Genomic DNA, 54,318 nt, shown 5'->3' with positions numbered 1-54,318 from the left:
ATGCGGTCGAGGCCGGATCGCTCGCCAGCAATATGGCCCTGCCCCCGGCCCGCCGCAAGCACGCGGGGGTTCAGCCCATGCGGTCGCAGCAGTCCCGATTCCCGGTCGGGGCGATCCTGATCAGGTTAATCAATCCGGAGCGATTTGACAAAAATTTCCGCGCGGCAGGTTTAGAACGTGTTGACCAGGAACCCGGCCGTTAACCCGGCTGCGACGGTTTTCCGCAAAACGCTCCGTTTTTCTACGGTCCAATTTACCTGCCATTCAATGGCATGGCGCGAAATCGGGCAAAACACAGAATTCGGGGATCGTCATGTCTGGTCTGCCCCTCGTCAGCCGTCTTGGTCGACAACTCGCCCGTTTCGCAGCGGCCGAGCAAGGCAATATCGCAGTGATCTTCGCCATTGCGCTCGTTCCAGTGCTGAGCTTCGTCGGCGCGGCGATCGACTATAGCCGCGCGGCCCAAGCGCGCACCGCGATGCAGTCGGCCCTCGATTCCACCGCGCTGATGCTGTCACGGGACCTGTCCGCCGGCACCATCTCGACGTCTCAGATCTCCACCAAGGCCCAATCCTATTTCAACGCCCTGTTCACGGACACCAAGACCCTGCCCTCGGTCAGCGTCGGCGCCACCTACAACGCGAGCACCAGTATCGGCTCGACGATCCAGCTGACCGGAACCGGCACCTACACGACGAGCTTCATGAAGATCGCCGGCTTCCCGACCCTCGACGTCGGCACCTCATCCACCAGCGCCTGGGGCCTAACGCGCATGCGCGTGGCCTTGGTGCTCGACGTCACGGGATCGATGGCGTACGACGACAAGATGCCGGCGATGAAAACGGCCGCGAAGAACCTGGTCGACCAGCTCAGCGCGCTCGCGAAGACCAACGGCGACGTCTACATCTCGATCGTGCCGTTCGCCAAGGACGTCAACGTCGGCAGCAGCAACTACACGAAGAGCTGGATCGATTGGTCCGACTGGGAGGCCGTGAACGGGACCTGTAGCAACACTTCCTACACGAGACAGTGGACCTGCGTTAATAACGGCAAGACTTGGACACCGAGGAACCACAACACGTGGAACGGGTGCGTCACCGATCGTGACCAGGACTATGACACCAAGAACACGACTCCAGTGAGCAGCAATTCGGCTACGCTTTTCCCGGCCGAGCAATATTCCTACTGCAACTCCAGCAATTCGGCCTACATCCAGCCGGTCATGCCGCTCAGTTACGATTGGACCTCGCTCAAATCTCTGATCGACAAGCTGGTTCCGACCGGCAACACCAACCAGGGCATCGGCCTTGCCTGGGGCTGGATGACGCTGTCGATGGGCGACCCCATGAATGCCCCGGCCAAGGACACGAACTACACCTACAAGGATGCGATCGTCCTGCTCTCCGACGGTCTCAACACGCAAAACCGCTGGTACAGCGGTGCTTCGCAGATCGACGCTCGCCAGAAGGTCCTCTGCGACAACGCCAAGGCCCAGCCCAACAACATCACGATCTATACGGTGCAGGTGAACACCGGCGGCGATCCGACCTCGAGCGTGCTGCAATATTGCGCCAGCGGCAGCGACAAGTTCTATCTGGTCACTTCGGCGAGCCAGACGGTCTCGGTGTTCAAGGATATCGGCACTTCGCTGTCGAAGCTGCGCGTCGCACGCTGACGGTCGCATCGCTCCCCAACAAAAAGCCCGGCTGGTTCAGCCGGGCTTTTCGATTCCAGGATGTCTCGAGACGTTACTGAGCGGCCGGGGTGAACTTCGACACGATGGTCTCGACCGGCTTGAACGCCTGCTTGGCGAGGTCGCTGTAGAGGCCGGCGATCTTCTGCGATTCCGCGACAAAGGTTTCGTAGGCGGAACGGGCAAAATCGGTCTGCGCTTCCATCGCCTTGTCCAGCGACTTCACGCCGGAAAGCTTCTCGACGAAGGACTTGGTGTCTTCGAACGACTTCTTCGTGTAGTCGCCATAGGCGCTGGCGATCGCCTGGAGGCCGTGCTGCACCGAGGTCGCGGAGGCAACGCACTGCTCGAACTGCTCTTTCCCGTAGCTCTGGAAGTCTTCAACCTTGAACATTTCGGAATCCTTTTCCCTGGCTCGCGTCGGGAAGCCCCGGCTCCCTGACTCCGCCCAAAATTAGTGCAACGCACAACAAAGTCAAGAATCTTGTGCGACGCACAAATCCGGCGCAAATCGCAGAGATTCCCGGGGTTTCCCGCAAGGGTTCCTTAAGCTTTTGGAAACCGGGCCACCCTACCTTGATTCCCTGGACGTGGTCACTTCCGCGAGCGGCCAAAAGCCGTTTGAGAACATCACCTTAGCCAGAACAGCGGCTCGGGTCCAACGTCCCCCGCGGCCAACAACCAGCGGAGGGACAGCCTGAGCAGGTAATGATCCCGGGTCCGTCGGGCACAATTTCGCCTCACGAGCCGGTGATCAAGTCAGAAACGGGGACGGGGTTCCATGCTTCGTAAAAACTTGTCTGCCTCGCGCTGGGCGCGGGTTGGCGTTTTCGGGCTTCTTACGGTCACCACCGCAGTCATCTTCACCGTCGACGCAGCCGAGGCGCGGCGCCATCGTCGACATTACGCGCACCACCGGGTGCAGCACGACGTGTCCGAGAGCTCCAGCTCGAAATTCGCGTCCATCATCATCGACGGCAATTCCGGCGCAGTGCTCCAGGCGACGAGCCCTGACGCGATCCGCCACCCGGCCTCGCTGACCAAGATCATGACGCTCTATCTGCTGTTCGAGCGCCTCGAATCCGGCAAGATGAAGCTCGACACCGAGATGCCGGTGTCCAAGCACGCCGCCGACCAGGATCCGACCAAGCTGAATCTGCGTGCCGGTCAGACCATTCGCGTCGAGGACGCGATCAAGGGCCTCGTCACCCGTTCGGCCAACGACGCAGCCGTGGTGATCGCGGAAGCGATCGCCGGTGACGAGGACGACTTCGCCCGGATGATGACGCGCAAGGCGCGCTCGCTCGGCATGTCCAGGACGGTTTACCGCAATGCCAACGGCCTGCCCAACGACGAGCAGGTCACGACCGCGCGCGACCAGGCCACGCTGGGTCGCGCCATTCAGGAGCGCTTCCCCCGCTACTATCGCTATTTCGCGACCTCGACGTTCAATTGGCGCGGACAGTCGATCCGCAACCACAATCGCCTGCTCGGCAGTGTCGAAGGCGTGGACGGCATCAAGACGGGCTACACCCGCGCCTCCGGCTTCAACCTCGTCAGCTCGATCCGCCGCGGCAACCGCCACCTGATCGGCGTGGTGCTCGGCGGCCGCAGCGGTGGCTCGCGCGACGCCATCATGCGCAACCTGCTCGCGGAGAACCTCGACAAGGGTGCGACCGTCCGCACTGTCGCTGCGGTCACGGAGCGCAACGGCACTGAAGCCAACACCGATGTCGCCGATGCCTCGGATATGCCGGCACGGCCCGCCCTGCCGGTCCAGGCCGCGGCGGCCCCTGCTCCCGAAGCCGCCCCTTCGCGCCTCGCCGCGCGTCTGTCGACGCTGGCCGCAGCGACTGCGGCGATGCCGCCCGCTCACTCCAAACCCGAAGCTCGGCCGACGGAGTCCAAGGTGGAGCCGGCGCCGCTCACCAATGGCGTGATCTCGAGCCAGCCGCTCTCCATCATCCCCGGCTCGTCCGAGCCGATGAAGCCGGTTCGGGTCAAGACCGTTCAGGTCAAGGCCGGCGCCGTGAAGGTCGCCTCCGCGGCTCCGGCCCAAGGTGGTGTCCAGGTCGTTGCGCCGCCGGTCACCAGCACCGTCCCGCACCGCTCCGACGTCGCGGAAACCTCCGGTGCCGTCGTCGCCAGGGCAGATCTCATCAACAAGCCGGAGGCGGTGAGCCAGCCCGAAGCGCCGAAGGCCGAGATGGCCCGCACCGAACTGCCGCGGCAGCCGGCGGGCTTCGGTACCGGCAACGGCATCCTTGGCGTGCTGCCGGCCGCAACCGCCGCCGCACCGGCTCCCGCCGCACCCAAGCTCGCCTCGGCCGACCCGGCGCCGCAGCCGATCCAGATGAGCGCCACCACCAAGCCCGCCGTCATCCACAGCGGCTGGATCGTCCAGGTCGGTGCGCTCGAGAGCGAGAACGAAGCTCAGCAGCGCATCGACGCGGCCCGCAACTCGGCCCGCGGCCTGCTCAGCAAGGCGGACCCGTTCACCGAGCCGGTCGTCGCCAAGGACAATCGCAAGCTTTACCGCGCCCGCTTCGCCGGGCTCGAGCGCGATCAGGCCGAAGCCGTCTGCCGCACCTTGAAGCGTGCCGAGATCTCCTGCATCACCGTTCGCAACTGATTTTCTTCTCCGCTCCAGACCAAATGCCCGCGCCTTGCGCGGGCATTTTCGTTTTGGTGAGGCGGTGATGCCGCAGGCTCCGGACAAGGCTGTTCCACGACAACCTCTCGTCAAGGATTTACGGTTAAAACTTTGCTCAAGGGGATGGACCACGCCGACAAGGGCGGGCGACGGCAGACAGAGCAAACGGAGCTCACGCGGTACGGGCGTTTGTAGCGTTGGTGCCGGAGTTAGCCGTTATGCGTGCGAAGCAGAGTATCCTTGGCCTCGTTTACCCGGGCAGCGAGATACGTCGAGCCCCCCTGGTCGGGATGGAGTTTCTTCATCAGGGACTTGTGGGCCCGGCTGATGTCATCGCGCCCCGCTCCCGGCTGCAAGCCAAGGATCTGATAGGCTTCCTCCGCCGTCATTTTGCTGCTCGCCGCCGTGCGGCGCTGCCGCCCTGCCGTATCGCCCTGCGCGTTCTGACGCCAAGCGGGAAACCGGCGGTCCAGATAGCTTTCAAGTAAGGCCACGCTCTCGGCGTCGAACGTCGAGACCATCGCGAGCAAGCCGGCGAGATCGAATTCGTCGAGATTGCGCCCGGCATGAGGCCCCGCAACGATCTGGCCGGAAAGCTGGCCGGAATCGTGGTCGAGCCGCATGTCCAGGAATTGCGAGCGCACCCGCGAGGCCTGCCCGGACGGGCGCGTCGCACCACCGCCGAACAGCCCGCCGACATTGCCGAAGCCGGCATTCGCGAGTGGTGTCCAGCCGAGCAGGCCCGCGCCGAAAATTCCGAGCGGGATCGCAACCGCCAGCTCGCCGCGCAAGCCGGTGAAGGCCGCGACCACCAGCGCCAGCACGCCGCCGCCGAACTTGAGGGTGCGCGCCAGCACCGCTGGATTGGCGGAGCGGAACATCTGGAGCAGCAGGTACAGCGTGATAACGGCGACAGCGCCGGCGATCAGGGTCATGGCCGGAATATAGTCGTGCTGTTGTCAAAAAGCATGGCGCCCAGCGCCGCAAGCCGCACCGGCCGGGCCGCTATTTCATCTGGCTGATCAGCTTCGCCGCGCCACTCACGCTTCCAGCCAGCTTCAACAGCGCCTCACGTCCACCCGCGGCATAGGCCGCAGCTGCCCGCAACAGCTCGCGCAGCTGCGCTGCCGCACCGGGATCGAACCGGCACCAGGCACCGCCAGTCAGCCGCGCCATCTCGCGGAAGGCCTGTTCGGCGACCGCGTCATGGCCCTCCTGAAAGACGAATACGGGCACCTTGAGCATGCCGAGCTCGCCGGCCTTGGCGCAGAGCTCGTCGATGTCTTCCTCCATGGCATCGCCGACGAAGACCACGGCCCGCACGCCGGATGCGACTGCCTCGCGCCTGGCCTCGCTCAGGACCTTGCCGATCTGGGTATCGCCGCCGCGGCAATCGATCTTGCTCATCAGCGTCGCCAGCCTGGCGCTGTCGGAAATCCAAGCCGTGGCTCGGCACTCGTTGAGGCCGCGATAATAGACCAGCCGGATGTCGAGACTGCCGAGCGCTGCGGTCTCGCGAAACATGTCGGCCTGGAGCGCGCAGGCCATGTCCCAGGTCGGCTGCCGGCTCATGGTCGCATCCAGCGCGAAGATCAGCCGCCCCCTTGCGCCCGGGGCATGCGGCGAGAGGGTCCGCGCCTTGGCAACGAACGCGGCGATGTCTTCCGAGGTCGAGGTTTGCGCTTGCGGCAGCACGCCGTCTGCTCGCGCCGAGACGGTATCGCGGCCGCGCGGTTTGATGGGTTCGCCCGACATCGCAGCTACACCTTGCGTCAACAGCTAATGTGGTCAGCGCATGCGGCCCGGTCAATGCGCAAAGCCTCCGCGGGCGGGCGCCGGCGGAGGCTTTGCCAATTGGTGCAGCCTTGCGACGACGTCAGCTCGGTAAGCTCTTGGACGTCAGCTCTTGGCAGGAGCCATCAGGGCGACCGGGCCCGGCTCCAGGATCTTGGGCGGGGCGGACTGCGTGTCGACCGGTGCGATCTCGCTGTCGGTCGCGCTCAGGAACTTGTCGAGCATGCTCTGGATCGAGCTTTTCGCCACATCCGGACCGGTATCGCGCATGTCGTTGTGCTGGAACTCGGTCTTCACGACCTGAATGCCTGCCTGCTCGCATTCCTCGTCGGTTGGAATCACGCCGGCGTCGGCCTTGAACTGCGGATCCTGGGAGCGGAACGACAGGATCTTGAACTTGCCCGCGGTAACGAAGGGCACGCGCAGATTGTCGAGGGTGACGACCTTCTTGACCTCATCCGGATACTGCTTGGCGAAGTACATGGTGATGTCGCCGCCCATGGAATGGCCGACCATCGTAACCTTGTCGTAATCGGCGTTGGGCTGAACCTTCTTCATCTCGTGCACGGCGAGATGGATGTTGGCGACGCCGCGCAGGATCTGCGGCAGCCGGCCGACATAGAGCTCGCCGGGCTTGGTGACCATCGGAGGATCAGTCGGCAGATCGTGCTGCGGGCTCATGACCATGTAGCCGCGCGCAGCGAAGATGTTGGCGAGGAAGCCGTATTCGGTGTTCTTGACGGTGTTGCCGTGATTGATCACCGCGACGGGCAGCTTGATCATGCCGGCATTGGCCTGCATTTCCTTGTCGCGGCGCACCGCGATGGAAACAGGCACCGGACGGTTATCGCGCGAGGCATCGTAGAATGTGATGGTCTCGTGCTTGATCGCCCACTTGCTCGCCGTGAAATAGGCGATGCCGCAGAGGGCACTGACCGAAACCAGAACGGCAATTCCACGCTTCATTTTCGTCCTCAGCCTCAGGCCTAAGCGGCCTGAATCCCTGTTGAAAATCGTGTTCTCCGGGGCTCTTCGTCCCCTTGTCGCCTATTCCCTAATATATGTCACAGCAGCGTGACAGGAAGGCTAAATGTTGTGAATCGGCAGCCCTTTCATTGTGCGTTGCACTCTTTCGGTGAGCACCCCATTCTCATACCCTACGTGAGGGTGCAGGTCCCTATTCGACGCAACCGGTCTTGATCGGGTTCGACTCGCGGTAAATGCAGGGTGAAAACGCGCGCGGCGCAGTCCCGGTTCCCGCGCCAGCCGAAGGCCCGGATCGGCCGGGAGTAGCGCTATACCGCGAGGTCAGGCGCCGAGGATATCGTGGACCTCGAGCGGCTTGTCGACCTGGCTGAACCACTCGGCCCGGTTGGCCGCGCGGCGGCGGCCGCGCTCGTCGAGCGGGAGCTTGAGCTGGCGGAGCAGGCTCGTCACCTCCTCCCGCGCAGTGAGATGGCCGAGATTGGGCCGCATGCCGAGCGTGGCCTCGTCGATATCGTCCAGGGCGGTCAGGCCGCGTGGGAAGAATTCGCGGTACACGACGCGCTCGGCGAACCCGTCGACGTAGCGGAAGCCGAGCCGCAGCGACAGATCCTTCAGGCCCTCGGCGACGAGCTGCTTGTTGCGCGAGCCGAGCATGGAAAGGCGGTTGCGCACGACGATCCAGTCTGTGGTTGCGCCGTCGAGCTGGCGTCGCTTGCGCCTGACGTCACGCACCATCTCGGCGTAGTGGCTCTCGCCCGTCACTGCGTAAGTCGCGGGATCGACGGTGCCGAGCACGTCGAAATCGAGGAAGCTGTCGTTGATCGGCGTGACCAGGGTGTCGGCCATCGAATGCGCGAGCCGCATCAGATAGCTGTCGGTGCCGGGCGTATCGATGACGATGAAGTCGAAGCTGCTCTCGACCGCGGAGACGGCTTCCATGAACTGCTGGAACTCGGAATTCTCGTTCTCGGCAATCTGCATGGTCTCGCCGAGCTTGATGCAGCGATGCACCGGCAGCTCGAGGTCGAGCTTGGTACGTTGCGCCCAGGCGGACCGGTTGCCGATGTAGCGCGTGAAGCTCTGCTGGCGACAATCGAGGTCGATGGTGGCGACGCGCTGGCCGGCCTTCAGAAGTGCAACGGCGATGTGCAAGGCCGTGGTCGATTTGCCGGAGCCGCCCTTCTCGTTGCCGAGCACGACCACGTGCGCCGAGCCGGATTGGCCTTGGCTAGCCTGCACAAGCATGGCGATCCTCAACACCCCTTGCGAATATCTTCGAGTTGACCGCGTCAGCGGTCAAGTGAAATGCGTAACAGGAAATGCAAATTGCAACGCGCCGTTCTCACGATGTGTCGCGGCGCCGTCTTTCGTCTGTGATCCAGCCCACAATGTCGCGACGTTCTACGCCGCCTTGCGCGGGATGCTGTGCCGCATCCGGATGCATGGCGTCCACGATCTCCGCTTGTTAAGGTTAGCCGCCGGGCGCGACGCCCCGCACCTGCGCCGCTTCCCAATCGTCGAGTCCCAATGTCAGCAAGCCCATTGATCGCCCGCACGGTCCCCGCCCTGCGACGCGCCGTCGACAATCTCCGCAAGCGAAAGGCCACGATCGCACTGGTCCCGACCATGGGGGCACTCCATGACGGGCATGTGTCGCTGGTTCGCCTCGCCAAGCGGCGCGCCAGCCGCGTCGTGGTGTCGATCTTCGTCAACCCGACCCAGTTCGCTCCGACCGAGGATTTCGGCGCCTATCCGCGCACCTGGAAGGCCGACATCGCCAAGCTCGCGGCCGAGGACGTCGATATCGTCTGGCACCCGGGCGTCGCGGCCATGTATCCGGAGGGGTTTGCCACCCGCATCGCGCCGGAGGGGCCGGCGCTCGCCGGCCTCGAGGACCTCTTCCGCCCGCACTTCTTCGGCGGTGTCGCCACAGTCGTCGGCAAGCTGTTTACGCAAGTCCGGCCGGATGTCGCGATCTTCGGCGAAAAGGATTTCCAGCAATTGCGCGTGGTAACGCAGATGGCGCGCGACCTCGACCTCGGTGTCAAGGTGATCGGCTCCCGCACCGTGCGCGAGCGCGACGGACTCGCGATGTCCTCGCGCAACGTCTACCTCTCGCCCGAGGAGCGCCAGACCGCCATTGTCCTCTACCGCGCCATGAGAGAGAGCGCCGGGCGCATCCGTGCCGGCGATTCGATCGCACCGGCGATGGCCGGCGGTGCGGACATGGTCAAGGCGGCCGGCTTGGTGCTCGACTATTACGAGGTCCGCCATGCCGAGACGCTGGCACCGGTCACCTCGCGCAAGGACGGCCCCTTGCGGATCCTGGTCGCAGCCAAGCTCGGCACCACTCGGCTGATCGACAATATGGCTGTTTAGAGCAGTCCGAGGTCACGCAGCTCGCGCCGCATCGGCTCCGGCATCGCCGCAATCGAGCCGGCCGCTGACTTGCCGAGATCGGCCGGCACGGAATCGTCGGTCAGATAGCGCCAGCCCTGGAACGGGCGCATCGGCCGCGGCGAGACCGAGATCACTTTCGGCTGCATCACGATCCGGCAGCGCCCGATGCCGTCCTTGTCGCGGAACGGCTCGATGCCGATGATCTTTTCGCGCGCGGCGATCTCGCCCTTGATCACCCAGTAGAGCGAGCCGCCGGCGAGGATCTCGGCGTCGCGCTTGGGCACCATGCGGGTGATGTGGATGTGATGTTGCGGCAGACCCTTCTTCTTGGCGGTCTGCATCCGTTCGGCCACCCACTCCTTCAATTCCTTGACGGAGTCGCAGCCGACGGCGAGCTTGATCAGATGGAGTGGCATGCCCAAGCATTAGCCGGGCAACCCAGCATTTGGAATGCCGATCTACTCGTTATCCGCAGGCGCGGGCGCGGCGGTCGAGGCCGGCGGCGGCGCGAGCGGAACCGGCGCCGCAGGCGCACGCGCAGCCTTTTGGGGCGGCGGCTTCTTCGCAGCCGGCGGGCTCGATGCCGGAGGCGCTGCGGCCTGTGCGGAGGCCGCGGCCGGCGCACGCGGTGCTGCCGCCGCATTTGCGGCCGGCGCGGCCTGGCGCGTCGCCGCCGTGGGCTCCGGATTCATGATGCTCACCGGCGGCGTCGAGGACGCGCTCGGGAACTCGGCATTGGTCGGCCTGCCCGTCGGCATTGACGGCGGCAGCCCGGCGAGCGCGGCGTTGGCGGGCATCGCCGCTGCGGCTGCTGCGGGCGCGTTCCAGGTCGGCGCATAGCGCGCGACCAGGGTCTCGTAGAGATGGGAGTCCATGTTGGCGGCAACCTGCTGCTGGTCGGTCAGCGAGCGGAACGCGGCGCAATCGAACTGCGTGCAGCCGTCACGCGCCACCAGCACATGTGCAACGAGACCGTAACGATCTCGCTCGAGCGACTTGCGCAGCACCTTCATGTCGAGGGTCAGGCTCTTCTCCGCCGTGGCGACATCGCCGAGCGCGGTCAGGCGGTCGATCCTGGCGGCGGTGTAGGAGACCGCCGCGGCCGCAGCGTCAGGCGCGCCGAACAGCGCCTTCTCGCAGCCGGCGCCAACGGCATCGCCGGCGAGATCGTCGAGACAGGACAGCGCAGGCAGACTCGCGCTCACCACAGCCTGCGCGCGCGCCTCGGCCGGAGCGGACGGCGCGTCCGGTCCATAGAGACGCACCGTGGCTGCGCCGGCGATCGCGATGGATAGCAGGGTAATGACGGTCAGCGCGCCGTTCGCGACCGATCTGTCGGCGCGCAACAGCGTGATCAGCAGAATCAATCCGAAGAATCCGGCAGCCGCCAGCGTCATCCAAATCGGGAAGGCCGGCGAGAGCCAGATTTGGTCGAGCGAAGTGGCCCATGCCCAGTTCATGCGCGACGTCCCCTCACGCGAGCAAAGAGCGGATGGTCAAGCGAGCACCGCGAGTCGGCAACTGCCCCCGCCCACCCTTGTGAAGGTGAAGCGGGCCTTTTGACGGCGGCAGAGTACAATTCCCGGGAGGCGCCTATGCACTGACGGCGTCGGCCTTCAGGAGAGCGCGAGCTGGCTTTCCTTGGCGACGCGCTCGAAGGCTTCGGTCGAGCTTTTGATCCGATACTGGCAGTCGTCGCCTTCGGTCGGGAGCAGACGGATGACCTCATACGCGCCGCTCGCAGCCGGACGCGCGACATTGCTGGCCGTGAATAGGACGCGCGTTCCCACGGGGAATTTGTGCTTCAACACCCTCTCCATTACTCAAACAGCGCCCGCCTCGCCCAGTGTCCCACTGCGAGGGCCGGCCGGAAACCCGGGCGGCTGTATAGCACGCGTCCGATGCTTTTGGCCAGCGCCATGCCGGCATGGCCCGCGCACAATTTTTGCAGTTATTTCAGGATGATAACGGGACAGCCGGTGGGGCGATGATACCGGCGGAGCTGCTTATTCCGCCGACATGTCGCAGGCCTGTCGCACCCTCCTCCCGATCGGCTGGCGTCCCCGCCTCCGGCCGGCGCCGGTCGGACTGCCGCTCAGGCGTCCTCGAACTTGGCGATGACGAGCGTTTCGGCCAGTCCATCCCGGGTCCATTCCTGGAACGCCGGCAGCGCCATCATGGTCTCCATGTAGGCCCTGGTGTCCGGCGCCACCTCGATCGCATAGGTGCGGAAGCGGTGCACGACGGGGGCATACATGGCGTCCGCCGCACCGAAGCGGCCGAACAGGAACGGTCCCTGTGCGCCATAGCGGGTGCGGCACTCGCGCCAGATCTCCTCGATGCGCGCGATGTTCGCCTTGGCATCCGCCGACAGCGCCACGGCGCGGATCGGCCGATGCAGGTTCATGCCGCATTCGTTGCGCAGCGCCACAAAGCCGGAATGCATTTCGGCGCATACCGACCTGGCATGCGCGCGCGCGGCGACGTCGTCAGGCCAGAGCTTCGCTTCCGGATAGCGCTCGGCGACGTACTCGATGATGGCAAGCGAATCCCACACGGTGACGTCGCCGTCGACCAGCACGGGCACCTTGCCGGCGCGGCTGAAGGACAGGATCTGCGCCTTGTCGGCGGGATCGTCGGTGTAGAGCGGGATCAGCGTCTCCACGAACGGGATGTCGTTGGCGCGGAGCGCGAGCCAGGGCCGCATCGACCATGACGAGTAGTTCTTGTTGCCGATCGCGAGTTTCAGCGCAGCCATGTCACTGGTCCTTCGTTTAGTCCTGCAGTTGCAGCCGCTTTTTAGCGCCATCGCCTGCCGCCAATCAATCGTTGCTCGCCCGCTTTGTGGGAGCTGAAATGCGTCGGCCTCGTGCTGATTTGCGTCTACGCCTTCTTCAAATTCGCCTGGGCCTATCGCCTGTTCAACTATGTCGCAATCCTGTTTGGCGGTATGCCGCCGGCCTCACAGCGCGACACCCCCGAGGCCGAAGCCCACGTCATCCGCACCTCGCGCCTGTTCGAATCCGCCGGCCGCCACTTCAACCGCGGCCAGCGTGCCTTCTTCTTCGCGCTCGGCTATCTCGGCTGGTTCGTCAGCCCCTGGGTGCTGTTCGTGACCACGGCAGCGGTCGTGGTCGTGACCTGGCGGCGGCAGTTCGCGTCCAGCGCCTGGGCCGCGATGGCACCGGGGCGGTGGATGGTGGTGAGGGGATGAAGCGAGGGCATTGAGCCACGTGTCCCGGACAAGCTGCAACGCGTGAAGCGTTGCGGCGCAGAGCCGGGACCCAGCGCCACACGGATTGCTCGGAGGCATGGGCCCCTGCTCTGCAGCGCATCGTCGAACCGGACGATGCTTCGCATCGCCGGGGGGACGCTGCGCTGCGTCCGGGGCACGAGATCGGATCACAGACATGCCTTCGCGATCTCGCGGCTGCTTCGCCCGAGCTTTGCTTCGTCTCGCCGCCCTCAGATGCAAGAGGGCGCAGGGAAGGCCGGGTGCCGGCGGCACCCGCGGTCCGCTGCGCTGGAGCACACGCAGGAAGAACCGCACAGCAGCATACAGGTGAAGCCCAACACACGGCCTTCCCTGCGCGATGGTCGGACGGCTTATGCCGCGCTCTCCTGGGAGCCGAGTTCCCTCTGGCCTCCCTCGCTCCCGCGAAAGTCACCGGCACCGCGCCGGTTGACGCCAATGCCGCATTCGCCAGAGCTTGACCGTAGCAACGACGGCCAGGACCACACGGTTTTGCCGTACGCGCGGTCCGTTGGCGCCGCAGGGTTCGACGGCGTTGTGCACGTTGCCATCGAAATGCCGGCGCGACGAACCTGACAGCGCCGCTCGTCCGTACGAAGCCTCGGGCTCACGGAGAGCAATCCGCCCTGCCCTCAGCTCTCGTACACGACGCTGCCGCGTCCACCGCAAGCCCGGCTCGCGACAATGACGACCGCATGGTCGCCCCTCAATGAGCCGGGATGAGCGACAAATACGTCATTTCCGAATTTCGGTAAAGCGGAATATTTTAGAGCGGGCAGGTTGACAGAGAAGCGAAACACCCTGCTCTCGTAGCCCGGATGGAGCGCGAGCGTAATCCGGGACAATTCGAGCTGCCGGGCGAGCAGCCCCGGATTACGCTTTGCTCCATCCGGGCTACACGACTACACGACGATGCGCTATCCGCCGAAATCCTTCGGGCTGAACGGCAGATCCAGCACCTTCCATTCCCCGTACAGATTGGCCGGCAACATCTTGTAGGGTTGGCAGTTCTGCAGCGCGCTCGTTGCGGACTTGACGATGGCCACGCCCTTGGCGGACGGCGGCGCCTCGATCAGGATGGGCTCGCGCGCCAGCGTGCCGTCGGTGGCGAACACGGTGCGCAGCTTGACATGGACGTTGTCGGTCGGTGCGACGCCGGCCGGCAGCTTGGCGCAGCCGCGCAAGTGACGGCGAAGCTCCGCGACGACCTCGGGCGGAAGCTTCGCAGCGATCGAATCGTTGGCATCGCCGCCGTCATCCTTGGCGCCTTTCGGCTCGACCGGCAATTCGGGCGGCAAGCCCAGCATGACCCCGTACTTGATGGTGACGTCCGGTTGCGGCGTCTGATAGGCCGGCGGCGGCGCGGCCTGCGGCGGCGCGTTGGCCTCACGCTGCTTCGAGGCCTGCGGCTGCTTCTGCTGCGGCTCGGGCGAGGCCTGCTGTGACGGCGATGGTTCTGCCGCCTGCGGCCTGGCCGCAGGCTTCGATGCCTCCGCCTTGTCGGTGATATCCGGCTTCGGCAGCTTCAGATCGGGGAGCGGCTCTGGCGGCTTCGCCTCTTCCTTCTTCTCCTCGGCCTTGGTTTCCTCCTGCTTCACCTGCTCCGGCGTGACGATGTCGACCGCGACGGTTTCGGGCGCCTGACTATGAAACGGACGGACCTCGCTAATCACGATGATCAGCGCCACCAACGTCAGATGGGCGATTGCCGAGGCGGCAATGTCCGTCCGTATGATCTTCCCCAGTTCCATCGACCGATCTTGGGTTGCCCCCGCGGTCCTAGCATACCCCGGGTCCCTCTCAATCCCATTTCGGGGCGAAGCCAAAGTCGGTCAGGCGTCCCTTCGGATTGGCGAGCGCGGCGATCCGGTCCATCTCGTCTTCCGACAGCTCGAAATCGAAGATCTCGATGTTCTCCGACAGGCGCTCGATGCGCGAGGTGCGCGGGATCGCAGCGACATTCTGCTGCACCAGCCAGCGCAGGCAGACCTGCGCCGCCGTCTTGCGGTGGACGCGACCGATCTCGGCCAGCGTCTGGTCGGACTTGATGCGGCCCTTGGCGATCGGGCTGTAGGCGACGAGGGCAAGGCCATGCTGGTCGCAGGCCGCCCGTACCTTCGCCTGATCGAGATAGGGGTGATACTCGACCTGGTTGCAGACCAGCGGCTCCGCCGACAGCGCGACCGCCTGCTCGATCAGTGCCACGGTGAAATTGGAGACGCCGATGTGGCGGGTCAGGCCCATCGTCTTCGCATGCGACAGCGCGCCCAGCGTCTCCGCGAGCGGCACATGAGGATTGGGCCAGTGCAGCAACAACAGATCGACCGAGGGAAGCCGCAGGCGAGCGAGGCTCTCCTTCACCGAGCGTTCGAGATCATGGGGTGCGAAATGGTTGGTCCAGACCTTGGTGGTGAGGAATACGTCGTCGCGGCGCACGCCGGAGGCGCGCAAACCGTCGCCGACCTCGCGCTCATTGTCGTAGACCTGCGCGGTGTCGATATGGCGATAGCCGAGCCGTAGCGCCTGCTCGACCACGCGCGCGGCCGGCCTTCCGCTCAGCTCCCAGGTCCCGAGACCGATCGCCGGAATCCTTGCGCCATTGGCCTCGACGAACAGCATGAGGAATCCTCTTCCGTTGCGACAGCCCCAGAAGTCATTATGGACCCGGTCGATGATACTGCCAACGGAAGCCGCGGCAGCCAGGCGGGATATTCGATGCAGGCCTAACGGGAGGTTGTGCGTCAGGCCTCGGCGTCGGGCCTTGGCGTCAGGCCTTTGGCGTCAGGCCTTGGCGTCAGGTCTTGGCGAGCGCCTGGAACACCGTGTCGGGGGCATGCGCGATCACCGTGAGCAGTGCGCGGGCCGGGCCGCGCGGGGCGCGTTTGCCCTGCTCCCAGTTGCGGATGGTCTCGACGGGTACGCCGAGCCTGGCGGCGAACTCCATCTGGGTCAGGCAGGCGCGCCGGCGCAGATCGCGCACCGCGAGCGGGCCGGTGTCAGACGGCGCCGCATTGGTCGTCGGCTGAACCGAAAGCGGCTGGACCGGAAATTCCTGCCCATTCCGCAATTCGACGATCCGTCCGTCCGCCTTCAGCCGCAACCGCATGCCCATTCCCCCAAGCAAAGGCGATGATGCGGCAGGTCGCTTAAAGTCGGATTAAAGACGGTTGTCGTCATTCCGGGGCGCGCGAAGCGCGAGCCCGGAATCCATTGTGCAGCGTCGACGCGGACAAATGGATTCCGGGTTCGCGCCAAGTGGCGCGCCCCGGAATGACGATGGGGTGAGACCTACTTCAACCCGAACCAGAGCGTCGCAATCCCGAGGAAGGAGAAGAAGCCGACGACGTCGGTCACGGTGGTCACGAACGTGCCCGACGCCACCGCCGGGTCGGCCCGCACGCGATCCAGCGCCATCGGGATCAGGATGCCGCCGAGCGCGCCGGCCACGAGGTTGCAGACGATGGCGAGCCCGATAACGATGCCGAGGCCCGGGATCTTGAACCAGGCCACCGCGGCGATGCCGGTGATCACGGCGAAGGCGAGGCCGTTGACGAGGCCCACCAGGGCCTCGCGCATCACCACGCGCCAGGCGTTGGAGGGACCGAGCTCGCGCGTCGCCAGCGCCCGCACCGCCACCGTCATGGTCTGGGTCGCGGCATTGCCGCCCTGGCTCGCCACGATCGGCGCCAGCACCGCGAGCGCGACCATCTTCTCCAGCTGGCCCTCGAACAGGCCGAGCACGGAGGACGCCAGGAACGCGGTGGCGAGGTTCACCAGCAGCCAGTTGAAGCGGCCGCGGGCGATGGTGAGGAACGTGTCCGACAGCTCTTCGTCGCTGGTGACACCGCCGAGCGCCTTGAGGTCCTCGTCCGCCTCCTCCTCGATGACGTCGACGACGTCGTCGACGGTGATGACGCCGACGAGGCGATCCTGGGTGTCGAGCACGGGCGCAGCGACGAGATTGTATTTGCCGAACATGCGCGCCACCTCTTCCTGGTCCTCCAGGACGGAGACGCGGCGGCGGTCCTCGTCGGTGAGCTCGGTCAGCGCCACCGGCCGGCGCGTGCGCAGGAGCACGTCGAGCGGCACCGCGCCCTGCCAGTGCTGTTCCTTGTCGACGACGTAGATCTCGTAGAAGCGGTCGGGCAGATCCGGCGTCTCACGCATGTAGTCGATCGCCTGGCCGACCGTGAAATCCTGGGGCACGGCGATGAACTCGGTCTGCATGCGGCGGCCGGCGGAGTTCTCCGGGTACAGCAGGCTGCGCTCGAGCGCGACGCGCTCCTTGAGCGGCAGCTTCTCCAGAATCTCTTCCTGCTCCTCGGCACCGAGGGTTTCCAAGAGCTCGACCGCATCGTCGGATTCGAGCTCGCGGACGCCCTCGGCGACCGTCTCCGGCGGCAGCTCCTCGAGGATCTCCTCGCGGACGGTCTCATCGACCTCGTTCAGCGCCGAGAAATCGAAATCGCGGCCGGTGAGCTCGACCAGGCGGACGCGGTCGTCGGGCTCGAGGGCGCCGATCAGATCGCCGAGATCGGCCTCGTGCAGCTCCGCGACGCAGGCACGCAGCGCCGCGCTGTCCCCGGCCTCGATCGCACGGGCGACCTCCTCGACGAATTCGTGCCTGATATCGCCGTCTTCATTGCGCATCGGCACGTGGTCGAGTACCGAATCCGCAGCCGATGGGGCAACGTCCAGATGTTCATCCATGGCGCGCCTCGCCGTTTGACAGGTTGGAACCGGTGGTGTGAGCTGAGGCTTCAGGCAATACCCACAAGGCAAAGCCGAGCGCAATGGCAAAGATGCTGCGACTAAGGTGGACCTCGACCATGGCGGGCGCGCTTGTCGCAACCGTCATCGGCAATGCCGCGACCGTCATCGGCGCCGCCGAGACGGAGGCCGCCGAGTGCCCGCGCAAGGACGCGCTCGGCACCTCGCGCGTCTTCAGCGTCGATCCCAAGACCTATCCGCGCGTGGGCCTGAAGAGCTTTCCGCAGACGCTGCCGCTGGCCGATCGCGAGGTCGTGCTGACCTTCGACGACGGGCCGAACCCGCCGACGACGTCGAAAGTGCTGGCGGCGCTGGCACAGGAATGCGTGCGCGCGACCTTTTTCCTGATCGGCCAGCACGCCTCCGAGCACCCGGACATGGTCAAGCGCATCGCCCGCGAGGGCCACACCGTCGGGCATCACTCCTACTCGCATCCGTTCATGGGGCGTATTCCGTTCGAGAAGGCCATGGCCGACATCGATCGGGGCATTGCCGCAGACGAAATGGCGCTACACGGAGTCTCGACGACGACACCCTCGACGCCGTTCTTCCGCTTTCCCTATTTCGAGTCGACCCAAGCGCAGCTCGACCTGCTCCAGTCGCGCGGCATCATTGTGTTCGGGGCCGATTTATGGGCCAGCGACTGGGAGGAGTTGACGCCGGAGCAGCAATTGAAGCTCGTCACCGAGCGTCTCGCCGCGAGCGGAAAGGGCATCATCCTCTTCCACGACAACAAGGCGCGCACGGCCGCAATGATGCCGGCGTTTCTACGGTATCTGAGGGAGAACGACTATCGGGTGGTCCACATCGTCCCGGCGGGCACATCACAGAAGAGCGCCGATACGCGCTGATGCCGGAATGTCACGCCCGGGCAAAATGGGGTGATTTGGGGCCAATTAACACTCTGTTCATGCTACCCCGTGAAGATGAGAGCGGCTGCGGCTGAACCGTTTTGAGCCATCTCCGACCTATCTAGGGCGCCAAATTGCATGGGGGCAGACGAGGTTCATGATCGGAAGTAGCGTTGTTTTGCGGACGCGATCGTGGATCGTCCTCTGTCTGGGAATGCTCACCGCCGGTTCGCCGGCCGCGCTCGCAGCCGAGTGTCCCGGCCACCCCGACGCCCTCGGCACCTCCCGCACCCTCGTTGTCGATCCGCGCGAACATCCGCTGATCGGCACCATGCAGTACCGCGAGACGCTGCCGCTGAAGGACCATGAGGTCGTCCTGACCTTCGACGATGGTCCGATCCCGAAATATTCGAACCAGGTGCTCAAGATCCTCGCCGACGAATGCATCAAGGCGACCTTCTTCATCGTCGGCAACCAGGCCAAGGCCAATCCGGAAGGCGTGCGCAAGCTGGTCGCGGCGGGCCATACCGTCGGCACGCACAGCATGGACCATCCGCTGACCTTCGACCGGATGCCGATCGAGAAGGCCGAGGCGGAGATCAATGGCGGCATCGAATGGACCGCAGCCGCGATGACCGATCCGTCGCAGCTCGCCCCGTTCTTCCGCATTCCCGGGCTGATGCGCGCCGAGGGCATCGAGAACCATCTGATCTCGCGCGGCCTCCAGGTCTGGAGCGCCGACTTCCCGGCCGACGATTGGCGGCACGTCTCGTCCGACCGCGTCTACCAGCTCGCGATCCAGCGGCTGGAGGCCAAGGGCAAGGGCATCCTGCTGCTGCACGACATTCAGGCCCGCACGGTGGCGGCGCTGCCCAAGATCATCCGCGACCTCAAGGCGCGCGGCTATCGCATCGTGCATGTGGTGCCTGCCACGGCCGAGCGGCCGGCGACGCCGACCACGCCGGTCGAATGGCTGATGCATCCGCCAACCGAGACGACGCCGATCGCGCGCTGGCCACGCGTGCCGCATTTCGTGTTCACGCAGACCAGGACGCTGCCGGCGCCCGCGCTCGCGGACCTCAATGTGCAGGGCGAACATCAGTCGCTGCTGCCGCGCCGGAGCAAGGGCCAGATCGACCTCGCATCCACCCTGCCCGTCCCGGGTCGCGATCTGTTCGCGATTCCGGAAGGCTCGGTCGAGGTGCTGATGTCGACGACCTCATCGCGGCGCGCCGCGACCCGGCTCGCCATGGCGGCCGAGAGGCCACATCCGGCCAAGGACAAGGCAGCACAGGGCAGGGGCGCGAAGGGCAAGACGGCCAAGCTGCATGGGCGGCGTACCGCCCAGGCGGCGCCGGCTGCAGCGGATCACGCCGCGCAGCCCGTCGACATCGTACCCAAGAGTACCGCGGCGAAGAGCGCCGCGGCCAATGGCGCGGCCTCCAAGGGCGTGCCGCCCCGTCCGACCCGCGTCGCCAGCCTGAAAAAACGCGCGTGATCTGCTATTGCCGCATGATGGCGGCGACGCAGAGCAGCACGATCAGCGCCAGGAAGAACAGGTCCATGTAGGACTTGAGCTCGCCGTCCCGCCGCAGCCGCGCGACGTCGGTGATCACCTGCTTGCGCGCGGTGGTGCTGCCCGAACCGTCGTTGATCGGAGCCTGAAGGCGCTTGGTCTCGGCCTCCAGCTTCTCGATCTTCTGGAAGAAGTAGAACGCCCGCAGCGTCGAGGCCGCGCGCATGGCGGCATAGACCAGCACCAGGATCGCCAGGATCGCCCGGTTCGGATACTTTTCCATGAAGTTCAAGCTGAAATAGACCACCGCCATGAAGGCGAAATTGGTGAGGAAGCGGTAGACGAAACTGAGAAAAACCATGCTGGCTCGAAACCTTCAGGGGGTCGCAACCCTATGGTGCTGCGAAGTGCGGGATCGGGACCCAGACCGGAACGGCGAGCCTGGATACGGCCCGTCTACGCCAAGTTTGTTTCAACAAGGATACTGCCGCCCCCGCAACTAGCCGCCTTTTAGCCTGACGCGGCCATAAGGCAAGCTGGAGCATGGCCCATGGCCTCGCGCGCGAGGGGCCCGCAACGGCTCAATGGCGATTTGGCCGAAGGCGCGGTAAACTGTGACCGCCACCAGATGTGGGGTTCTTCCGATGTCGAAGAAGGGAATCACGGGCCACGACGACTGGGTTCTGACCGAGGCACTCGCGACCGCCCTGGTCGCGCTGGAGCAGCTCGAACCGAAGCACCAGCCGAACGCGCATATGGAGGACATCCGCAAGCTGCTCGCGAACGGCAAGGAGCCGGCAGCGGTGAGCCTGCATCTTGCGCAGGCCAAATGCCGTCTGTTTCCCGAGCTCGACCCGCTGCAGATCTACCGGGAATACGGCATCGGCGAGGAGTATGGCTGAGGCCGCGGTCGACGATCGAGCTCAAGGCCCGCCGGCGACCGATCCTGCGATCACCATGACAAGCGCGCCGAGGTCGATCTTGCCGTTGACGGTCAGCTCCTCCGAGGCCGCTGCGTCTCCCGCGCCCTGCACCTTCAGCGATTGCGGCCGGTCGGCGGCCTGACGCTGCAATTCGCCGACGATCGCTTCCTTGAGTTTCTCTTCCAGCATGGGCACCTCCTCAAGCCGCCATCGCGCGGCAGGATTGGGCGCAGGAGCGGCACGTCGCGACGCATTCGTCCATGCCGCCGATCCGGGCGCAATCCTCGGCACATTCGGTGCAGATTTCGGCGCACTCACCGCAGGTGTGCTTATGATGCGGCGTGTTGATCAGCATGAAGTGCGCGGCGGTCCGGCAGATCTCGGCGCAGGCCATCATCAGGCGGAAATGTTTCGGCTCAACATGCTTGCCGCCGGTCTCGAGGCAATGGTTCATCGCCGTGCCGAGACATGTCTGGTAGCAGCTCATGCAAAGCGCGATGCAGCGGGTCATGTCTTCGGATTGAGCCATCGGTTGTCTCCAGTTGCGCGCCCCGCTCCGCTCGACCAAAGCGGGGCAACGCGCTTCGTTCCCGGTTCCAGTCGATTGTGAGGCTCACCGCCGTCCCATCACGCAAATCGCGGCGGCAGGCTGTTGTGGATCGTGCAGGCCGCGATTGCCGCGTGGCCGAACGCGACCGAGATCTGGTGCAGGTCGGTGACGACGTCGCCGATTCCGTAGAGCCCGGCGATCGACGTGCGCTGGTGATCGTCGACCTTCAGATGACCGTCCGCAGTGTGGTCGGCGCCCAGCGCCATCGCGAGCTGGGAGCGGACCTCCGCGCCCATCGCAGGATAGACGATGTCGAATTGCGCGGTACGTCCGTCGGCGAAATCCGCTTCAACGCCGCCGCCTCGCCGCGCCAGGCGCAGCTCGGGCGCGAACACGATTCCGACGCCCGCCTCGGACAGCTCCGACGTTGCGGCCTTCGCGTCGTCCGCGCCGGTCGCAAGCAGCGTCACGTCGCGCGCATAGCCACGCAGGAAGAGCGCCTTTGCGGCGGCACGATCCAGCGGCCCGACGACGCCAATGCGGCGGCCGGCGGCCTCGAAGGCGTCGCAGATCGGGCAATAGCGCAAGAGTCCGTCCGCGACCGCCGCGCGCCACTCCGCAAATGGCGGATGGGTATCGACGATCCCGCAGGCGAGAATGACCGTGGCGGCCGCATGCATGCCGCCATTCCAGCTCGCTTCGAAACCGTGTTCGTGACGCTGCAATGCCGTGACCTCGGCCTCCACGCGTGTGACGGCGAGCTCGTTCAGCTGGGCCGACATCCGCTCGATCAGTTCCGCGCCGGACAGGCCGTGGACGAAGCCGGGGACATTGTGGCTGCGCGGGATCAGGGCCGCCCGGCTCGCGCCGGCGTCCACGACGCAGACGCGGCGGCGGAAGCGCGCTAGATAGATCGCGGCCATCAGTCCCGCCGGCCCGCCTCCGACGATCAGGCATTCAAGGGGTGGCGCGCCAGTCATTTGGGGTTCGGGTCCGCAAGACCGGCGCCGGGCTCATCGAGGCGCCCGCTTCGCGCGAGCCGGACGGCATTGCCGAGCGCGCGCGCCGCATTCTGCACTTCCTGCTGGAATTCGCGGTCCTCGTCGAGCTCACGATGGGATGTGGCGTATGGCTCGTCGTAGCCGACATAACCGTCGAGCTCGGCGTAGCGCCCTGCCGAGATCAGCTGCATGTCGGTCAGCCAGTCGGACAAGCCCCGTCGCACGCCCTCGGCGCCGACCGCATCGCCGTGAACGACGAGGCCGAAATGGCGGCCGGCGAGATGACGCGGATAGGGCCAGCCCTTCAGCTCGATCGCCTTGGCTTCCGCGGCGTTCTTGCCGTGGGTCGAGGTCGGATCGGGATTGCCGCCGTCGGCGCAGACCATGCGGTCCATCATCGCCTTGAGACCGGCGGGCACGTGATACCAGTTCACGGGCGCCACGATCAGAATGCCGTGGGCGGCAACCCAGAGCGGATAGATCTCGTTCATCCAGTCGTGGGTCTGGCCCAGCGAGTAGTTCGGATAGCAGCTGCACGGCCAGTGGCACAGCGGCATGGCGGTGCCGACGCAGGACTTGCAGGGATGAATGGTTTTGCCGAATTCCGAAGCGAGGCGCGACAGATCGAGGATGTCGACGGCAAATCCCATCTCGATGAAGACGGGCTCGGCCAGCTTGACCAGCCGCCAGGTCTTGGACATCTCGCCGGGACAGGTGTGCTCGCTGCGGGCCGAGCCGTTGATGATCAGGATGCGCGGCGTCTCGTCGGCATCGTCGTGGCGACGCTGCGCCTCCAGGATTTTTGAGCGCGCATCGAGCCAGTCGACGGCAAGATCGTAGTTCGGGTCGGAAAAGCCTGCGCCGGCCTTCCGCGTCAACGGTGCCTTGCGCGAATGGCTGTAGGCGTCCCAGGCCGCAGCGATGATGGCATCGAGCTCGCGCCCAAGCGGAGCAAAGGCGGGATCGACGAACTGACGCTTGTAGCGCCGCTCGAACTCCTCACGCGACAGCTTGACGGGCGGCATCCCCTTGCGAATGTCGGCGTCCGTCATGCTGGCTCCTGGCGAAGTCGAATCCCTCCGACCCAACCCGGCGCCCAGCGCGCGGTTCCCAAGCCTTACTGGCGAACAAGCTCCTGCGGCGCATCGAATTTGGCGATCCGTTGATCGAGCCGCCACAGCTCGATGCGATGCACCAGGACGAGCGAGGCGGCTTCGCGCTTGGCCTGCTCGTCGTCGTCGCAGACGAGGTTGATGCATCCGAACACGTGCCCGTCCGGATCGATCTGGAACGCGCGGTAGTGCTTGATACTTGCCACTATAGATGTCCTCGCCTTGGAGCGACGGGTGCGCTGAGCCAATCCGTGAGGTTCGAGGTCACTTCGTTCTGCTTGGCGCGACGCAGCAGCATCTCGCGTTCCCTGCCGGGCGGCAAGTTGCGGGCGCGCTCGCGGGCGCTTTCGGCAAAGGCGGCTAGCCGCTCCTGAAGCGTTTGGGTCTGTTTCCTGCGGTTACGTTTGGCGGTCATTTGTACTTTTGAACTTTCGTGGACAATTCGGTTGAAAGGAAATCGGCCCCGGCGGGGGATCGGGCGCCGGGGCCCAGGCTCTCTTGTCACTCAAGTCGCTTGCCGGTCGAGGCGGCTCGGCCCGGCAACGACTGTAGCTTCCGTCGCAACAGCCGGTTCCGGCATTTCAATAAGTTAACGCTGCGCGATTTTGCGCAAATCACAACCGCAGGACCGATCGATCCGGACTGCGCCGGAACCGAAATGCTGATTCGTATGTTCAAGGACGACCTGAAGGAGGATCATCATGGCAAAAGCAGCATTGAAACGCCCGGGGTCGCCGATCGGCCGCAAAGGACCGCGCAAGGCAAATCCCGCCTACAAGCGCCGCGCGCGCGAGCCGTGGACAGCGGCGGATGTGAACAAGCTGAAGCAGCTTGCGAAAGGCAACACGCCGACCGGCGTGATGAGCATCAAGCTGCAGCGCCCCGTCACGGCCATTCGCAGCAAGGCGCAACGCGAAGGAATTTCGCTGCGGCCCGTCAACCGCTCCCCGTACAATCGGCGAAGCAAGGCCGCGAAGCGGCGCTGACGACGCGCATCGCGCCGGGCTAGCTTGGCGGCTGCAGGCCCGGCGACCGCAGCCACTCGCTCATCTGAGACCCAGTTTCCGCCTGACGCGCCTTGCGCAGGACTTCGTCGCGCGCCGCGCCGGGCGGAAGCAAGCTGGCCTGTTCGCGTAGCCGCTCCGCCTCGGCGGCGAGCCGCGCTTCCAGAGTTTCGACTTGCTTGAACCGATGTCGCGTCCTCATGAGGCGTCCTCCTGGTGCATGAGGTCGAGCGCGCCGTTGCGTTCCGACGGGTGTTGATGCCAGGCTACACAGCCTGGCCAACGATCTAACGTTCCAGAAAGGGAACGGTTGCCTGTTTCGGCGAAAAGACCGGAGTTAGGATTCTTCGTTGTCGCGGCGAGCCCTGATCTCGGAGCGAAGCATGGCGCTGTCCATGATGGCGAGGCGCAAATCGTTCACCGCGTCGCCGTAGCGTCCCGCGACTTGTCTGTGCTGCTCCCGGAGGGCGCGGCTCTCTTCGATAACGCGTGTTGCGCGGGCAAACAGGGTCTCTGGCATCAGGCATCATGCGACGGAGAGTCGCGAGCGCGCACTTGCATAGGTTACTCAAATGGCGCCAACGGCTCAAAAAGCGTCGCCGATTAACCTGGATCAAGCCGTCACAACCCCGCCGGAACGCTCTCAACCGCCACCCGTGGCCCGGGAGGGGTTTTAACGAGCAGATCGCCGAATTCCTTAGCTGAAACGACACAGCGGGTGTACGGTGACATTATCACCGGCTGAGGCTCTGCCCGTAGGCGCTGGTGGCTGAGAGACCGATGGTGCTCCCGCCTGCTGATTAGGGAGCGCTTGATGACCAAGCCGATTCACCATCCGTTGCAGTCGGACGAGAAGCACGTCGAGGAGGTTCGCAAGACGATCCGCGAGGCACGAGCAGCGCTGGAGCTACCCCTCCCGGATACGTTTCTCGGCCGGCAAACTCACGAGCCGTTTCCAAGTGAGAACGATGATGATGCGCAGGACCGGCAGCGGCATACACCCGCATGATCGCGACCGCGCGTCACGGGCAAAACCAGCCCGCGCCGCGGCGGAACGGCGTCACCTGATAGCTTCAGTCTCGCGGTAGAGCCGCAGATAGCTCGGCGAATACAGCGCCGCGTTCTTGAGCGCATCGAGGTCCGGGATGGTCAGCGTCCGCTCGCGCAGCACGATCAGCCCCGCCGCGCGCAGCTCCTGGAGCGTCCGATTGAGGTGAACGACGGAAAGTCCGGTGGCATCGGCGAGATCCGTTTGCGTCACGGGCATGAGGCAGGAATTGCCGTCGACCATTCCCACCGGGCGCAGCCGCTCGACGATTTCGCAGAACAGATGCGCCACGCGCTCCAGCGCGACCCGGCGGCCGAGATTGATCGCCCATTCTCGCTGGATCGCGCTGTTGAGCAACGTCTCGCACCAGAAGGCTTCCGACAGCGTGGGGTTGTTGGCGAGGAGACCTTCGAATCGCGCGCGCTTGATCTCGGCATAGACCACGGGCGTCAGCGCCACGATCGAATGGTCCATCTCCGAAAGCAGGTAAGCGTGCGCATCGCAGCTTTCGCCCGGGAAGATGAAATTGACGATCTGGCGCCTGCCGTCCTCCAGCGTCTTGTAGCGGCCGAGCCAGCCCGACAACAGGATTCGGACGCCATCGACGCGATCACCCTCGGTGATCAGATCCTCGCCGGATCCGGCACGTTGAAGACCCTCGAGCATGGCGTATTCCAGCGACGCGCGAGCCTCGTTCGACAACCGCCGCAACGCATTCAGCCGGCGAATGGCCGGCTCCAGGACGCTGCGATCGGCTGTCGACAACGGCATCAGGCGGCCACCACCGGTGTGTGGAAGGCACGCTTGGTCAGGGGGATGGTGATGGTGCATTGCAACCCGGCCGGGTTGAATGTCATCGTGGTCTGCCCCTTCAGCTCGAACGCCAGCGTGCGCTCCAGAAGCTCGGTTCCGAATCCCTTTCGCGGCCTTGCCGTCACACGCGGCCCGCCGCGCTCGCGCCACTCGAACACCAGCTCCGCCGGATCGGTGCTCTCATCGACGCGCCAGGTCACCTCGATGCGCCCGCTCGGCTGACTCAAGGCGCCGTATTTGAGCGCATTGGTCGCGAGCTCGTGAATGGCGAGTGCGAAGGTTTCGGCAGCCTTGGGCTGGAAGCGGATGTTGGGGCCCGAGACCCGCATCTGCTCGCCTTCCCTGGCATTATAGGCGAGCAGCTCCTCGACCACGAGATATTCGAGATCGACGCCGCCTTCGGGATCGCGCGTCACCAGCGCCTGGGTACGGGCGAAGGCGTTGAGACGGCCGTCGAGATGGGAGGCGTATTCCTCCACGGTCGAGCTCGTTTCCGCCGAGCGGCGGGCAATCGAGCGCACCACGCCGAGGGTGTTGCGAACCCGGTGCTGGAGCTCGGCGAGCAGCAGGCGCTGCCGCTCCTCGGCACGGGTGATGGCGGTCACGTCGATGAAGGTGATGACGACACCGGCGATGAAATTGTCGACGCTGCGATATGGCAGGATGCGCACGATGTAACGCGTGCCGCTGTCCGGCGCGCTCAGCTCGCGCTCGACGCTGGCGAGCGTGCGCAGAACGCGGCGGATGTCGTCGTAAAGCTCCTCGATCGGAATGCGCGCCTTGATATGGCTGATCGGCCGGCCCGTATCGGTCTCGACCAGATGCAGCAGCTGGGTGATGGCGGGCGTGAAGTTCATCACGCGCAGATCGTTGTCGAGGAAGACCGTGGCGATCTGCGTGCTTTCGAGGAAATTCTTGAGGTCGCTGGTGGCACGCGTCAGCTCCTGAACGCGGTGTGCCAGCTCACCGTTGACGGTGGTCAGCTCCTCGTTGACCGACTGCAGCTCCTCGCGCGAGGTCTCGAGCTCCTCGTTGGCCGACTGCAGCTCCTCGTTCAGCGATTGATATTCCTCGTTCGACGATTTCAGCTCCTCGTTGGTGCTCTCGAGCTCCTCGATGGTCGCCTGGAGGCGCTCGCGCGTGGCGCGCAGATCATTCTCGAGGCGCTCGACGTGCTCGGTGCGCACCAGCACGTTGGGATTGGCCTGGTCGGATTCGATGGTTCGCGCAGGGCCGTCCTTGAACAGGACGACGAAATTGCGGTGGCCGCCGGCGCCCTCCTGGATCGGCTCGACCGTGATGTCGACGAGGACGCGGTGACCGTTGGCGCCAAGCTGCACCTGATCGGCATGAACCGGCTCGTTGCTATCGGAGGCGCGGCTGAGCGCGGTGCGCAATTCCAGCCGCAGATCGCGGTGCACGAGCTGCAGCAGGTCGAGCGTGGCGGCGCCCGCCGTCGGCTCGATGTAGCGGCCGGTGCGCCCGGAGAAATGTAGAACCTGGAAATTCTCGTCGGTGATGACATAGGCCGGGGCATAGCGCTCCGCGATGCGCTGCGCGCGCCGCTCCAGGCCCACGTCGGGGCCGAACGAGCGCATCGCCGGCACCTCGACCGGCACCCTGCCCGCCGCGGTCGTGATCGGAAATTCCGGCGGCAGCCGCGTTCCCGTCTCGAGCTTCTTGAAGATCCGGGCGCGGCGGTCGACCGGCGCGAACAGCTTCGGATGCCGGGTCACGTTCTCGGAATTGCCGAGGAACAGATACCGCTCCGGCAGCAGCGCGAAATGGAACAGCGGAATCACCCGGTTCTGCAGCTCGGCGTTGAGATAGATCAGCAGATTGCGGCAGGAGACGAGGTCGAGCTTCGAGAACGGCGCATCCTTGATGACGTTGTGCTGCGAGAAGATGCACATCTCGCGCAGCTCCTTCACCACGCAATAGGTATCGCCCTCGCGCACGAACCAGCGCGCCAGCCGCTCGCTGGTCATGTCCGTCTCGATATTGGTGCGATAGCGGCCGACGCGGGCGGTCGCCAGCGCCCGACCATCGATGTCGGTGGCGAAGATCTGCACCTGCGGCACGGAATCCATCCGTGCCATGTGCTCGCGCAGGAGAATGCCGATCGAGTAGGCCTCCTCGCCGGTGGCGCAGCCGAGCACCCAAACCCGGATCTGCTGGCCTGCGCCCTTGCCCTCGAAAATCTTCGGGATGATCTGCATCTCCAGCACCTCGAACTCGCGCTTGTCGCGGAAGAATTCGGTGACGCCGATCAGGAGGTCGTTGAAGAGATACTGGGCCTCGTCCTTGTCGTTGCGAAGGAAATCCACATAGGCGGCAATGTCGTCGATCCGGACCACCTGCATGCGCCGCTGCACACGGCGCAGGAACGTGTTCTGCTTGTAGCCGTGGAAATCGTTGCCGGTCTTGTTTCGCAGGATGTCGGCGATGCGCGACAGCGAACTGGCGGCCGCGGCGAGGACCTCGTCGAAGCCCTGCTTCTCCTCCAGACGCCTGAGATGACGGGCATAGACTTGGATGTGCTCGGGGATGTCCTCGGGCGGCAGCACATAGTCGGCGATGGCGGCGGGCGTGTTGCCGTTGCGCAGTTGCTCGGCCTCATCCTCGCTCGCTAGCTTTTCGGCAATGGCGAGGCCGCCGTGATCCTTCAGTGTCGCCGTGCCGAGCGTGCCGTCACCGCCGGTGCCGGCAAGAATGACGCCGATGGATTGCTCGGCGCGCTCCTCGGCCAACGAGACCAGGAAGCTGTCGATCGTGGCGCGCTCGCCGGGCGCCTGCTCGGCCTTGCGGATCGCGAACCGATTGTTCTGGATCGTGGTGATCATCGCCGGCGGGCACAGATAGATCATGCCGCCTTCGATCGCGTGGTCATCACCGATATCGGCGACCTTGCCGCCATTGGACGCCTGCACGATTCCGCGCAGCCGCTGCTCGTCGTAAGTCTCATGATGCTGAAGCGCCAGCACGATGGCCTGATCGGCGCCTACGGTCAGCTTGGCAAAGAAGCGTTCGATGCTGTCCAGTGCACCAGGCGAGGCGCCCACCCCTATGACCAGCGGAGTTTTGATCTGGCGCTCTCCTTGGACCGGCTGGTCGCCGACGTCGTGCATGGCTCTGGTGGCTCTCGTTTGCTCGCCGGGACCAACAGGCGCCCGGCTCCTGCAAATAGCAGAAATCAATATTATCCCAACAGATCAAACGCAAAAATGTCCCCGAGGCCTTCAGCGTTGTCAGCCTCGGCCACCAGGTCCATACTTGGCCGGCGGCGGAGGAACCAGCGATGCCGATCTCCGAGGAACTCGCCGTTCTGATCAGGCGCGCCGAGCGCGCAACGGCGGACGCTCACCGCCTGCTGGCCGAGAACGAGCGTTGGCGCCGGTACGCGGAGCGGCAGCTCGATGCCATGTTTGAGCTCAGCGCGGAGTTCAGGAGAGCTGCCGTGCGACCCTCCCCCCCCCCCGCCAACTACCCAGCCGCGACCTCTTGCCGGAGATACTCGACCCGCTGCTCGATCAGGACGCGGTGGCGCTCCCATTCGACCAGGGTCTGCTTGAGCAGGCTGACCAGCCGCTCCGCCTGACGCGTGTCGTGTCCGCTCGCCATGAGTTCACGCACGCAATCTTCTTGATTGCGGATGCGCTTCCAGCCCTCCTCGATGTCCTGTTCCGCCTTCACCAGCAGGCGTTGCTCGGCGTCGAGCTGTGCGGTGCGTTCGGCAAGGGAGATGGCCATGGCGACGCCTTCACGCCTCCCGTTTGCCTACGGAAGGATCGAGCGACTTTAGCACGACGCGCCGGATCATGTCGGCATATTCGCGGTATTCGAGCGCCCGAGCCTCGTACATCTCGGCGACGGCAGCCCTGCCGCTGCGCCGGCCGTCGGCGGCCATGCGCTGCACCAGCTCCGCCCGCTCCTCGATGATCCGCAATGCCACGCGTAGGGCTTCGTCGACGCGCCCCTCCTGCTCCTTGGCGAGCGCATCGGCGGTGAAACCGTGGCCGACCTGGCAGCGGAAGCGCATCGGACGGGCGTTCTTGACCTCCGAGAGCACCCCGCCGCAGGTTGGACAGGTCAGGGCGACAGGGTCAGCCATCGAGGCGAGATTGTCGCTTCCGATCCGCTCGCCGGCCGCGATCTCGACCTCGAGCCGGATCTCCGGCGGGATCGGCAGCGCGGCGCCAGCCTGCTCCCTGACGAGTTCGGACAGCACATCGCCCATGGTGGCGCCGGGGACGCAGAGATCGACCGTGGTCGCCTCCATGGCGCGCCGCGGCATCTCGTCCGAGATCGCGTCCGCGGGGTCTTGCACCACGGCCATCCCGCCGCAGCGTTTGATGGCGTTGAGGCCGGCCGCGCCGTCCGACAACAGGCCGCTCAGGAGCACGCCGATGACGCGCGGCCCGTGATAGAGCGCGGCCGAGCGGAACAACGCATCGATCGCCGGCCGCACCATGTTCTCCCGCGGGCCGCGGCCGAGGAAGATGCGGTCCTCCGTGACGAGAAGATGATGGTCCGGAGCACCCAGGTAGATCTGACCGGGCTCGATCTTCATACCGTCTTCGGCCTGCCGGACGGGGAGCGGGCCGGCACTGCTGGCGACCGTGGAAAGGATGCCGATGCCCTGGGCCGGGATGTGCAGCACGATGAAGACGGCGGCCGGCAGATCCGCCGGCAGACGGCTCAGGATCTGCTTCAATGGAGCGGTCGCCCCGGCCGAGCCCCCGATGACAATGATGTCGCGGTTGCCCATGGAACCCGCCTCCAATTGCATCGTTTGCAGTTTGCACCAAGGCGGATCGCCGGCTTATGTTCCTATGCGTTGGGAGGCCGAGACAGCATGGAGACATCGTCGCATCAGCGCGCAGAGCTCAATGGGCGCCGCATCTTCGTGGTCGAGGACGAGTATTTTCTCGCCGATGACATCGGCGAGACATTCCGCGCGCTGGGCGCCGAGATCGCCGGTCCTGTCGGCGATCTCGAAGACGCGCTCAAGATCCTGCACGACGGCAGCGTCCTGGACGCCGCCGTGCTCGACGTGAACATCCGCAGCGAGATGATCTTTCCGATCGCCCGCGAGCTGAGAGCGCGTAACGTGCCCTTCCTTTTCACCACCGGATACGACAAGATCACACTCAGTCCGGAATTTCAGGACGTGCCGCTCCTGGAAAAGCCGATCGATCTTGCGGCGATGGCACGGAAGCTCACCGGACTCATCGCCGAACAGCCGGTCTAGCAAAAGCGGTTGAAAGCTCGCAGCCGGGGACGATCAAAATAGATGCGCGAAAGCAAGCCACGCGGTCACCGCCAGGCACAGGATAACAGCGGCGTAAGGTAGCGCGATGCGCAAGACGGCAAGCTCCCCACCTTCAGCTCATCATCATCCAGACGATCGCAACCATCATCACGAGAAAACCCGTAACGGCAGTCGCGATAAAGGCCTGTTCGATGCGATCCATCGCCAGAGCAGCCCCCCTCTTGGTTCAGCCCGTACAATTTGACGGTTTGAGGGCCGCGGCGCATTAGGCTATGTGAATCGGGGTCTTCTTTCTCTTTTCTCTTCGCAAAACGGTTCGTGCGCGCCGCCACATTGCACGCGCGTCGCTCTAAGACGTTGCAGTACCGGGCTCCGCCATCTTGCGGTGCTGCTTGGCCAGCATCTCGTTCGGCGTGACGTTCGCGACCGTGGTCTGGATCTTGTTCTTCAACCCGGTGACGATATCGGCCTCACCGCGCAGCATCGCATCGAAGCCGGCCTTGGCAACATCGTAGGCGCCGTCCTTCTTGTCGGTGCCGACCTTGGTGTCCATCATGTCGGCGCGGCGGAAGAACTCGGTCTCGGTCGCCCCCGGCATCAGGCAGGTCACGGTGACGCCGCTGTCGCGCAGCTCCTCGCGCAGCGCAAATGAGAATGAATCGAGGAACGCCTTGCTGGCGTTGTAGGCGGCCTGGAAACTGCCCGGCATGAAGCCGGCGATCGAGCCGGTGATGAGGATGCGGCCGGCATTGCGGCGAAGCATCTCATTGCCGACGCGGTGGATCAGATACAGCGTGCCGGTGATGTTGGTGTCGATGAGGTGTTTCACCCTGGCAAAGTCCTGGTCCAGGAACGCCTTGCCCAGGCCGATTCCGGCATTGGCCAGCAGCGCATCGATCGGCCGATCACCGACCGCGGCGCAGAGCTTGTCGACGCCCTCGTCGGTAGCGAGATCGGCCTCGACCGGCTCGACGCTGCCGCCGAGCCGGCGCAGATCGACGGCGACGCGTTCGATCTGGGACTCGTCGGCCGCGATCACGAGGTTGAATCCGGCCTGCGCGCAGCACCTTGCAAGTTCCAGACCGATACCGGTTGAGGCGCCTGTGACGACGGCGAGCTGATTGGCGGACATGCGGCAAACCCTTGTGATTGAGCCTTTGGAATGAGGTGATCACGCTCAATCTCTGCCCTGCTCTCTCGTTCCTATTTGCGCAGTGCGAAGAATTTGCGCGCGGCGATAGCAACCATCGTTCGTGCCTGGACTTAGATGGCACGTGGCTCAACCGGGAGGACGGACGATGAAGGCGCTGGTCTGGCACGGCAAGGAGGACATCCGGTGCGACACCGTCACCGACCCGGAGATCCAGGATCCGCGCGATGCCATCATCAAGGTGACGAGCTGCGCCATCTGCGGCTCCGACCTGCACCTCTTTCACAATTTCATCCCGGGCATGCTGCCCGGCGACATCATGGGCCACGAGACCATGGGCGAAGTGGTCGAGGTCGGCTCGGGCGTCGACGGCAAGCTGAAGAAGGGCGACCGCATCGTCGTGCCGTTCACGATCATTTGCGGCGAATGCGACCAGTGCAAGCGCGGCAATTTCTCGGTGTGCGAGACCACGAACCGCAAGCGTCATCTGGCCGACAAGGTGTTCGGACACACGACGGCGGGCCTGTTCGGCTACACGCATCTGACCGGCGGCTATCCCGGCGGCCAGGCCGAATATCTCCGCGTGCCCTTTGCCGACGCCACCCACATCAAGGTTCCGGCCGGCATCCCGGATGAGCAATTGCTGTTCCTCAGCGACATCTTCCCGACCGGCTGGCAGGCCGCCGCGCAATGCGACATCGAGCCGACCGATACGGTCGCGATCTGGGGCTGTGGCCCGGTCGGGCAGATGGCGATCCGCAGCGCCATCCTGCTCGGCGCCAACCAGGTGATCGCGATCGACTGCCTGCCCGAGCGGCTCAGCATGGCCGAGGCCGGCGGCGCCACCACGATCAACTTCGAGACCGAGAGCGTGGTGGAGCGGCTCCAGGAGCTGACCGACGGCAAGGGCCCGGAAAAATGCATCGATTGCGTCGGCATGGAATCTCATGTGATGCCATCGCTGCCCGACACCCTGCTCGACCGCGCCAAGCAGATGGTGATGGCCGAGAGTGACCGGCCCCACGTGCTGCGCGAGATGATCTATGTCTGCCGTCCCGGCGGCATCATCTCGGTGCCGGGCGTGTACAGCGGCCTGTCCGACATGCTCCCGATGGGCGCCTTCATGAACAAGGGCCTGACGATGCGGACCGGCCAAACCCACGTCAACCGCTGGACCGACGACCTGCTCCGCCGCATCGAAGAGGGCGAGATCGACCCGTCCTTCGTCATCACCCACACCGTCCCGCTCGCCCAGGGGCCGGAGATGTACCAGGTGTTTCGCGACAAGCGCGATTCCTGCGTCAAGGTCGTACTGAAGCCCTGAAGGAGCCAGCCATGTTTCACTTCTCCAACATCGTTCGCACCAAGGGCGACCCCAAGATCGTCGAGGGCGGACCGAGCCTGAAGCAGCCGGCGGACCAGCTCGCGCGCGCACTCGGCTGGTTCAGCATCGGCCTCGGCGTCGTCGAATTGTTCGCGCCGAGGCGCGTCACGCACACGCTGGGCATGGAAGGCCATGAGACCCTCGTCCGCGCCTTCGGCGTGCGCGAAATCATGGCCGGGATCATGACGCTGTCGGTCGAGAAAAACGCCGGCCTGTGGGCTCGCGTCGGCGGCGACGGCCTCGATGCCGCCGCGCTGCTGTCCGGGCTGACGGCGGACAATCCCAAGAAGGGCAATGTCGCGCTCGCATTGCTGATGGTCGGCGGCATCGCCGTGCTCGACTACCGCGCCGCGCAGGACACCAGGCCACGCCGCCCGCCGCGCGATGCACGGCGCAAGCTCTATCCGAACCGCAGCGGATTTCCCAAGGGCATCGAGAGCGTCCGCACTGCCGCGAGACAGATCGCAACGCACGCTGGGCAAAACGAGGTGAAGCAAGGTGATGAGCGACGAGTCCCGTGACGAAGCTGCGTGGTGGGAATCCGCCGTCGTCTACGAGATCGCGCTGATCTCCTTTCAGGACTCGAACGGCGACGGCAAGGGCGACCTTGCCGGATTGATGTCGCGCATCGACTATTTGAAATGGCTCGGCGTCGATGCGGTGTGGCTGACGCCGATCTACAAAAGCCCCTTCCGCGACCTCGGCTACGACATCTCCGACTATTGTTCGATCGATCCCTCCTTCGGCAGCCTCGAGGAATTCGATCGCCTGCTCGAGGCGCTGCACGGTGCGGGCATTCGGCTCGTCCTCGACCTCGTTCCCAATCACACCGCGAACGATCACGCTTGGTTCGTCGAGAGCGCAAGCTCGCGCAACAGCGCGAAAGCCGACTGGTACATCTGGGCCGATCCGGCCGAGAACGGCGGGCCGCCCAACAACTGGCTGAGCCGGTTCGGCGGCAGCGGCTGGGAATGGTGCGAGGCGCGCCGACAATATTACTATCATTCCTTCCTGGTGGAGCAGCCCGACCTGAACTGGCGCAACCCGCAAGTGCGCGCCGCGATCGCCGATTCCATGCGGTTCTGGCTCGACCGCGGCGTCGACGGCTTTCGCGTCGACGCCAGTGCGGTCCTGATCAAGGACCGGCTGTTGCGCGACAATCCGGCGAATCCGCAAGCCGAGGGCAAGCCGCCGCCGCAGCGGCACACGACGGTGTTCACCGACGATCGGCCCGAGACGATGGATTGCATCGAGTTCATCCGCGAGGTGATCGACGCCTATCCCGGACGGATGTTGTGCGGCGAGGTCCAGGGCAAGACCGACCGCATCGGCCACTTCTACGGCAACGACCGGCCGCGCCTGCATCTGCCGCTCAATTTCGCCCTGCTCGATTCCAAATGGGACGCCCTCTCGCTGCAGGCCACGGTCGACGCCTATCTCAACGCCATCCCTGACGGTGCCTGGCCGGTCTGGGTCATCGGCGGCCACGACAAGCAGCGGATCGCGAGCAAGATCGGCGAGGCGCAGATGCGCGTGCTGGCGATGCTGCTGATGACGCTGCGGGGAACGCCGTTCTTCTTCATGGGCGACGAGATCGGCCGCAAGCGCGTGCCGATTCCGCAGGGCCGCGTCCGCGATCCCTTCGAGAAGCTCGTGCCCGGCTATGGCCTGTGCCGCGATCCCGAACGCGCACCGATGCGGTGGGATGACAGCCCCGATGGCTGCTTCACGACGGGCCGCCCATGGCTGCCGCTCGAGCCGCCCGATGGTGCGGCCAATGTCTCTGCACAGCAGCGCGACGAGCGCTCGATCCTCGCTCTGTTTCGCGCGCTGATGGCGCTGCGGCGCGAGCATGCCGGCCTGCAACGGGGCGGCTACGAGCCGCTGCGCTCGCAGAACGATGTCCTGGCCTTCAAACGGACGGAAGGCCGCAACGAAATTCTGGTCGCGCTCAATCTCGCGGCCGAACCGCGGAAATTCCACTGGCAAGGTCGCGGCCGTCTCTTGATGTCGACGCATCTGGATCGGCCGCCCGAGCCGGTGCCGGATGCGTCCATCCTGCTCCGGGGCAACGAAGGCGTGATCATCGCACTCGAGCCTCGGTGATATCAGGAGGAACCATCCGCGTCGCGAAGAGTCTGATCAACGCTTCCGGCGTCTTCCCCCGCCGCCGGAGGCGATTTGCAAGACCGCAGCCCCGGCGCCCACGCCCCCTTTAGGCGCCGGGGTAGCGGCGTGAGCCACGGCAGGACATATCGGAGGCAGCTCATGGGCAAGACCAAAGGTCTGCAGCAGCGGATCGCCGGCAAGACCAAGCAGGCCGTCGGCGAGATCATCGGCGACCAGGATCTGCACGATGACGGCAAGGCGCAGGCCGAGCGCGGGCGCGACGAACAGGACAAGCCGAGCGAACTCAATCCGCTGAAGAAGCTCAAGCAGCTGACGTGAACGCGGAGCCGCGACCAGCACTCACGAGTGGGGCGCGGCGCACCACCGGCGAGCGGCGGCGTTCGCGCTGGATTGCCGCGGCCGCACTCGGCCTGATCAGCAGCACGTTTTCGACAATCGTCAGCCAGCTCTTCGCTGCCCGAATCGGCCGCGATGCGGCGGTCGATTGGATGACGGTTGCCGCGATTCCTGCGCGCGACTGGGCGATCAGCTCCGAGCCATCCTGGAGCGCGATCCTGGCCGGGATCGCCTTTCACCAATGGGCCGATTTTTCCTGGGCATTGGTTTTCTTCGGCGTGCTCGGACGCTGGACGGCCGACTTGCGGCCGATGACGATCCTGCTGCTGGCGCTGCCCTGGGCCGCGTTCTCTTCAGGCATGGAATGGTTCGTGCTGGTGCCGCTGTTTCCATTCTGGCAGCCGCTGTTCACGCTGCAACAACCCTACTGGATCGGGCTGCTGGTGCATGGCTCCTCCGCCGTGATGTATCCCCTGTTCGCGCGCCTGCGCTGGAGGCGCGGGACTGCGCCTGACAGCGACGTGCGGTTCACGAATATGTGGATCACCGGCGCGCTGGCCGTGATTGCGCTACTTGGGGCGGTCGCATTGTTCGGCGGTCATGGTTACGAGCCGCCGTGGATGGGCCGCGACAGGGATCAAGACCAGGCCTACATCCGTCACATGACAACGCATCATGCCCAGGGCATCGAGCTGGCGCGGACGGCTGCCGAGCGCGCGCAGGATCCGCATCTGCGCAAGCTCGCAATGCTGATGGTCGCGAGCCAGACCGGAGAGAACCGCATATTCGAGAATTGGTGGCTGAGCTGGTTCGACACGGAGATGCCCGATTGCAGCACCGAGGAGCGGGCGGCGATGCCGGGCTTCCTGACGCCGGCCGAGATGCGCCAGGTCAAGACCGCGCCGCCGGACCAGTTCGACACGCTGTTCGTCGAGGCGATGAGCCGGCATCACCGCGGTGCGGTCAGGATGGCCGACCAGATGTGGCACAGCCGCGGCGACCCTCGTCTGCGCATCATGGCGCATGCCATCCGCCACGAGCAGCAGGGCGAGATCGCGCTGATGCACGGCACGCGCGGCCTCGCCGCCGTGACCACAGGCGTCCGCAACATGCTCGGCGACAACGTCAATTGAACGTGAGGATCTTGTATCGGCAAGCGGCCTGCTGCCTCGCCGATACTCCAGACGAACCTATCAAACGTTAATGCTTTCCGCCGTCATTATCGGCCACACTTGGGCCGACGGGGGCCGTCGGAGATCAAATGCAGGCAGGATTTGCTTTCTCGAGGCTGGCCGACCGCCTGACGAGCCTCGTCGAACTGACCCCGGAACATCTCGATCTGCTTGCGGACATGCCGAGCAGCATCGCGCATTTCGGCGCGCATCAGACCATCCTGCGGCACGGTGATGAGGCAACGCAATGCTGCCTGGTGCTCCAGGGATATCTGTCCTGGCAGAATGACGAAAGCGCAGATGGCCAGATCACCGCGATCTGCGTGCCCGGCGACATCGCCAACCTGCAAAGCCTGTATCGCCCGCGCATCGAGGGCAACCTGACCGCGCTCGGTTCCGCAATCGTCGCGCTCGTGCCGCACCGCTTCTTTCGCGAGCTCGCGGTGCGATCTCCGGCAATGTCGCACGCCTTGCTGTTGATGCTGCTTGCCGATCACGCCATCCAGCGCAACTGGACGGTGAACCTCGGCAGCCGGGACGCGTTGACACGTGTGGCGCACCTGCTCTGCGAGATCACGGTGCGGCTGCAAACCGTCGGGCTTGCCCGGGATTTCAGGTTGTCCTCGCCCTTCACCCAGTCCGACCTCGCCGCAGCCTGCAGCATCTCCCCGGTCCATGCCAACCGCACCATCCAGGAGCTGCGCCGCTGCCATCTGCTGCAATGGCAGGGCAAGACCTTGACCATCACGGACTGGCCGGGCCTGGTCCGGCTCGCCGGCTTCGACCCAACCTACCTGAGCATGCGGTCCGGCGCGGACGATGCTGGGCCGCCGCATGCGAGACCGGTGGCGGCCGACATCGCGGTCGCTTGATCCGCCTCGTGGGCGCAAGGACCTTGCGCGGCTCAATGACGTCGGACCCTACTCCCGCCAGACCTCGGCCAGCTCTTCCGCTGTCACCAGGTCGACCTGGCCGTGGAAGCGGGTGCGGTACATCGTCATGAGCGCGTCGTGGCCGACGTCGGACGAGCTGCACAGCGCGTCCTCGACAAGGACGATCCTGAAGCCGAGATCGACGGCGCTCAGGACCGTCGAGAGCACGCAGACGTCCGTCTCCGCGCCCGATATCACGACGGTGCCGACGTTCTTCTCGACCAGCAGGCTCGCAAGACCGGGATTGCTGAACGCGGAATAGGCCGGCTTGTCGATCATTGCCGCCGGCGGAACGAAACGTGCCAAGGCCGGCACGAGTTCCAGAGCCGATGACGGCAGATGCCTGCGCGTCGCCTGGCGCCAGCGGCGGAAATAGCTCTGCCACTGCCCCGGGCGATCCTCCGGATCCTGCGGAGTGATGAAGCGCGTGAAGATCGTTCTCTCCGCGTGGCGCGCAACGACCGAGACGACCGTCGGCAGCACCCGCTCCATCCAGGGCGTCGCCCAAAGGCCATCGGGGGCGAAAATGTTCTGCATGTCGATGCACAGGTGAACGGCGCCGCGGATTTCGGCAACATCGGACATAGCGTCCCTCATCGTCCTCCACCTTCAAGCGCATTCGGCGACCAGTTGCGAATGCGAGGCGAGGGCTTTGGTTCCGAATCGCGGCGTGCAGCGCGAGGTGGTGCGCTCGGAGGGCGGTCGCATTTTCTGCGATTTCAATGAGTTATCGAGGACTATCAATGCATCAGGGGCATTTCAAGTCTAAGAATATCTTTCAGGAAGGCCACCCAGGGCGCGTCTTGTCGGGTGGCGTTTTTCGAGAGATCGCGCTGTCCCACGGGTTGGTCCCACGGCCGGCCACTCAAGGATCCAGGCCGCATATCAACCGACCAGTATGCGGAGCAGGCTGTTCAACATCGGCCCTGCGTCCTGCTCGCGAGACAATGTAACATTTCAAATCAGCAGGTCATGATGCGCAGCTACAGGGGCGTGATGGGGACCGTTATTGCCATGGTTGGCCGCGGGATCATCCAGTCCGTTGGGCAGGATTTTGACGAGGATATCGAGGGTGGCCGCCTGACCGGGCTTGGCGCGTGGATCGAGCGGAATGTGGACCTCTCTAGGTTCAATCGTGACGATGGGAGTGAAAGGAGTTGCGTCGCTGTCGAAGCGGAACACCCGATCTTGATGGGCGCCGCCGGTCTCGAACGCAGCTTTAGCCGGCTGTGCGGCCACCGATGCGATTGCAGCAGGTTGCGTAGCGTGCTGCGAGTTTCCGTTCCCTGCACTATCGCCTTTTGTGGCGCTCGATTCGGCGATCTCGGCTGCTGCTGATGCCTTTGCGGAGGCCGAGTGTGAATTGTATCCTGAATTGCTATGCTGCAGGTCAGCCAGTTTTGCCGTGGCCACTGCTGCCGACGCGCTTGCGTCCGATGCACGATGATTGTCGCCCTCACCGACACTCTTCTCGGACATGAAGACAGTTTCAGCCAACTCGGTGGTTGTCGCCTTTACAGGCTCCGGCTCCGCCGTTGCAACACTTTCGTCAGCCTTCGGGCCGTGAGCAGAGGTCGAATGCTCCCATTTGTTACTCTGCTCCACGCCGCTGGGCTCTGCCATCTTCGCTGACTCGCGCGTATAGGCTAGAGTCCAGGAATGATGCTCATTGTCATTGCCGAGGCCATTGCCCGGTGTCGCCTTTGCTTCGGCCGTCTCGGTGGCCGCCGTTGCCGACCCTCGCTCCGACGCGTGCGAGTTGCTGTCGTCCAGACCGCCTGGTTCGGCCGCTTTTGATGGCCCTGACGAATCGTCCGAAGCCAGTGGATCATGCGCGTTGTCCTTGCCGGCGCGATTGCCCGGCATGGACTTCACTTCGGCCGTCTCGGTGGCCGCCTTTGCCGACCCTCGCTCCGACGCGTGCGAGTCGCTGTCGTCCAGGCCCCCTGGTTCGGCCGCTGTTGCTGGCCCTGACCAATCGTCCGATGCCGGTGAATCATGTGCGTTGTCCTTGCCGGCGCGATTGCCCGGTACGGACTTTGCTTCGGCCGTCTCCATGGCCGCCTTTGCCGACCCTCGCTCCGACGCTTGCGAGTTGCTGTCGTCCAGGCCGCCTGGTTCGGCCGTTCTCGCTGACCCTGACGAACGGTCCGAAGCCGGTGGATCATGCGCGTTGTCCTTGTCGGCGCGATTGTCCGGCATGGACTTCGCTTCGGCCGTCTCCGTGGCCGCCTTTGCCGACCCTTGCTCCGACGCGTGCGAGTTGCTGTCGTCCAGGCCGCCTTGTTCGGCCGTTCTCGCTGACCCTGACGAACGGTCCGAAGCCGGTGGATCATGCGCGTTGTCCTTGCCGGCGCGATTGCCCGGCATGGACTTCGCTTCGGCCGTCTCCGTGGCTGCCTTTGCCGACCCTTGCTCCGACGCGTGCGAGTTGCTGTGGTCCAGGCCGCCTGGTTCGACCGTTTTCGCTGACCCTGACGAACGGTCCGAAGCCGGTGGATCATGCGCGTTGTCCTTGCCGGCGCGATTGCCCGGTATGGACTTCACGTCGGCCGTATCTCTGGCGCCGGCCATTGCAGAGATTTGCTCGGGAGCGTGCTGCGCCCCTTCGCGGTCGTCCCTGTGCGCTGTCGCGAGGCTCGATTCACCAAAATCGGCTGCTTCCGGTGCGTTTTTAGAGGTTGAATGCACCGGCTTGCCATGTTCCGCGCTGCCTGTTTCTGCCGTCTTCCCTGACTTTCCCGAAGGGTCCGAAGCCGGGGATTGATGCTCGTTCTCATCACCGACATCACTCCCAGGTATGAAGCCACCGTCCGTCTGCTCCGCACCTGTTTCCTTTGCAGGCCATGACTCCAGAACATGCTGTGAGTTACTGCCGCCCGCGCTACCGGCCGCTGCGATGCTGGGGCCGGTGCCTGCATCGTTCCGCTGACTCTTCAATGTAAGACTTTCAACTTCCGTTACCGCTGCAGCATGAGCAAGCACGATCGGTGATATGCGAGCCGCCCCCTCGGTCCCATCGACGCTCTCTTCCGTTGTGCGGGCCGGCGCGAATTCAGTCCTCAAGCCGGCATCAGCCAGACTGTCCCAAACTCCAGCGGTCCCGAGCGTGCTCTCTCTCGTCCCGATACTTGCATGGGCACTGTCGGTACTCAGAATAGCTTCGATTGCAATCACGGATGTCAGCGCTTCTTCGAGCTGCTCCAACGTGAGAGCGGCCGCCGCGGCTGTCGGCTGGCCGACAAAATCCGATTCTGCGATGGATACAATTCCCGGCAGATGGATTTCCAACAGGTCGCGGTCTCCGATCTCCAGAACATGATCGGTCGCATTCACATAGACGATCGTTTCATTGGTTGTGGAGTTGAAGATCCAAGCGACGGTGTGTGGCGGTATGGACTTGCTTGCTGCTGTCATATGAAGCCTGGCAAGGGCTCCGAAAGCCGCAAGATTGATCCTGCTCGGCCCAGACGCGAAGTTGAAGACAGAGTCGGAAGAGGTAGAACTGGAATCGGTCGGGTCGCGATGAACAACGTTTTCAGCGACGTTGCCGCCCATCAGCTGATCGTGGCTATATCCGCTACTACCGGCATCGTGACTGAAGTGCACGAGGCCGGCAAGTTTTTGGAGAGTCTCCCCTACGGTACCATCACTCGAGTGGCCCCGAGTGCCTTCTCCGGCGGCGCTTTCATTTTCAACGACCACAAACGCGGAAGGCAGGTGAGAAGCCTGCGCAAGGAAACCCGGGACTGAATCATCTACATGATGATCGTCGGCATTGGTGATCGCAGCCAGTTTGGTGGCCGCATTGTATCCGGTAACGTCCACGAAGCTGTCGAGCGGCGCTTTGGCCGGGTCATGCGACGGCAATGCCAAATGGGGATCGCTGAGTGTGTAGATCAACGCACCGGTGAGAGTGGCGAAAGTACCATACCCTCCGTGAATCAAAGTCGGATTGGATGTCAGCCGCGAGAATAGATGTTCCTCGGTGGAGTCACCTCCAATCTTCGCGTCGTTCATTCCTCGCAGGGAAGGTGTGGCCAAACCGGGCGTGCTTGATCCAACAGAACCGTAGTCCTTCCACGATTTCGAGCCTGCGGATTGCTCAGCGGTGCGAGGCGCTTCCATTGCCGAGGCCGCGGTCGAGATTTGGCTCGCCCCGACAAAAACGCCTCTCTGAGTGAGCGACGGCTTTTCGTCGGAATCCGCGACGATGGCGTGACGGAGGATAGCTCGCTTCCAGAGCTCATATTCGGCATACTCCACCGCGGGGCCGGTGCTGTCGTCATGCGGAAGAATGTCGTTTGCCTCCGACGCCTTGAGTTCGTCCGCAATGGCGACCGCCAGGAGAGCCAGCGAGAGCATTCCGAACCCGGACGGGCGTTGTAGCAATGCGAGGGTGGCGAGCACCGTCCTGTTGGTTATTTCAAGCTTCTGAAATATGTTGTGCAGGTGTACTTTAACGGTTCCATCTGAAACGTTTAGCTGGTGCGCGATCTCCTTGTTCGACATTCCTTCTGACACCAGTCGTACAATTTGACGTTCGCGCGGCGTCAATAGCTCCAGTAGGTTGTCGATTTTGCTGCTGTCGGTTTTCTCGACGGTTGGCGAGAGATCGGACTGCTCCAAAAAGCTACGCTTCGTCATCAGTCGCAGCGATCGCAACACAGCGTCCGGTGCAACATGCTTCGCGATTGCATCACACGCGCCAGCAGCGATGGCCAAGGTTAGATCGTGGTCCGTGTCGGAATCTGTAAAGAACACCAGGCGCGTGGGCAGCCGATCAGCTTTCGCAATGACGAGGATCTCGGATGCCGTTAGATCTGGCAGGGTGTCAGCAAGAAGTGCAACGTCGGGTGTCAAATTCCGCATCGCTTGGATGCAGCTTGTCCCGTCGCTGCACGACGCGATGACGTCGAAGTCCGGCTGTGCCCCGAGTACCGACTCAAGCCCCCGTAGAACCATCGGCTGTCGATCGACGATCACAAGCCGGATGGGCTTGAATATCCGCTCTTTCGCAGACGTGTCTAACATGGAGCCTGCCTCGACCCGGCCGTCTATGTCCTTCGGCATATAGCCGAGACCGAGTGAGGTCATTAAAATACAACGAATAGAATAAAGAAAGAGATTTAATCCGGTTTAACCATATCTAAAATCGCGAATTTGACGTGCAAATGTGCCCATTTGCCGTAAGTCCTATCCTTTTGCCGAACAGTACGGCGACGCCAGGCCGTTGGGTGGGCTTCGAGTGGGGCACACGAACGGCTCACGGCCGTCATTCCAACGCTTTTGGTCCCCCGGCGGCCAGAACACCATCTTGGAAATTGGCCCTCCCTGAGACGAGACTTTCAGAGCGCGCTCGCGATGCGCGCCTGCGCGCTTCACAACTCAAGGCCGATCAGCTGTTCGGAGAATGATCGTTGGCTGGGATGCTGTTCAGCCGCAGCGCAGGCTGCCGTCGGCGAGTCGACGACATCAATTGCAGGTCCGCGACAGGTCCGTATAAGCGCAAGCTGGAGTCGCGGGCGCAGGCCGTCCCTTGAATGGCGGACCAGCGCGTGCTGGCCTTCATCGCAGGAACCATATCTGTGGTTGCCAGTTGACTGCTGTTGAGCTGCACGCCGGACAGCAGCTTGACGAGCCGGCATGAGTTCTCGCGCCGAACATCCGTCGGGGGGTTGATCCCATGATGGACCACGCGACCAGGGTTGGTAATCGGTTGTTAGCAGCGTTGCCGCCGGCGGATTTTGCTTTGCTTGCACCTCATCTGCGGAAGATCGGGATCGAGCGCGATACGGTGCTCGTCCGATCAGGCGATCGGATCGAACATCTTCTCTTCCCCCTGAGCGGCGCGATAGCCACTATCATGGAGTTGCCGAACGGGCAGACGGTCGCCACGACGATAGTGGGGCATGAAGGGGCTGTGGGTCTGACGTCAGCGCTTGGCGCATCCCACTCGCCCGTGACGGCCGTTGCTCGCATCGCCGGGACCGCGCTGCAGATCTCGCCCGCGCAATTCCTGACAGCGCAACATTGCAGCCCCGCCGTCGCAGCGATGGTGCAAGTGTTCACGAGATCGTTGCTGACGCAACTCCAGCACGTGGCTGCCTGCAACGCATTACATTCCGTCGAAGCCCGCTTGGCGCGCTGGCTGCTTCACATTCACGATCGGGCAAATGGCAGCGATCTCCTCCCGCTGACCCAAGAAACGTTGTCGGAATTGCTGGGCGTCCGCCGCACCACCGTCACACATGTCGTGAGCACAATGCGGACATCAAGAGCACTAAGATCCAATCGACGTGGCCAGCTTGAAATCGATCGGCCGCGGCTCGAAGCCATGGCATGCGAATGCTACAAGGTCATGAGCCGCAGAATCGATCGGATCGTCTCGCAGAGCACGGTCGGGCTCGTTCATAGGCCTCCAGCGCGGAGCGCCTCCCGCTCGCCTGGCGGCCGAATAGCCGGGACAGGCTCTTAGAACCAGTTCGTTTTCGCGAACCACCCCGCATTTGCCCGCGCCATTCGGCAAACCGCGCGAGGCTCGGTCGCTGCAAACGTCCGATCCTGCGCGGCATTTTTTTCGACTTTGCGGCCGGCTCCCGGCCGAAGCGAACAATGGACGAAAATTCCTGTCATCCACTCGCCTTGGGACGCTCGTCACAACAGCCCGACTTCTTGCGAATGAGCGGTATGGCCATGAGCTTTGCCTGTGCGAAGCCGGAAGGCCCACCCGCGGTCCGAGCCGGGTTGTTGGCGCTGCCCGCCTTGCGCAGCTTGCGCTGAAGATTCTCCTCTCGACCTACCCGCTCTCTGAGCTTTTCAAGTTCCGCAAGCTCTGCCACCAGCGCCTCGAGACGTTCTCGAAGCAGCGCCGCAGGACTCTCCGCTCGAACGCGGATATTCATGACACGCTCCTGATCGAGGTCTTGAGAAGAAGTCGCATAAGGTCAGGAAAAGTATGTAATTCACCACAATCGCATGAACATTTGGCAGTGTTTACACCGCAAATCGCGCTGCGGCGGTGCAACAAGGGACGACTCGGCCGGAGTTTAAGAAAGGTCCAGCCCTGCCAAACCGTACGGCGCCGCAGGCTCACGCATGGGCTGAGAAGACTGCTATCGGCTGGATTCGGCTGCACTCGAAATCCTGGTGTTAGCTCCCGGACACTCGGCCTTGCGCTTTTCCTCGTCTTCTTCTGCGCAATCGAGCCCACCACTTGCGTTTGGAATTCCAGAGCTGCCGCCGGTTGCGAAAGGCCCTTTCGCACTGCCTCCGCCACCGCCAGACCCGCCGCTACCGCCACCGGCTGCCCCTCCTCCGGCGCGAGATGATTTAGCAGAGCCCCCGCCAGGGGCTCCCCCGCCCCCTGTTGACCCGCCGCTGGAGCTCCCCGGTCCCGATACGGACGGCCGGTCGTTATCGAAGAACGACGATTGCCTCCCATCCTTCTGCGTCACTCCACGCAGGCCCCCCGAGCTTGCAATGGCTCCTGAGGTCAGGGAAGTGGATAGAAGCAGAGTCATCACTGGGGGTGTGACGGCCGCAAATCTTCCGCAGGTTTTCAAGAACGCCCGCCGGTCGTCATCTTCGTTGCCGTCCCGGGTCACAACACGCTCTCCTCGGTTTAAAATATTAATTACGGTATTATACATTAAATGTATTTTCAACCGATAATTTTCTTTATGTGAGTGGTGTTTCTTGACGTGCGCCGTCAATTGATCGTGGGCAATTTCCGTACTCGTTCCTGTACTTCCTGGCCTTCGGGCGCAGCTTCGGAGTTGCGCTCGCCATTTAATAGGATTAATTTGCGTTTTAACGGACGTCGAGCGCAGGGCTCGATTGCAACGGATGATGACGATGCCACTGCAATTCCACCGGTCTGTCCGCGACATGGAGATCTGGAGCGCAACCAGCGAGGGCTTCTCGTTCGTGATCAGCTTCGGAAGCCCGAGAGGCCCCGGCTTTCATGGCCGCGCCGGCTATTTGGCGAGTTGGCGTCCGCTCCACAAAAACCAGGCCGCAATCAAGATTGGCGGTTCGCCCTTTCGAACGTTAGCCGAGGCCGAAGGGGCCTGCAGCGACATGGCTGGGCTTCTGGCGCCACGATAACCCCCGCGCACGTTCGGAAGAGCCAGACACTCCCATTATTTCACGCTCGCCGGATCCTGATGCAACAGATCAGGGGGATCCATCTTACGTGACGCGGCATGCAGCTCGTTTCGCGAAATCGCCAATGCCGCGAGAATCGTGCGATTGCTGATGTCCAGCTTTTGGAAGATATGATGAAGGTGGACCTTGATCGTACCGTCGGCAAGGTTCAACCGACGTCCAATCTCCTTGTTCGATAGACCCTCCGACACAAGCCGCATGATTTGCCGCTCCCGGTCCGTCAGTTGTGCCAGGGGCTTCTCATCGGGGCGGGCCTCATCATTGGCTAGCCATGCGCTCGGCGAGGCCGCTGCTTGGCCCTGGGCGGCTTTCCGCAGGGTTGAGACCAGCATCTCGGCATCCGAATCCTTCGAGAGGACGATGCAGGCGCCCTCCAAGGCCAGCCTTTGCAACTCACAATCCGCCGCGACACCGGCGAAAAAGACTACCGCGGGACTTGGGCCTGAAGCGTTTGCGGGAGCGAGGATCTGCTGCCGGCTGACATCAGGCAGTGCAGCATCGACGAGCGCGACGTCCGGCACAAGAAATCGGATTGCCTCATTGCAGCTTGCGCCATCGCTGCAGGACGCAACGATCGTAAAATCACGCTGCGCTGCAAGAACGCTCCTGATTCCTTGCAAAACGATCGGATGTCGATCCGCGATGACAATTCTGGTGCGGTGCATGCTTCCCCTGCCTATCGCTAACAACCCCCCGTGCAGCCGTTTAATCCAACAATTTCTTCGAAACGCGAGGATGACGGGTCCGCTCGGCGACAATGTCACACAGTCTCAAATCCTAGACAGCCGAACGTTCGACGACTGCGCCACGGTAACTTGACCGGCAAGTATGCGCAGCACCGTAAGAATGCGGTGCTCAACATTCGAGGCCGCAAGCTTGTAGACGAAAGCCAAATTTCGACAACGCATGATAGATTCGATCAGAAAATTCTCCCATAGAATGTCTAGGCGCACGGATCGGCTGCTGTGTCATGATGGTCAACATCCAATTAACTTCATTGGCACCGTTATTACCAACGATATATTGGGTCATTCACGATTCAAATCTAACATTCGACGAAGTTTCGACGAACACGAGATCGTTCAAAAAGCCACGTTATTGAAGGGAGGAAAAGTAATACTATTCATCAAGGCGAAGCTGGTTAGTAAAGCACGAAAACGGCTGCGTCGCGCAGCCAGTGTAGCAACGACGAAATCCGGTCACCCATATTGGAGCTGCATATTCGCCAATTCAGCAACTTCAATGAGCGGTCATGGAGGGCATCGTTGGCAATGAGTAGGTGGTCACATGTATTCTTCAGCAGTTTTGCGTCAAACTCATCAGGCTCTCATCATTCAATTCACTGAATTGCAGAACTTGCGTAGCCGCGTGTCGAAGGCCGAGCAGCGATTGCTTGCGCCGAGGCGACGAGCCCGGGGGCGGAGGGCGAAGCGACCGCTGGTTCGGAGGCACGGGCCCAGCCGGTAACTCCGACCACCACGCACACTGGCGCAGCGGCACGGGTGATCGTGCTTGCCGGACCCCGGTTTGACCTGATAAGCCCCCCTCCTGTTTCGGTTCGGAGGTAGTGGGGACGGCTTCCATGGAGAACGATGACTGGGCATCTATGACCACAGCTGAGCTGTGGCGACTCTACGATGAGGTCACTGCTGTTCTTAGTCGCAGGATGACCGCGGAAAAAGCCAAGCTCGAAGAGCGGCTTCGCAAGATCGAAGGTAAGACCGGGGGGCAGACCGAGGGACGTGCACGCCGCCCCTACCCTCCCGTGCTGCCGAAGTATCAGAACCCTAAGAACCCGTCCGAAACCTGGTCCGGCCGTGGTAAGCAGCCTCGATGGCTGAAGGCGCAGCTTCGCGCCGGCAAGAAGCTAAACGATCTCCTGATCGACCGCCCGTCCGCACAACGGCGCCGCCGGGCCGGCTGAACCTCCGACCGGTCCCCGGGACGGTGGTGTCAGGGCTGGGCCGCCAGGCGCCACTTTAGCGAGTGCTATCTTCTTTCCCGTTAGGACTGCCGTCCCCACCACCGTTGCCCTTGCCATTATTGCCCTGCACAACGTTTCCGCCAGAACTAGCGATGGCGGATGAGGTCAGAGAGGTCGAAAGCAGCAGTGTCATCACGGGAGGAGTGACGGCGGCAAATTTTCCGCAGCTTCTCAAGAACTCACGGCGGTCTTCACTGTTGGAGTCGGTCGGGTTCATCGGCGCTCTCCCTGCGATGGCCATATAAAATAAGCGGATTTGGATGCGTCGCAAGTTAAATATGTTAATCTCGCCTTTTAAATTGTCTCCGCGCAAACAACACCTTGAGTACTATCGCATGCCGACGCTCCCGTCGCGGCGCATCGGTGAACTCCTGCGCAAAGCGAGGTCCAGAGGCAGATTATACCAAACGACTTATATGCACAGGGGGCGCTACTATTATATTTTAATCGCATTAAATGAGGCGGCACATCGTTCTTCAGCGTCGCTTCGGCGCTAATGGGGCTAGAGCAGTCGCCGCACATGCGCCCAAGCGACCGCTTTCCCACCTGACGAAACCGAGAGGCGATTTCATGATCGGGACCGAGTCCGGTGTAGCGTTCGGGCAATTGCGGTCTCGCTTCGACACCACCTTACGACCAGGCTTCTCATTGCCACGTCTGGGCGCCCTGATGAGCCGCGCCCTCACCGAAACTCTCTTAGACCTTTCGGAACTAACGGTTCTCACCGAGGCTGCGACCGGGGCGTATGCCGTGACGGCCGTTCTCGCAGCGATGGCCGGAGCCAGGCACGTCTATGCCTTTACGAAAACTACGCGGCACGGCACCTCGGCTGAAGCCATGGACCAGACCCTCAAGCTCGCAGATTCGGTCGGCGTGGCCAATCGCATAGACATCCTGGAGCAGATCACCCCCGATATCATCCATCAGACGGATATCGTAACCAACAGCGGCCATCTTCGGCCTCTGACCGCTGCGCTTATTGATGAGCTACCAAAGGAAGCCGTCATCGCCTTGATGTACGAGGCCTGGGAACTTCGCTCCGAGGACCTCGACATGGACGCATGCTTGCGGCGCGGAATTCCAATCGTCGGCGTGAACGAACGTCATCCCTCAGTCGATGTCTTCTCATTTCTCGGTCCACTGTGCGTGAAGCAACTGCACGATGGCGGCTTATCCGCTTACAAGAATCGCATTGCCCTGCTGTGCGACAACGACTTCATTGGCTCGCTTCGCTCCGGTCTCGTGAGCTCCGGAGCGAGCGTGGACGTCTTCGAGGACGTCCAGACCTTGTATCATGACCAATGGGACGCAATCATCGTTGCGCTGCGACCGGCGGCTAAGCCTCGCATCGGCGCGCCGGAAGCAGCTCACCTCGTTGCGTGCGCGCCCCCTAGCGCCATTGTCGTGCAGTTTTGGGGCGACATCGATCGAACCGTATTGTCAGAAAATGGGTTGGGCGTTTGGCCAACAACGCCTCCTGGATCAGGGCACATGGGCATTCTGCTGTCCGAGCTTGGCCCCGAGCCGGTCGTGAGACTGCAGGCCGGCGGCCTGCGCGCTGCTGAATGGGTTCGGCGCAGCGGAGCTGTGTCGTCTGACGGGCTCGCGCAAATCGTTACTTGGCATCCGGATCAATCGCCAACTCGCGCTAGGCCCTCGCCTCGATGAGCTCAACGAGCGTGAGCGTCGCGGAGGCAAGAAACACTATGCGGCGCATGTCGAACGCGACCGCCGGCGCGGGTGACGATACAGGAAGATATTGCTCCGACCTAAAGCAAGCGATCGCGTCGTCGAACCGAGCTGCTTCGTAAGCAAGATGATAGAACTTGCTGCCGCGCTTCAAGATACCTGCCACAGGCGATTGTGCGCCGATCGGCTCAATGAGCTCCAGGCGCGGACCGCCGCCTGATACAAACTGTATCCGAACCTGCTGGATGGGGTCCTCGAACATGGGGCCTTCAGGGCTATAGCCAACGACCGCGAGCTCGGACAGCTCCGCCGCGATCTTTCGACACGCCATTCCCACGTGATGAAAGTGCAAATCCATGCGCTGCTCCTCCCTTCCCTGGCAGCCTAAGGAGACGGGCGGCGTCGAGCGGAATCTGGCTGGTTGCTCAAACAGTTTAACTCTCTCGTGCATCGAGGAGCAGCGCCGACCAGGCCTGTTTTAGCCGTGGATAGTCTGCGCGCGACATCCGAAACGTAATCACGTCGTCGCCGTTCCACCAAGCTTTCGGCGCAACCTTTTCAATTTGGAAGCCGAGGCGAATATGAAAGTTCTTCGCGGCTTTGTTCCGGCTTTGAACGTTGGCCACGACGGCCGAAAGCCCCAGCTGCTCGAATGCGAATTCGAGTAAAAGGTCGAACATCTCTGCCAGGAAAAGGCGCGCGGCAGGATCGACGATCAACCGCGCAACTTCGCCCTGTCCCGCCGCGAAATCCAGGTTCGCCAGCGCGATGCTGCCAGCCGGCTTCTTCGAGCGCTTGAATTCGGCAATGAAATAGTAGTCGTCGACCCTCGCTTGATAGTTCCGGAAAAACTCTTCCTGCTGAGCCAAGGTCAGCTTCTCGCGGGTCAGGAACTTACCGAGAACGGGATCATTCCGCCAAGCGATGACTTGCGCGGAGTCCTCCAGCCGGAGCTCTCGGAGAAGCAGGTTATTTCCTCCGGGAAGCAGTTTGAGATTCTCGGCTTTCGTGGAAAGCGTGCTTGGGCTCACCGGCTCCGGCCTGATATGCACCATCATCTGTTTATTGTACCTTAATTAGTGATTTAAATACATTTAATTGACCCGAGCCATATCATCATTTAATGTGGGGGACAATACATCATGTCGCTGTCCTGACGGAGGCTCGCCATTCTCGCTGCAGCACCCCTGCCGGACCGGCCCATCAATGATGCCGAACTCAAGTCCCTGGCGTTGTCAGGCGATGCCACGTCCTGGGGGCATCTTGTCGCCCGCTCGCGGCAAGCGACGAGCTTCTCCGAGCTGTTCTTTCTGTCGACGCTTCGAAAAAAGGCGAAGCTTTATGCACCCGGAAGCGTCCAGCCAAGACTCCGCCTCGCCCTCATAGGCGGCTACAACCTTTATCCGTTGCACGAACTGGTTGAACATCTGCTGGCCATTCGTGGGATCGAGTGCGAACGTTTCCTCGGCGAGTACGATAATTTCGTCTCGGAGATCCTTGACGGCTCGAGCTCACTGTACGCCTTCAAGCCGGATCTCGCCTTCATACTGCCGAACGCGAGCCACTGCCGGTTTTCAGGCTCGCTCCTCGATGACGTCGAACATCAGCGCGAAGCCGTAGTCCGCGCCGCTGAGCACCTCCTCGACCTCGCGCAGACTTTCACCGTGCGCTCCGGCGCGGCGGCGATCCTCGCCAATCTTGCGCTGCCCGGCGGCCTCGATCTCGGCTCGTTTCGTTCACGTACGCTTGGCACCGACTGGAGTTTCCGAAAGGCGGTCAATCTCGAGCTCGGGCTTCGGGCCCCAGCTGAGGTGCAAATCTGCGACGTCGAGTTCCTCTCGGCGCGGCGAGGGATCTCGGCCGCGGCGGATGCGCGAGCGTGGTATGAATCGAAGCAGATCGGCTCACCTGACTTTCTCGTCGACATCGCGCAAGAGCTAAGCCATCTGATCGCCTCCCGGAAGCAGAGCCCCAAGAAGGTCCTGGCGATCGACCTCGATCAAACGCTATGGGGCGGCGTGATCGCGGAGGATGGTATCGAGGGAATCGAACTTGGCGACTCGTCCCCCCGTGGTGAAGCGTTCAAGGCTTTCCAGAGGTACCTGCTTGGACTTTCCCAACGCGGCGTCCTGCTTGCGGTATGCAGCAAGAACGACCATGCACGCGCAATCGAGGTATTCGAGAAACATCCTGAGATGGTTGTCCGGCTGGAGCACTTCGCGGCCTTCAAAGCCAATTGGGACCCGAAGTCGGACAACCTGCAGAGGATCGCGGAGGAACTCCGCCTTGGCCTGGACAGCTTCGTGTTTGCCGACGACAACCCGGCGGAAATCGAGATCGTGCGCCAGTTTCAGCCGTTGGTTACAGGTGTACTCCTCGGGCCGGACCCCGCCGAATTCATCGTTCGCATCCAGGCCGGACGTCATTTCGAGCCACGGACCATCACCGAGGAGGATCTCGAACGGACGGCGCAGTACAGGCAGGAACGGCGACGTACGGAGCTCGCAGCGAGCGTCACCGACATGCCTGCCTACCTCGCCTCACTTGAGATGCGAGGCACGATCAAAGAATTCGACTCGCTCGACGTTCCTCGCATCGCCCAGCTGATCGCGCGCAGCAACCAGTTCAACCTGACGACGGCCCGTCGGTCCGAGACTGAGATTAAGGCGCTCCTAGGAAGGCCGGACTACCGGTGCTTCACGATGCGGCTCGAGGATAGATTCGGTGATTCCGGGCTCATCTCCGTAGTCATTGCAAAGATCGATGGTGGCGTCTTCGTTCTCGATACCTGGCTCATGAGTTGCCGCGTGCTGAAGCGCCAGGTCGAGGACGAGATCATGAATGAGATTTTCCGGCTCGCAGCGGCTGCCGGCTGCACGAAAGTGCGCGGCATCTATCTCCCAACGGCCAAAAACGGGATCGTCGCCGAATTCTACGAGGAGTTTGGTTTCGCGCGTACGGAAGACTCCGCAACCCGAAAAGAGTTCGAGCTGGAGGTGAGGAAGTATCAGGTGCGTTCGACAAAGATAGATGTTGCCCGGAGAGCTTATGAAGCAGGCTGAAGTATTAGCGAAGTTGCAGGAAGTATTCGACGGAATCTTCCTCGAGAAGATCGCGGCCATCCCCGAGCTCTCGGCGGCGGACGTCGATGAGTGGGACTCGCTCATGCAGATCTCGCTTGTGATCGCCGTCGAGCAGAAGTTTCGCGTTCGATTTCGCGTTGGCGAGGTCGAGGCGGCGCGGAATCTGGGTGAGTTCGCCGACCTAATCGCGAAGCGGATGGAACCATAAGAGTTGGACATCGCGAGTGCGTTCGAAGCTGGGCAAACGGCACATCCCGCTGAGTGCACGAGATCCGTGACGCACGCCTGCTTCTTCAAGCTCAAGAGAAAGTTGACGAACGGCGCTACTACAAAGGCAAAAACCGCTTCCGATTTAATATTTTTAATGTTATTTATATTGTTAAATACGAACCAACGTGACTGCCGCGACCGAAACTACAACCCGTACAGCTGGTGTTGCTATTTTAGATAGCATGTAGTCACGCTGACTAGCTGGGGGAGTACAACTGACGTGCCGGTGAAGTCCAATAACCGCCCCGGTATGGTAAGCGTCAGCGGGACGCCGACGCAGAACCAGACCTTGACCGCGACCGTGAGCGATGCGGACGGAGTGCCGGGCACCGTCTCTTATCAGTGGCAGCAGAGTGCGAACGGCAATTCGTGGAGCAAC

General features: G+C 63.4%; 54 protein-coding genes and 2 pseudogenes. 21 read left to right on the top strand and 35 right to left on the bottom strand.

What is annotated here, in order from left to right:
- Nucleotides 1–313 precede the first annotated feature (313 nt).
- The gene (locus ACTEK7_RS00280) at nt 314–1,675 is read left to right on the top strand and encodes a vWA domain-containing protein (RefSeq protein ID WP_225148396.1); all 1,362 of its coding nucleotides are present in this window, start codon (nt 314–316) and stop codon (nt 1,673–1,675) included.
- A 73-nt stretch (nt 1,676–1,748) separates the two neighbouring features.
- Here ACTEK7_RS00280 and ACTEK7_RS00275 read toward each other — a convergent pair whose 3' ends face one another.
- A complete protein-coding gene (locus tag ACTEK7_RS00275) occupies nt 1,749–2,087 on the bottom strand; it encodes a phasin family protein (protein WP_028135884.1) in 339 nt (112 codons plus the stop codon).
- Between the two features lie 387 nt (nt 2,088–2,474).
- Between ACTEK7_RS00275 and ACTEK7_RS00270 the strand changes: the two genes are divergently transcribed.
- Nucleotides 2,475–4,325, top strand: coding sequence for a D-alanyl-D-alanine carboxypeptidase (locus ACTEK7_RS00270; RefSeq protein ID WP_225144612.1), 1,851 nt, complete (start codon nt 2,475–2,477; stop codon nt 4,323–4,325).
- Nucleotides 4,326–4,555: 230 nt separating this feature from the next.
- Here ACTEK7_RS00270 and ACTEK7_RS00265 read toward each other — a convergent pair whose 3' ends face one another.
- From ACTEK7_RS00265 to ACTEK7_RS00250, 4 genes are all read right to left on the bottom strand, one after another.
- Nucleotides 4,556–5,281, bottom strand: a complete 726-nt coding sequence (locus tag ACTEK7_RS00265; RefSeq protein WP_036015208.1) for a DnaJ domain-containing protein — start codon at nt 5,279–5,281, stop codon at nt 4,556–4,558.
- 70 nt (nt 5,282–5,351) lie between these two features.
- Entirely contained in the window at nt 5,352–6,101 is a 750-nt protein-coding gene (locus tag ACTEK7_RS00260) for a hypothetical protein (protein WP_036025619.1), read from the bottom strand.
- A gap of 144 nt (nt 6,102–6,245) precedes the next feature.
- Complete coding sequence (locus ACTEK7_RS00255) at nt 6,246–7,106, bottom strand: alpha/beta fold hydrolase (protein WP_036015213.1); 861 nt, start codon at nt 7,104–7,106, stop codon at nt 6,246–6,248.
- Nucleotides 7,107–7,448: 342 nt separating this feature from the next.
- Entirely contained in the window at nt 7,449–8,372 is a 924-nt protein-coding gene (locus tag ACTEK7_RS00250) for a division plane positioning ATPase MipZ (RefSeq protein WP_036015216.1), read from the bottom strand.
- Nucleotides 8,373–8,654: 282 nt separating this feature from the next.
- Between ACTEK7_RS00250 and panC the strand changes: the two genes are divergently transcribed.
- Complete coding sequence (gene panC / locus ACTEK7_RS00245) at nt 8,655–9,506, top strand: pantoate--beta-alanine ligase (RefSeq protein WP_225148395.1); 852 nt, start codon at nt 8,655–8,657, stop codon at nt 9,504–9,506.
- Here the strand turns inward: panC and ACTEK7_RS00240 are convergent.
- The 4 genes from ACTEK7_RS00240 to ACTEK7_RS00225 all read right to left on the bottom strand — a co-directional run bounded on the left by ACTEK7_RS00240 (nt 9,503) and on the right by ACTEK7_RS00225 (nt 12,285).
- Complete coding sequence (locus ACTEK7_RS00240) at nt 9,503–9,943, bottom strand: DUF1489 family protein (RefSeq protein ID WP_036015220.1); 441 nt, start codon at nt 9,941–9,943, stop codon at nt 9,503–9,505. The genes panC and ACTEK7_RS00240 overlap by 4 nt on opposite strands.
- Nucleotides 9,944–9,985: 42 nt before the next feature.
- Complete coding sequence (locus ACTEK7_RS00235) at nt 9,986–10,987, bottom strand: hypothetical protein (protein WP_036025621.1); 1,002 nt, start codon at nt 10,985–10,987, stop codon at nt 9,986–9,988.
- Nucleotides 10,988–11,143: 156 nt separating this feature from the next.
- On the bottom strand, nt 11,144–11,347 hold the full coding sequence (locus ACTEK7_RS00230) for a hypothetical protein (protein WP_085969273.1): 204 nt from the start codon (nt 11,345–11,347) through the stop codon (nt 11,144–11,146).
- Nucleotides 11,348–11,622: 275 nt separating this feature from the next.
- Complete coding sequence (locus tag ACTEK7_RS00225; RefSeq protein ID WP_036025622.1) at nt 11,623–12,285, bottom strand: glutathione S-transferase family protein; 663 nt, start codon at nt 12,283–12,285, stop codon at nt 11,623–11,625.
- A 72-nt stretch (nt 12,286–12,357) separates the two neighbouring features.
- Here ACTEK7_RS00225 and ACTEK7_RS00220 point away from each other — a divergent pair.
- A pseudogene (locus ACTEK7_RS00220) lies at nt 12,358–12,755 on the top strand (DUF599 domain-containing protein); the annotation flags it as partial.
- A 942-nt stretch (nt 12,756–13,697) separates the two neighbouring features.
- On the opposite strand, the gene ACTEK7_RS00215 reads toward ACTEK7_RS00220, so the two are convergent.
- The 4 genes from ACTEK7_RS00215 to mgtE form a co-directional block, all read right to left on the bottom strand.
- Nucleotides 13,698–14,531, bottom strand: a complete 834-nt coding sequence (locus tag ACTEK7_RS00215; protein WP_225148394.1) for a hypothetical protein — start codon at nt 14,529–14,531, stop codon at nt 13,698–13,700.
- Nucleotides 14,532–14,580: 49 nt separating this feature from the next.
- Nucleotides 14,581–15,399, bottom strand: a complete 819-nt coding sequence (locus tag ACTEK7_RS00210) for an aldo/keto reductase (protein ID WP_036013757.1) — start codon at nt 15,397–15,399, stop codon at nt 14,581–14,583.
- Between the two features lie 175 nt (nt 15,400–15,574).
- Entirely contained in the window at nt 15,575–15,892 is a 318-nt protein-coding gene (locus ACTEK7_RS00205) for a helix-turn-helix domain-containing protein (RefSeq protein ID WP_225148393.1), read from the bottom strand.
- 176 nt (nt 15,893–16,068) lie between these two features.
- The gene (mgtE, locus tag ACTEK7_RS00200; RefSeq protein ID WP_225148392.1) at nt 16,069–17,490 is read right to left on the bottom strand and encodes a magnesium transporter; all 1,422 of its coding nucleotides are present in this window, start codon (nt 17,488–17,490) and stop codon (nt 16,069–16,071) included.
- A gap of 119 nt (nt 17,491–17,609) precedes the next feature.
- Here mgtE and ACTEK7_RS00195 point away from each other — a divergent pair, with 119 nt between their 5' ends.
- Entirely contained in the window at nt 17,610–18,401 is a 792-nt protein-coding gene (locus tag ACTEK7_RS00195; RefSeq protein WP_036013750.1) for a polysaccharide deacetylase family protein, read from the top strand.
- Between the two features lie 157 nt (nt 18,402–18,558).
- Nucleotides 18,559–19,899, top strand: coding sequence for a polysaccharide deacetylase family protein (locus tag ACTEK7_RS00190; protein WP_225148391.1), 1,341 nt, complete (start codon nt 18,559–18,561; stop codon nt 19,897–19,899).
- 4 nt (nt 19,900–19,903) lie between these two features.
- On the opposite strand, the gene ACTEK7_RS00185 is transcribed toward ACTEK7_RS00190, so the two are convergent.
- Nucleotides 19,904–20,278, bottom strand: a complete 375-nt coding sequence (locus ACTEK7_RS00185) for a hypothetical protein (RefSeq protein ID WP_036013747.1) — start codon at nt 20,276–20,278, stop codon at nt 19,904–19,906.
- A gap of 283 nt (nt 20,279–20,561) precedes the next feature.
- Here ACTEK7_RS00185 and ACTEK7_RS00180 point away from each other — a divergent pair, with 283 nt between their 5' ends.
- Nucleotides 20,562–20,819: a hypothetical protein gene (locus tag ACTEK7_RS00180; RefSeq protein WP_036013744.1), complete on the top strand. Its 258-nt coding sequence runs from the start codon at nt 20,562–20,564 to the stop codon at nt 20,817–20,819.
- A 21-nt stretch (nt 20,820–20,840) separates the two neighbouring features.
- Here the strand turns inward: ACTEK7_RS00180 and ACTEK7_RS00175 are convergent, their stop codons facing one another.
- From ACTEK7_RS00175 to ACTEK7_RS00150, 6 genes are all read right to left on the bottom strand, one after another.
- Nucleotides 20,841–21,029: a hypothetical protein gene (locus ACTEK7_RS00175; protein WP_036013742.1), complete on the bottom strand. Its 189-nt coding sequence runs from the start codon at nt 21,027–21,029 to the stop codon at nt 20,841–20,843.
- A gap of 10 nt (nt 21,030–21,039) precedes the next feature.
- Nucleotides 21,040–21,369: a four-helix bundle copper-binding protein gene (locus ACTEK7_RS00170; RefSeq protein WP_036013740.1), complete on the bottom strand. Its 330-nt coding sequence runs from the start codon at nt 21,367–21,369 to the stop codon at nt 21,040–21,042.
- A gap of 98 nt (nt 21,370–21,467) precedes the next feature.
- Nucleotides 21,468–22,370 (bottom strand): NAD(P)/FAD-dependent oxidoreductase, encoded by a 903-nt coding sequence (locus ACTEK7_RS00165; RefSeq protein WP_225148390.1) that lies wholly within the window; start codon nt 22,368–22,370, stop codon nt 21,468–21,470.
- Nucleotides 22,367–23,443: a flavodoxin family protein gene (locus tag ACTEK7_RS00160; protein ID WP_225148389.1), complete on the bottom strand. Its 1,077-nt coding sequence runs from the start codon at nt 23,441–23,443 to the stop codon at nt 22,367–22,369. Before ACTEK7_RS00160 ends, ACTEK7_RS00165 begins: the two co-directional genes overlap by 4 nt.
- A gap of 65 nt (nt 23,444–23,508) precedes the next feature.
- Nucleotides 23,509–23,709 (bottom strand): hypothetical protein, encoded by a 201-nt coding sequence (locus ACTEK7_RS00155; RefSeq protein ID WP_036013732.1) that lies wholly within the window; start codon nt 23,707–23,709, stop codon nt 23,509–23,511.
- Nucleotides 23,709–23,918 carry a hypothetical protein gene (locus ACTEK7_RS00150; RefSeq protein WP_036025634.1) on the bottom strand — a complete coding sequence of 70 codons (210 nt, stop codon included), beginning with the start codon at nt 23,916–23,918 and terminating at the stop codon, nt 23,709–23,711. Before ACTEK7_RS00150 ends, ACTEK7_RS00155 begins: the two co-directional genes overlap by 1 nt.
- A gap of 286 nt (nt 23,919–24,204) precedes the next feature.
- Here ACTEK7_RS00150 and ACTEK7_RS00145 point away from each other — a divergent pair, with 286 nt between their 5' ends.
- Nucleotides 24,205–24,489, top strand: coding sequence for a hypothetical protein (locus ACTEK7_RS00145; RefSeq protein ID WP_225130075.1), 285 nt, complete (start codon nt 24,205–24,207; stop codon nt 24,487–24,489).
- A 19-nt stretch (nt 24,490–24,508) separates the two neighbouring features.
- On the opposite strand, the gene ACTEK7_RS00140 is transcribed toward ACTEK7_RS00145, so the two are convergent.
- The gene (locus ACTEK7_RS00140) at nt 24,509–24,709 is read right to left on the bottom strand and encodes a hypothetical protein (protein ID WP_225148388.1); all 201 of its coding nucleotides are present in this window, start codon (nt 24,707–24,709) and stop codon (nt 24,509–24,511) included.
- 135 nt (nt 24,710–24,844) lie between these two features.
- Entirely contained in the window at nt 24,845–25,027 is a 183-nt protein-coding gene (locus ACTEK7_RS00135; protein ID WP_225135755.1) for a hypothetical protein, read from the bottom strand.
- 294 nt (nt 25,028–25,321) lie between these two features.
- Here ACTEK7_RS00135 and ACTEK7_RS00130 point away from each other — a divergent pair, with 294 nt between their 5' ends.
- On the top strand, nt 25,322–25,516 hold the full coding sequence (locus ACTEK7_RS00130) for a hypothetical protein (RefSeq protein ID WP_225148387.1): 195 nt from the start codon (nt 25,322–25,324) through the stop codon (nt 25,514–25,516).
- Between the two features lie 51 nt (nt 25,517–25,567).
- Here ACTEK7_RS00130 and ACTEK7_RS00125 read toward each other — a convergent pair whose 3' ends face one another.
- The 4 genes from ACTEK7_RS00125 to ACTEK7_RS00110 form a co-directional block, all read right to left on the bottom strand.
- Nucleotides 25,568–26,326 carry a Crp/Fnr family transcriptional regulator gene (locus ACTEK7_RS00125; RefSeq protein WP_225148386.1) on the bottom strand — a complete coding sequence of 253 codons (759 nt, stop codon included), beginning with the start codon at nt 26,324–26,326 and terminating at the stop codon, nt 25,568–25,570.
- The gene (locus ACTEK7_RS00120; protein WP_225148385.1) at nt 26,326–29,496 is read right to left on the bottom strand and encodes a CheR family methyltransferase; all 3,171 of its coding nucleotides are present in this window, start codon (nt 29,494–29,496) and stop codon (nt 26,326–26,328) included. Before ACTEK7_RS00120 ends, ACTEK7_RS00125 begins: the two co-directional genes overlap by 1 nt.
- Before the next feature lie 355 nt (nt 29,497–29,851).
- The gene (locus ACTEK7_RS00115) at nt 29,852–30,118 is read right to left on the bottom strand and encodes a hypothetical protein (RefSeq protein ID WP_225130082.1); all 267 of its coding nucleotides are present in this window, start codon (nt 30,116–30,118) and stop codon (nt 29,852–29,854) included.
- Nucleotides 30,119–30,128: 10 nt separating this feature from the next.
- Nucleotides 30,129–31,136, bottom strand: a complete 1,008-nt coding sequence (locus ACTEK7_RS00110; RefSeq protein ID WP_225130084.1) for a chemotaxis protein CheB — start codon at nt 31,134–31,136, stop codon at nt 30,129–30,131.
- A gap of 87 nt (nt 31,137–31,223) precedes the next feature.
- On the opposite strand from ACTEK7_RS00110, the gene ACTEK7_RS00105 reads away from it, so the two are divergent.
- Complete coding sequence (locus tag ACTEK7_RS00105; RefSeq protein ID WP_225148769.1) at nt 31,224–31,619, top strand: response regulator; 396 nt, start codon at nt 31,224–31,226, stop codon at nt 31,617–31,619.
- A 370-nt stretch (nt 31,620–31,989) separates the two neighbouring features.
- Here ACTEK7_RS00105 and ACTEK7_RS00100 read toward each other — a convergent pair whose 3' ends face one another.
- Nucleotides 31,990–32,772, bottom strand: coding sequence for an SDR family NAD(P)-dependent oxidoreductase (locus ACTEK7_RS00100; RefSeq protein WP_225148770.1), 783 nt, complete (start codon nt 32,770–32,772; stop codon nt 31,990–31,992).
- Between the two features lie 166 nt (nt 32,773–32,938).
- On the opposite strand from ACTEK7_RS00100, the gene ACTEK7_RS00095 reads away from it, so the two are divergent.
- The 6 genes from ACTEK7_RS00095 (at nt 32,939) to ACTEK7_RS00070 (ending at nt 38,684) form a co-directional block, all read left to right on the top strand.
- On the top strand, nt 32,939–34,114 hold the full coding sequence (locus tag ACTEK7_RS00095) for a zinc-dependent alcohol dehydrogenase (protein ID WP_225125034.1): 1,176 nt from the start codon (nt 32,939–32,941) through the stop codon (nt 34,112–34,114).
- Nucleotides 34,115–34,125: 11 nt separating this feature from the next.
- Entirely contained in the window at nt 34,126–34,695 is a 570-nt protein-coding gene (locus tag ACTEK7_RS00090; RefSeq protein WP_225130091.1) for a hypothetical protein, read from the top strand.
- Entirely contained in the window at nt 34,676–36,280 is a 1,605-nt protein-coding gene (locus ACTEK7_RS00085; protein ID WP_225148771.1) for an alpha-amylase family glycosyl hydrolase, read from the top strand. Before ACTEK7_RS00090 ends, ACTEK7_RS00085 begins: the two co-directional genes overlap by 20 nt.
- Nucleotides 36,281–36,442: 162 nt before the next feature.
- Entirely contained in the window at nt 36,443–36,622 is a 180-nt protein-coding gene (locus tag ACTEK7_RS00080; RefSeq protein WP_027575113.1) for a hypothetical protein, read from the top strand.
- A complete protein-coding gene (locus ACTEK7_RS00075) occupies nt 36,619–37,773 on the top strand; it encodes a DUF305 domain-containing protein (protein WP_225148772.1) in 1,155 nt (384 codons plus the stop codon). The genes ACTEK7_RS00080 and ACTEK7_RS00075 overlap by 4 nt, the downstream gene beginning before the upstream one ends.
- A 128-nt stretch (nt 37,774–37,901) precedes the next feature.
- Nucleotides 37,902–38,684 (top strand): Crp/Fnr family transcriptional regulator, encoded by a 783-nt coding sequence (locus tag ACTEK7_RS00070; protein ID WP_057029385.1) that lies wholly within the window; start codon nt 37,902–37,904, stop codon nt 38,682–38,684.
- 48 nt (nt 38,685–38,732) lie between these two features.
- On the opposite strand, the gene ACTEK7_RS00065 is transcribed toward ACTEK7_RS00070, so the two are convergent.
- Together ACTEK7_RS00065 and ACTEK7_RS00060 are read right to left on the bottom strand one after the other, a co-directional pair.
- Nucleotides 38,733–39,341, bottom strand: coding sequence for a cysteine hydrolase family protein (locus ACTEK7_RS00065; RefSeq protein ID WP_036013669.1), 609 nt, complete (start codon nt 39,339–39,341; stop codon nt 38,733–38,735).
- A 360-nt stretch (nt 39,342–39,701) separates the two neighbouring features.
- On the bottom strand, nt 39,702–43,841 hold the full coding sequence (locus tag ACTEK7_RS00060) for a response regulator transcription factor (RefSeq protein ID WP_225148773.1): 4,140 nt from the start codon (nt 43,839–43,841) through the stop codon (nt 39,702–39,704).
- Nucleotides 43,842–44,430: 589 nt separating this feature from the next.
- Here ACTEK7_RS00060 and ACTEK7_RS00055 point away from each other — a divergent pair.
- On the top strand, nt 44,431–45,222 hold the full coding sequence (locus ACTEK7_RS00055; protein WP_036025682.1) for a Crp/Fnr family transcriptional regulator: 792 nt from the start codon (nt 44,431–44,433) through the stop codon (nt 45,220–45,222).
- Between the two features lie 154 nt (nt 45,223–45,376).
- Here ACTEK7_RS00055 and ACTEK7_RS00050 read toward each other — a convergent pair whose 3' ends face one another.
- The 3 genes and pseudogenes from ACTEK7_RS00050 to ACTEK7_RS00040 form a co-directional block, all read right to left on the bottom strand.
- Entirely contained in the window at nt 45,377–45,649 is a 273-nt protein-coding gene (locus tag ACTEK7_RS00050) for a hypothetical protein (protein WP_036013665.1), read from the bottom strand.
- Nucleotides 45,650–45,985: 336 nt separating this feature from the next.
- Nucleotides 45,986–46,267, bottom strand: a pseudogene (locus ACTEK7_RS00045) (hypothetical protein); the annotation flags it as partial.
- A gap of 621 nt (nt 46,268–46,888) precedes the next feature.
- Complete coding sequence (locus ACTEK7_RS00040; protein WP_057029413.1) at nt 46,889–47,578, bottom strand: LuxR C-terminal-related transcriptional regulator; 690 nt, start codon at nt 47,576–47,578, stop codon at nt 46,889–46,891.
- Between the two features lie 917 nt (nt 47,579–48,495).
- Between ACTEK7_RS00040 and ACTEK7_RS00035 the strand changes: the two genes are divergently transcribed.
- Entirely contained in the window at nt 48,496–48,837 is a 342-nt protein-coding gene (locus ACTEK7_RS00035; protein WP_036025684.1) for an H-NS histone family protein, read from the top strand.
- Nucleotides 48,838–48,892: 55 nt separating this feature from the next.
- On the opposite strand, the gene ACTEK7_RS00030 is transcribed toward ACTEK7_RS00035, so the two are convergent.
- A complete protein-coding gene (locus ACTEK7_RS00030; protein WP_081493985.1) occupies nt 48,893–49,114 on the bottom strand; it encodes a hypothetical protein in 222 nt (73 codons plus the stop codon).
- Between the two features lie 353 nt (nt 49,115–49,467).
- On the opposite strand from ACTEK7_RS00030, the gene ACTEK7_RS00025 reads away from it, so the two are divergent.
- Nucleotides 49,468–50,565 carry a hypothetical protein gene (locus ACTEK7_RS00025; protein ID WP_225147609.1) on the top strand — a complete coding sequence of 366 codons (1,098 nt, stop codon included), beginning with the start codon at nt 49,468–49,470 and terminating at the stop codon, nt 50,563–50,565.
- Here ACTEK7_RS00025 and ACTEK7_RS00020 read toward each other — a convergent pair.
- Both ACTEK7_RS00020 and ACTEK7_RS00015 read right to left on the bottom strand, forming a co-directional pair.
- Nucleotides 50,546–50,944 (bottom strand): VOC family protein, encoded by a 399-nt coding sequence (locus ACTEK7_RS00020; protein ID WP_157784094.1) that lies wholly within the window; start codon nt 50,942–50,944, stop codon nt 50,546–50,548. The genes ACTEK7_RS00025 and ACTEK7_RS00020 overlap by 20 nt on opposite strands.
- Nucleotides 50,945–51,020: 76 nt before the next feature.
- A complete protein-coding gene (locus ACTEK7_RS00015) occupies nt 51,021–51,644 on the bottom strand; it encodes a GNAT family N-acetyltransferase (protein WP_225147610.1) in 624 nt (207 codons plus the stop codon).
- Nucleotides 51,645–51,818: 174 nt separating this feature from the next.
- On the opposite strand from ACTEK7_RS00015, the gene ACTEK7_RS00010 reads away from it, so the two are divergent.
- Nucleotides 51,819–53,648, top strand: coding sequence for an HAD-IIIC family phosphatase (locus tag ACTEK7_RS00010; RefSeq protein ID WP_225147611.1), 1,830 nt, complete (start codon nt 51,819–51,821; stop codon nt 53,646–53,648).
- Nucleotides 53,635–53,877 carry an acyl carrier protein gene (locus tag ACTEK7_RS00005; RefSeq protein ID WP_225147612.1) on the top strand — a complete coding sequence of 81 codons (243 nt, stop codon included), beginning with the start codon at nt 53,635–53,637 and terminating at the stop codon, nt 53,875–53,877. Before ACTEK7_RS00010 ends, ACTEK7_RS00005 begins: the two co-directional genes overlap by 14 nt.
- Nucleotides 53,878–54,318: the final 441 nt, after the last annotated feature.

The sequence above is a fragment of the Bradyrhizobium sp. JHI2711 genome, assembly GCF_056156565.1.
The sequence above is the reverse complement of the archived record's forward strand: the minus strand, read 5'-3'. Positions and strand labels throughout refer to the sequence as shown.

What these genes read in the sequence shown, in the direction of transcription:
- ACTEK7_RS00090 (WP_225130091.1), top strand. Translation starts at nt 34,126, where the DNA reads ATGTTTCACTTCTCCAACATCGTTCGCACCAAGGGCGACCCCAAGATC.
- ACTEK7_RS00145 (WP_225130075.1), top strand. Translation starts at nt 24,205, where the DNA reads ATGGCAAAAGCAGCATTGAAACGCCCGGGGTCGCCGATCGGCCGCAAA.
- ACTEK7_RS00135 (WP_225135755.1), bottom strand. Translation starts at nt 25,027, where the DNA reads ATGCCAGAGACCCTGTTTGCCCGCGCAACACGCGTTATCGAAGAGAGC.
- ACTEK7_RS00230 (WP_085969273.1), bottom strand. Translation starts at nt 11,347, where the DNA reads ATGGAGAGGGTGTTGAAGCACAAATTCCCCGTGGGAACGCGCGTCCTA.
- ACTEK7_RS00150 (WP_036025634.1), bottom strand. Translation starts at nt 23,918, where the DNA reads ATGACCGCCAAACGTAACCGCAGGAAACAGACCCAAACGCTTCAGGAG.
- ACTEK7_RS00180 (WP_036013744.1), top strand. Translation starts at nt 20,562, where the DNA reads ATGTCGAAGAAGGGAATCACGGGCCACGACGACTGGGTTCTGACCGAG.
- ACTEK7_RS00110 (WP_225130084.1), bottom strand. Translation starts at nt 31,136, where the DNA reads ATGGGCAACCGCGACATCATTGTCATCGGGGGCTCGGCCGGGGCGACC.
- ACTEK7_RS00100 (WP_225148770.1), bottom strand. Translation starts at nt 32,772, where the DNA reads ATGTCCGCCAATCAGCTCGCCGTCGTCACAGGCGCCTCAACCGGTATC.
- ACTEK7_RS00170 (WP_036013740.1), bottom strand. Translation starts at nt 21,369, where the DNA reads ATGGCTCAATCCGAAGACATGACCCGCTGCATCGCGCTTTGCATGAGC.
- ACTEK7_RS00250 (WP_036015216.1), bottom strand. Translation starts at nt 8,372, where the DNA reads ATGCTTGTGCAGGCTAGCCAAGGCCAATCCGGCTCGGCGCACGTGGTC.
- ACTEK7_RS00210 (WP_036013757.1), bottom strand. Translation starts at nt 15,399, where the DNA reads ATGCTGTTCGTCGAGGCCAATGGCGCAAGGATTCCGGCGATCGGTCTC.
- ACTEK7_RS00280 (WP_225148396.1), top strand. Translation starts at nt 314, where the DNA reads ATGTCTGGTCTGCCCCTCGTCAGCCGTCTTGGTCGACAACTCGCCCGT.
- ACTEK7_RS00020 (WP_157784094.1), bottom strand. Translation starts at nt 50,944, where the DNA reads ATGGATTTGCACTTTCATCACGTGGGAATGGCGTGTCGAAAGATCGCG.
- ACTEK7_RS00240 (WP_036015220.1), bottom strand. Translation starts at nt 9,943, where the DNA reads ATGCCACTCCATCTGATCAAGCTCGCCGTCGGCTGCGACTCCGTCAAG.
- ACTEK7_RS00130 (WP_225148387.1), top strand. Translation starts at nt 25,322, where the DNA reads ATGACCAAGCCGATTCACCATCCGTTGCAGTCGGACGAGAAGCACGTC.
- ACTEK7_RS00235 (WP_036025621.1), bottom strand. Translation starts at nt 10,987, where the DNA reads ATGAACTGGGCATGGGCCACTTCGCTCGACCAAATCTGGCTCTCGCCG.
- ACTEK7_RS00070 (WP_057029385.1), top strand. Translation starts at nt 37,902, where the DNA reads ATGCAGGCAGGATTTGCTTTCTCGAGGCTGGCCGACCGCCTGACGAGC.
- ACTEK7_RS00065 (WP_036013669.1), bottom strand. Translation starts at nt 39,341, where the DNA reads ATGAGGGACGCTATGTCCGATGTTGCCGAAATCCGCGGCGCCGTTCAC.
- ACTEK7_RS00005 (WP_225147612.1), top strand. Translation starts at nt 53,635, where the DNA reads ATGAAGCAGGCTGAAGTATTAGCGAAGTTGCAGGAAGTATTCGACGGA.
- ACTEK7_RS00125 (WP_225148386.1), bottom strand. Translation starts at nt 26,326, where the DNA reads ATGCCGTTGTCGACAGCCGATCGCAGCGTCCTGGAGCCGGCCATTCGC.
- ACTEK7_RS00270 (WP_225144612.1), top strand. Translation starts at nt 2,475, where the DNA reads ATGCTTCGTAAAAACTTGTCTGCCTCGCGCTGGGCGCGGGTTGGCGTT.
- ACTEK7_RS00215 (WP_225148394.1), bottom strand. Translation starts at nt 14,531, where the DNA reads ATGGAACTGGGGAAGATCATACGGACGGACATTGCCGCCTCGGCAATC.
- ACTEK7_RS00105 (WP_225148769.1), top strand. Translation starts at nt 31,224, where the DNA reads ATGGAGACATCGTCGCATCAGCGCGCAGAGCTCAATGGGCGCCGCATC.
- ACTEK7_RS00060 (WP_225148773.1), bottom strand. Translation starts at nt 43,841, where the DNA reads ATGACCTCACTCGGTCTCGGCTATATGCCGAAGGACATAGACGGCCGG.
- ACTEK7_RS00160 (WP_225148389.1), bottom strand. Translation starts at nt 23,443, where the DNA reads ATGACGGACGCCGACATTCGCAAGGGGATGCCGCCCGTCAAGCTGTCG.
- ACTEK7_RS00175 (WP_036013742.1), bottom strand. Translation starts at nt 21,029, where the DNA reads ATGCTGGAAGAGAAACTCAAGGAAGCGATCGTCGGCGAATTGCAGCGT.
- ACTEK7_RS00095 (WP_225125034.1), top strand. Translation starts at nt 32,939, where the DNA reads ATGAAGGCGCTGGTCTGGCACGGCAAGGAGGACATCCGGTGCGACACC.
- ACTEK7_RS00225 (WP_036025622.1), bottom strand. Translation starts at nt 12,285, where the DNA reads ATGGCTGCGCTGAAACTCGCGATCGGCAACAAGAACTACTCGTCATGG.
- ACTEK7_RS00140 (WP_225148388.1), bottom strand. Translation starts at nt 24,709, where the DNA reads ATGAGGACGCGACATCGGTTCAAGCAAGTCGAAACTCTGGAAGCGCGG.
- ACTEK7_RS00275 (WP_028135884.1), bottom strand. Translation starts at nt 2,087, where the DNA reads ATGTTCAAGGTTGAAGACTTCCAGAGCTACGGGAAAGAGCAGTTCGAG.
- ACTEK7_RS00185 (WP_036013747.1), bottom strand. Translation starts at nt 20,278, where the DNA reads ATGGTTTTTCTCAGTTTCGTCTACCGCTTCCTCACCAATTTCGCCTTC.
- ACTEK7_RS00035 (WP_036025684.1), top strand. Translation starts at nt 48,496, where the DNA reads ATGGAGAACGATGACTGGGCATCTATGACCACAGCTGAGCTGTGGCGA.
- ACTEK7_RS00260 (WP_036025619.1), bottom strand. Translation starts at nt 6,101, where the DNA reads ATGTCGGGCGAACCCATCAAACCGCGCGGCCGCGATACCGTCTCGGCG.
- ACTEK7_RS00025 (WP_225147609.1), top strand. Translation starts at nt 49,468, where the DNA reads ATGATCGGGACCGAGTCCGGTGTAGCGTTCGGGCAATTGCGGTCTCGC.
- ACTEK7_RS00165 (WP_225148390.1), bottom strand. Translation starts at nt 22,370, where the DNA reads ATGACTGGCGCGCCACCCCTTGAATGCCTGATCGTCGGAGGCGGGCCG.
- ACTEK7_RS00040 (WP_057029413.1), bottom strand. Translation starts at nt 47,578, where the DNA reads ATGCACCGCACCAGAATTGTCATCGCGGATCGACATCCGATCGTTTTG.
- ACTEK7_RS00195 (WP_036013750.1), top strand. Translation starts at nt 17,610, where the DNA reads ATGGCGGGCGCGCTTGTCGCAACCGTCATCGGCAATGCCGCGACCGTC.
- ACTEK7_RS00050 (WP_036013665.1), bottom strand. Translation starts at nt 45,649, where the DNA reads ATGAATATCCGCGTTCGAGCGGAGAGTCCTGCGGCGCTGCTTCGAGAA.
- ACTEK7_RS00085 (WP_225148771.1), top strand. Translation starts at nt 34,676, where the DNA reads ATGAGCGACGAGTCCCGTGACGAAGCTGCGTGGTGGGAATCCGCCGTC.
- ACTEK7_RS00205 (WP_225148393.1), bottom strand. Translation starts at nt 15,892, where the DNA reads ATGGGCATGCGGTTGCGGCTGAAGGCGGACGGACGGATCGTCGAATTG.
- panC (WP_225148395.1), top strand. Translation starts at nt 8,655, where the DNA reads ATGTCAGCAAGCCCATTGATCGCCCGCACGGTCCCCGCCCTGCGACGC.
- ACTEK7_RS00120 (WP_225148385.1), bottom strand. Translation starts at nt 29,496, where the DNA reads ATGCACGACGTCGGCGACCAGCCGGTCCAAGGAGAGCGCCAGATCAAA.
- ACTEK7_RS00190 (WP_225148391.1), top strand. Translation starts at nt 18,559, where the DNA reads ATGATCGGAAGTAGCGTTGTTTTGCGGACGCGATCGTGGATCGTCCTC.
- ACTEK7_RS00055 (WP_036025682.1), top strand. Translation starts at nt 44,431, where the DNA reads ATGATGGACCACGCGACCAGGGTTGGTAATCGGTTGTTAGCAGCGTTG.
- ACTEK7_RS00015 (WP_225147610.1), bottom strand. Translation starts at nt 51,644, where the DNA reads ATGATGGTGCATATCAGGCCGGAGCCGGTGAGCCCAAGCACGCTTTCC.
- ACTEK7_RS00030 (WP_081493985.1), bottom strand. Translation starts at nt 49,114, where the DNA reads ATGAACCCGACCGACTCCAACAGTGAAGACCGCCGTGAGTTCTTGAGA.
- ACTEK7_RS00265 (WP_036015208.1), bottom strand. Translation starts at nt 5,281, where the DNA reads ATGACCCTGATCGCCGGCGCTGTCGCCGTTATCACGCTGTACCTGCTG.
- ACTEK7_RS00115 (WP_225130082.1), bottom strand. Translation starts at nt 30,118, where the DNA reads ATGGCCATCTCCCTTGCCGAACGCACCGCACAGCTCGACGCCGAGCAA.
- ACTEK7_RS00080 (WP_027575113.1), top strand. Translation starts at nt 36,443, where the DNA reads ATGGGCAAGACCAAAGGTCTGCAGCAGCGGATCGCCGGCAAGACCAAG.
- ACTEK7_RS00255 (WP_036015213.1), bottom strand. Translation starts at nt 7,106, where the DNA reads ATGAAGCGTGGAATTGCCGTTCTGGTTTCGGTCAGTGCCCTCTGCGGC.
- mgtE (WP_225148392.1), bottom strand. Translation starts at nt 17,490, where the DNA reads ATGGATGAACATCTGGACGTTGCCCCATCGGCTGCGGATTCGGTACTC.